Consider the following 56,636-nt stretch of genomic DNA (forward strand, 5'->3'; position numbering starts at 1 on the left):
CGGCGGCGCTGGTGGCGCTGGACCCGGGTGAGGGCACTCTGAACGAGCAGCTGGCCGCCGGGATCGCCAAGGCCGCCGAGTCCATCGACTCGGGTGCGGCCCGGGCGGCGCTGGAGCGCTGGGTGACGGTCAGCAACGCCTGACCGAACGGGAAATGCCGACCGGGGCGCAGTCCAGATCTTGGACTGCGCCTTGCGCGTCGACCCACGTATGGCAAGATGCTGGGCAGGTCATGAGTGACAGCGACTACGGCCCCGGCCCGCTGTCCGGCAACCCTCCGTCCGTGGCGGGGTGCCCCGGGTGAAGACCAGGCCGTAGGCAGCGAGGTCTGCGGCAAGCGCGGACCCCTCGACATCTGTGAATGTCACATCCCTGGGGTCCTGGTCCTCAAGGAGCCTCTTGTGAGCAAGCGAATGCGATAGGGCCCGGTCCGGCCCCTCTCCGCAACCCCCTTTTTCTTCCTCCTGCGCTGCCGCGTACCCGCCGGCGCAGTGAATTCGCCTGCCTCTTACGGGAGTTCGCCATGTCTGTCGTCACCGCTGCCGCCGACCGTTCCATTTGTTCCCCGCTGCCTGTTCTGGGCAAGGATGTAACTGTTCCGCTCGTTACCGGCGGAGAAGTCACCTATGCCGCCCTGGACTACGCGGCCAGTGCCCCGGCCCTGCAGCGGGTGTGGGACGACGTCGCCGCGTACGCCCCGTACTACGGCAGCGTCCACCGCGGCGCCGGCTACCTCTCGCAGCTCTCCACGGACCTCTTCGAGAACAGCCGCAAGGCGGTCGCGGAGTTCCTCGGCTGCCGCGCCGGGGACCAGGTGATCTTCACCCGGTCGACGACGGACTCGCTGAACCTGCTGGCCGGGGCGGTCCCCGCCGACTGTCAGGTCTTCGTGTACGAGACCGAGCACCATGCCTCGCTGCTGCCCTGGCGCGACGCCCGTGTCACCTACCTCAATGCTCCCCGCACCCCGGCCCAGGCCATCGAGACGCTGGAGCGGGCGCTCGCCGGCCGTGACCCGTACGGCCCCGCGCTGGTCTGCGTCACCGGCGCCTCGAACGTCACCGGTGAGCTGTGGCCGGTGAAGGAGCTGGCCGCCGCCGCCCACGCCCACGGCGCCCGGATCGTGCTGGACGCCGCACAGCTCGCGCCGCACCACCCGGTCGACATCGACGAGCTCGACGTCGACTGGGTCGCCTTCTCCGGACACAAGCTGTACGCGCCGTTCGGCTCCGGTGTCCTCGCGGGCCGCGCCGACTGGCTGCAGGACGCCGAGCCGTACCTGGCCGGTGGCGGCGCCTCCCGGAAGGTCGCCCGGCGCACCGACGGCGGTGTGGACGTGGAGTGGCACTCCACCGCCGCCCGGCACGAGGCCGGTTCGCCCAACGTCATCGGTGTCTACTCCATCGCCTCCGCCTGCAAGGCGCTCACCGAGGCCGGCTTCGACCGCCTCGTCGCCCGCGAGCAGCAGCTCGTCACCCGGGTCCGCGAAGGCCTTGCCGAGGTCCCTCAGGTCAAGGTGCTGTCGCTGTTCGGCGACGACGCCCCGCGGGTCGGCGTCATCTCCTTCGTGGTGGAGGGCTGGAACAGCTCGCACTTCGCGGCGGCGCTCTCCGCCGAGTACGGCATCGGGGTACGCGACGGACTGTTCTGCGCCCACCCGCTGGTGCGCACCCTGCTGGGCAGCGACCCGCAGGACCCGGGCGAGTGCGGTGCGCCGGAGGCCGAGCCGGGCGAGCGCTCGCTGAACGCGATCCGGGTCAGCTTCGGCGCCGGTACGCCGGACGAGCACATCGAGCGGTTCGTCCGCGCGGTCAAGGAGCTGGTGAGCGAGGGTGCCCAGTGGAAGTACCGCACCGAGGACGGCCGCTGCGTCCCGGACCGGGGCACGGCTCAGGTCTGACCGGCCGGGCACCGAGGCCGTAATACTTCGGCCGGGGACGGGCAGCTGCCCGTCCCCGGCCGAAGTATTACGGCGTGATGTGGCGTACCTACGCGTCGAGACCGATGGCGAAGGCGGCTTCCAGGTCGTGCTGCGAGTACGTACGGAACGCGACATGCGTGTCGGTGCCCTCGACGCCCGGGATCTTGCTGATCCGGCCGGGGATGACGTCCGCCAGATCGTCGTGCTTGGCCACCCGGACCATGGCGATCAGGTCGTACGTGCCGGTGACCGAGAAGACCTCGCTGACGCTGTCCAGCGCCGCGATGGACTCGGCGATCTCGGGAATCCGGTCCACGCTGGTTTTGATGAGCACGATCGCGGTGATCACGGCTGGCTTTCTCCCTCGGTGGCCGTGGCTGGAGTCTTCACTCTAGCCCCACGGCGGTAGCGCCCCCAGGCGTAGAGGAAGCCGGTGGCGAAGCCGACCACATGGGCGAGATAGGCCACCCCCGGTCCGCTGCCCGCACCCTGCGCCGCCATCCACTGCAGGACGAACCAGAAGATCAGCACGATCCAGGCGGGAAAGCGCAGTGGCAGGAAGAGCAGGAACGGGAAGAGGCTGGTGACCCGGGCCCGGGGGAACAGGTACAGGAACGCCCCGAGCACCGCGGAGATCGCCCCCGAGGCGCCGACGAGGGTCTGGTCGGAGCTGGCGTGCGCCGCCGCGTACGCCAGCAGGGCGAGATAGCCGCAGCCGAGATAGAAGAAGGCGAACTCGGCACGGCCCATCCGCTCCTCGGCCATCGCCCCGAAGACGTACAGGAAGAGCATGTTGCCGAGCAGATGCAGCCAGCTGCCGTGCACGAAGAGTGCGGTCAGCGGGGTGAGCAGGGCGTGTGCCGAGCCGCCCCACAGCTCGGCGGGGATCACCCCCCAGCGTTCGAAGTACCCGGCCTGTGCGGCGAGCAGGGTGTCGGCGGTGCCGTACGTGGGGTTGAACCCGGAGAGCGGGCTGATCAGGAAGATGGCACAGCACAGGCCGATGAGGGCATACGTCACCGGGGCACCGCCCGCGGTGGCGGCGCGCAGGAGCCTGCCGGTCGGTCCGCCCGTCACAGCACGCCGTTCGATCATGAACAGAGCATGACGCAAGGTAATGGAACGGGGCAGACCGCCTCGCCGTGCCGATGGGTATGCACAAGGCCGTAGGGTTACAGCAGGACATCCGCAGTTCGACGGCGCACCGCGAGATCCTGGGCAGGCAGCAGCACGACGCTCGACGAAAGAGGACGCAACGATGACGACGGTTCCCCAGCCGACCGACGGGACCCGCTGGCGCTGCACGCTCTGCGGGAATCTCACGCGCTTCGACGTGACGCGTTCGTCCAAGGTTGTCGAATACGTGCATCTCGACCTCGCAGGAGAAGCGACCGTCGAAGAGCGCGAGGTGGTCAGTGAGACCATCGAGTCGGTCCGGTGTCGTTGGTGCAACGCGGTGGACCAGATCGAACTAGTCGACAGGCCGGGTGCCGACTCCTGACGGGGCCGTGCGGACAGACATTTGGGGTGACGGATCGTGGAGCAGCCCGCAAGCGGCGCCGAACCGGCAGATGGAGCCGGCGACGCCGTCGAGGCGCTCGACCGCCCGCTGCCCGAAGGCGTACGGCGGCGGGTCGTCGCGCTGGTCTCGGACGCGTTCGGTGGCCTCACGGTCACCGAACTCCCGGCCCAGCTGAGGCAGTACGCCCGCTTCACCCCGACCCGGCGCGCCAAGTTCGCCGGGAACGCGATGGCGGCCGCCCTGGAGAGCGACACACTGTTCCGCCAGCGCATCGGAGAACGGCTCCGGGAGTCGCAGCCCGAGCTGACCGCGGCTGTGGAGGCAGGGGCGCCGCCCGCTGCCGCCGACCCCGTCGATGTGGCCGCCGCGGCCTATGTGCTGCGCCCGGTCGGCTGGGTGAAGCTGGTCGCCGCAGCCGGCGAGGAGGTCCAGCGGGCCGACGCCGAACGGGCCGACGAGGAGAGCCGGCGCGAACTGGAACGGCTGCGCGAGGAACTCGCCCAGGCCCGGACCCAGACCAAGAGCGAGACCGAACGGCTCCGCGGTGAGCTGGACGCGGCCCGCAAGGAAGCCGACGCGCTGCAGCGCAAACTGCGCTCCGCCCTGAGCGAGGTCAAGCGCGGTGAGGCAGCGGTGCGCCGGGGCAAGGCCGAGACCGAGACCGTACGGACCGAGGCGGCCGCGCGGATCTCCGCGGCCGAGAGCGAGACCCGGCGGCTGCGGGCCCGGCTCGGAGAGGCGGAGGCGTCCGTCGAGGCGAGCCGCAGGGCAGCCAGGGAGGGCCGCTCGGTCGAGGACATGCGGCTGCGGCTGCTGCTCGACACGGTGCTCGACGCGGCCCGCGGGCTGCGCCGCGAACTGGCCCTGCCGCCCTCTTCGATCCGCCCCGCGGACAGTGTCGACGCGGTCGAGCCCGGTGCGATGTCGCCCAAGGACATTGCCGCCAGGGCGCTTTCGGACACCGACCCGGCCCTGCTCGACCAACTGCTCGCACTGCCGCAGGCGCATCTGATCGTGGACGGCTACAACGTCACCAAGACCGGCTATCCGCAACTGCCGCTGGAGAAGCAGCGACTGCGGCTGCTGGGCGGTCTCGCGGTGCTCGCGGCGCAGTCCGGCGCCGAGATGACCTGCGTCTTCGACGGGGCCGAACTGGCCGCTCCGGTCCTGCTCGCACCGCCGCGCGGGGTGCGGGTGCTCTTCAGCAAGCCAGGTGTCACCGCCGACGAGCTCATCCGTCAACTGGCCCGCGCCGAACCGCCGGGCAGGCCCGTCGTCGTGGTCTCCACCGACCGCGAGGTGGCGGACGGCGTCGCGAAGGCGGGGGCCAGGCCCGTTGCGTCCGTCTTGCTCCTGAAGCGACTTTCGCGTGTTTAGTGCTAGTTGTGGTGACTTGCCGGAATTTACAGAACGGTCCGTCAAGCTGCGGCTACACGCGGTGTGATGTGAGTAAAGAAGTGACCGTTGGGGCGAGATTTTGCTTGTGAGGATTTGAACTGATCACAAGATGGTCACTAAGGTCGGGCCTCGAACCTTCGCACGGTTGATCACCCATCCGGGGTGACAGCGAAGGAACCGCCGAGTCCGTGACGTGCACGGAGCCGGGGATCCGATCCCCCACAACCCGGTAGGCGGCTCGAGGAAGAAGGAGCTCGCCTTCGTGGCGTCCCACCGTCGTCCCAAGCAGCCGAGCCGCACCCGCGTGACCGTGCTCACCGCGACCGCCGCCGCGGCCGTTGCCCTGACCTCCCAGGCCGCCCACGCCGACCCCAAGCCGACCAAGAGTGAGGTCAAGGCGAAGGTCGACAAGCTCTACCACGAGGCGGAGACGGCCACCGAGAAGTACAGCGGGGCCAAGGAGCAGCAGCAGAAGCTCGAGAAGCAGGTCGGTGCGCTGCAGGACAAGGTGGCCCGCGGCCAGGAGGAGCTCAACACGCTCCGCAGCGGCCTCGGTTCGCTCGCCGCCGCGCAGTACCGCTCCGGTGGTATCGACCCGTCCGTGCAGCTCTTCCTCGCCTCCGACCCGGACAGCTTCCTCGACGAGGCCTCGGCCCTCGACCAGTTGACGGCGAAGCAGACCGAGTCCCTGGAGAAGATCCAGGAGAAGCAGCGGGCCCTCGCGCAGCAGCGCAAGGAGGCCCAGGACAAGCTGGCCGACCTCGCGGACGTCCGCAAGACGCTGGGTGAGAACAAGAAGAAGTTCCAGGGCAAGCTCGCCGAGGCGCGGAGCCTGCTCAACACCCTGACCGCCGCCGAGCGCGAGAAGATGCGCCAGGACGACCTGCGCGCGAGCCGCGCCGCGGGCAGCCGGGTCGACCTGGGCAACGAGGTCCCCGCCTCCGCCCTCGGCGCCGCCGCTCTCCGGGCCGCCGCCACCCAGCTCAACAAGCCGTACGTCTCCGGCGGCACCGGCCCCAGCTCCTACGACTGCTCGGGCCTCACCCAGTGGGCCTATGCCCAGGCCGGCGCCGCTATCACCCGCACCACGTACACCCAGATCAACCAGGGCACCCAGATAGGCCGCAGCGCCCTCAAGCCGGGCGACCTGGTCTTCTTCAACAACACGGCGCACGTGGGCCTGTACGCGGGCAACAACACCGTCCTGCACGCCCCGAAGCCGGGCGCGGTGGTCCGCTACGAGTCGATGAACACCATCGGCAGCTTCCAGGTCGGCGTGCGCATCTGACGACGCCCGAACGGGCGAATTCCGACGCCCTGACCAACTACCCGCCCCGCCGGAGACCACAGGTCACCGGCGGGGCGGCGGCTTTCGCACCCGTCACCCGACCGCCACGGCCGTTGGGCGCTCCGTAGTCGCGCGGCTACTGTCTGCCTGCTGTGCAGCTCCCGTCCGTCGGTCCGCCCGCCCCGGGCGGCAGGGGGCTGCGCACCTCTGCGTACAGCGGAAGGGAGTGCGGCGTCCTGTGGTGTCCCATCGCCGTTCCACACAGCCCGGCGCCAACCGGAGCGTCCGGATCACAGTCCTGTCGGCGGCGACCGCTGCCGCCGCACTCGGGGCGGCCACCGCGAACGCCGAACCGCAGGACACGCCCCGGACCGCCAAGGCCGAGGTCGACCGGTTGTACGGCGAGGCCGAGCGCGCCACCGAGCAGTTCAACAAGGCCGGGGAGGACGCCGTGCGGCTGCGCGGCGAGGTGATCCGGGCCCAGGAACGGGCGGCCCGCGACCAGGAACAGATCAACCGGCTCCGCACCGCGGTCGGTTCGGCCGCCGCCGCGCAGTACCGCGCAGGCTCCATCGATCCCTCGCTCGCCCTGCTGCTCTCTTCGGACCCGGACAGCTACCTCGACCGGGCGGCCACGCTCGACCGGCTGAACGTCCGTCGGGCGAGCACTCTGCAGAAGCTCCAGCGCGCCCGGCGCGGGCTCGCACAGGCCCGGGCGGAGGCCGCCCGCTCGCTGGCCGGTCTGGAGCGCAACCGGGCCGCCGCCGTCCGCCACAAACGGACCGTCGAGCAGAAACTCGAGCGGGCCAGGCAGCTGCTGAGCTCGCTGCCGGGCGCGGACCGGGCGGCCTTCGGCCGGGCCTCGCGCACCGGCCGCGACGACGTCTTCCCGGGCATGATCGATCTGCCGCCGGGTTCGTCCCGGGCGGCGGCCGCCGTGATGGCGGCCCGGCACGCCGTCGGACGCCCGTACATCTGGGGTGCCAACGGGCCTGCGGGGTTCGACTGCTCCGGGCTGATGCAGTGGGCGTACGCCCAGGCCGGTGTCAGCCTGCCGCGCACCTCCCAGGCCCAGCGGTACGCCGGACGCATGGTGCCGCTCTCCATGGCCCGCCCGGGCGACCTGGTCGCGTACCGGGCGGACGCCAGTCACATCGGGATGTACGTCGGCAACGGCCAGGTGATCCACGCCCCGTACCCGGGCGCCCCGGTCCGCTACGACCCGGTCGGCATGATGCCCGTCTCGTCGGTCACCCGTATCTGACCCGTACCCTCGACCGGGTGGCTGATCAGGGACGTACGGCAGGCCGGGGACGTGACGGACGGTGGTGCGCGGCGGGCGCGGCACTCGCCGCTCTGCTGCTCGCATCCGCCTGCACGGCCCCCGCCGCCACCTCCCCCGACACCACGGCCCGCGACGTCCGCGCCACCCTGGACCGCCGAGCCGCCGCCGTCCTGGACCACGACCCGGACGCCTATGCGGCCACGGTCGCCCCCGGAGCCACCGGGCTGCGGACGGCCCAGCGCCGTGAACTGGCCAACCTGGCCGACGTGCCGCTGAGCTCGTGGACGTACGAAGTGACCGACGTGCACGAACACGGCGCCGCCAGGGCCACCGCCGACGTCGAACTGCGGTACCGGATCGCGGGCTACGACAGTGCCCCGGTCACCACCGACCGGGTCCTCGACCTGGAGCGGCACGGGGCGGACGGCCGCTGGTACATCGCCGCCGACCGGGCCGGGAAGGACGGCGGCCGGCAGCTCTGGCAGCAGGGCGACGTGCGGGTCGTACGCGGCACGCACAGCCTCGTCCTCGGCGTCGGCCGCACGCAGGAGGAGTTGCGCCGGATCGCGGACACCGAGGACCGCGCGGTGCCCGCCGTCTCCGCCGCCTGGCCGGAGCGCTGGGCCGCCCGCGTGGTGGTGGTCGTGCCGAAGACGGTCGACGACATGGCCGGGCTGCTCGGGGCACCGGTGGCGAACTACCGGGGCATCGCGGCCGTCACCACCGGGGAGACCGGCGGACCGGGCCGGACGCCCGCGGACCGGGTGATCGTCAATCCGCAGGCATACGCGATGCTCGGCACGTTCGGACAGCGGGTCGTGCTCACCCACGAGACCGCCCATGTCGCCACCCGCGCCCGTACCTCCGCCGCCACCCCGACCTGGCTCTCCGAGGGCTTCGCCGACTGGGCGGCCTACCGCGCCGAGGACCGGACCCCCGCACAGGCCGCGCCGGAACTGGCGGAAGCCGTCCGGAGCGGCGAGCTGCCCGTCGCACTCCCCACGGACGAGGACTTCCGCTTCGGTGGCGACTCCGGGCGCCTCGCGAGGGCGTACGAGGGCGGCTGGCTGGCCTGCGCGCTGATTGCCGACCACTGGGGCGAGAAGAAGCTGTTCGCCCTCTACCGGGCCGTCGGGGGGCACTCAGGGCGGGACGGAGCGGTGGAGCAGGCCCTGCACGAGGTGCTCGGCACGACCGAGCAGGACTTCACGGCGCGCTGGCGGGAGTATCTGCGGTCCCGTCTCGGCTGACGTCCCCGGCCGGTGCGGACCCGCGGTAGGGGACCGGCCGGACCGGCACCGGCTGCTCCGGCCTCCCCGGCTCGGTCACCGTCCGCCGCCACAGCCGCCTCGCCGCGACCAGGGTCGCCGCGACCAGCAGGCCATTGCGTACGAACATCAGCGTCACGCCCGTTGCGTCGCTGGTCACCACGTGGATGAATCCGAGCGGGAACTCCAGTTGCGTGACGCCCGTCGCGGCCAGTACCAGTCCGGCCGGCAATCCCATCCGGCCGGACCGGAAGACCAGGCAGACCGCCGCAAGACCGACCAGCCACAGCATGTACTGGGGGCTGATCACCCGGCTGGTGGTCGTGAACAACAGGACCGCCGTGAACGCCGCGTCGGCCGTGGTGCTCGCCCCGGACGTGCGGGCCCGCAGCCGCCACACCAGCAGCCAGCCGCAGGCGATCAGGCTCAGACCGAGCGCCAGCGTGCTCACCAGCGGTACGTGCGGACCGATGAACTCCAGCGATCCGTAGTTCAGCTCCACCCGGCCCTGCCAGCCGAACTGCCGCGCCACATGGAATACCAGCGCGCCCAGCGACTCGACCTCGGTGCCCCGGTCGCGCTGGAAGCCGAGAAAGGCCAGCGCGCCCGGCATCGCAGCCGCACACGCCACCAGCAGACCGGCCGCCGTCACCGCGGCGGCCGTCCACGAGCGGCGGGTGTGCTCCCCGCGCGCCGTGCCGACGAGCAGCAGCACCGGCCACACCTTCAGCAGCGCACCGAAGGCGGCCAGCGCCCCCAGCACCCGCGGATGCCGCGCCCCCGCCAGCAGCGCCGCCACCGCGACCGCCGTCACCATCACGTCGTAACGGGCGTACGCCGTCGTGCCGAGCAGCGGTACTCCCGCCACCCAGACCCAACCGCCCGCCGTCCGCCTGCCGGCCTGCCGGCCCGCGTACAGCAGCAGGCCCAGCACCAGCGCGTCGCACAGGCACACGAGGACGAAGAAGGCCGAGGTGTAGTCCAGGAACGGCAGCAGGGCCGGGGAGAGGATGGCGAGCGCCGCGACGGGCGGGTACTGCCAGGTGACGTCGGACTGCGGGTACGTACCGCTCTTCAGCACCTCGGACCAGCCGTGGTAGATCATCGAGACGTCACTCGTCACGTCCGGGCCCGGCAGCGTGATGACCTTCAGGACACAGAGCAGCAACACGGCCCTGGTGAGGGCCCACACCGCCACGGGTGCGAGAAATCTGCCGGTGCCGCCTGCTGCCGTCATGGCCGCACTCATTCCCTTCGCCGGTGGCTCGATGAGCCATGATGCACGGCGTCTCTGTGCGGGAGCCATCAGGCCCAGCGGTTCGGTACTGTCAGCGGCGATGGACAAGACCCTGATCGTGACCAATGACTTCCCGCCCCGACCCGGCGGTATCCAGGCATTTCTGCACAATATGGCACTGCGCCTGGACCCCGGACAAATTGTCGTCTACGCCTCCACCTGGAAGCGGAGCCCCGAGGGTCTCGCGGCCACCGCCGCGTTCGACGCCGAGCAGCCGTTCACCGTCGTCCGCGACCGTACGACGATGCTGCTGCCGACCCCCCGGGTGACCCGGCGCGCGGTCCAATTGCTGCGCGCGCACGACTGCACATCCGTCTGGTTCGGCGCCGCCGCCCCCCTGGGGCTGATGGCACCGGCGCTGCGGAAGGCCGGCGCCCGGCGCCTGGTCGCGACCGCCCACGGGCACGAGGCGGCCTGGGCCCAACTCCCTGCGTCCCGGCAGCTGTTGCGCCGGATCGGCGAGGGCACGGACACCATCACGTACCTCGGCGAGTACACCCGCTCCCGGATCGCGGCCGCGCTCACTCCCGAGGCCGCGAGCCGTATGGTCCGACTGCCGCCCGGCGTCGACGAGAAGATCTTCCATCCGGACTCCGGCGGTGGCCGGGTCCGGGCCCGGCTCGGGCTCACGGACCGGCCCGTCGTCGTCTGCGTGTCGCGGCTGGTGCCCCGCAAGGGGCAGGACACCCTGATCCTCGCGATGCCCGCGATCCTGGCACGCGAGCCGGACGCCGTACTGCTGATCGTCGGCGGCGGACCGTACGCCAAGGAGCTGAAGAAGCTCGCCGAGGAGACGGGCGTCAGCGACTCCGTACGGTTCACCGGACCGGTGCCGTGGGAGGAGTTGCCCGCCCACTACGGCGCGGGCGACGTCTTCGCCATGCCGTGCCGCACCCGCCGCGGCGGACTCGACGTCGAGGGCCTCGGCATCGTCTACCTGGAGGCGTCCGCGACCGGACTGCCGGTGGTGGCGGGCGACTCCGGCGGCGCCCCCGACGCCGTACTGGACGGCGAGACCGGCTGGGTGGTGCGGGGCGGCTCCGTGGAGGAGTCCGCCGACCGGATCGCCACCCTGCTCGGCGACCCGGAGCTGCGGCAGCGGATGGGGGAGCGGGGCCGGGCCTGGGTCGAGGAGAAGTGGCGCTGGGACCTGCTGGCGGAGCGGCTCAGAACACTGCTGTGAGACACAGCGATGCCCGGCGCGTCCTGCGCCGGGCATCGCACTGTTCTCAGCCGCAGTTGCCCCAGCTCATGCGACCGCCGCTGGCGTTGGCCCCGGCCTGTCCGTCCGGCCCGGTGTTGATCGAGCCCCAGTACTTCACGCACTTGCCGGCGGCGCTGCCCCGGACCGGCCCGGCGTAGCTGGTGTAGTTGCCTTGGTCGACGTACGTGTTGCCGTTCTGGATGATGAGCTGGGCGGTGGTGAAGGTGGCCGTGCCCGTGTACGAGGTCTTGACCGTCACGACACAGTTCTTGCCGTTGCCGCTGCTGTACATCAGGTAGACGGTACCGGCCACCGTGCCGCTGCTGAACTTCACGGGGGACGAGGCGACGACGGAGTAGCTGTGACCGTCGGCCCCGCAGACCGCGGTCGGACTGGCCGCGGCCGCTGCCGCATCGGCCGTGGCAGGCACCGCCACGAAGGCGGAGGCTGCCACGGCCACGACCAGACCGGCCCGCTGGAAGGCAGTACGCACAGGGGTCTCCCTAGGGAAGCGGATCAGTTCGAGTGATCCCGACCCTTGCACCGCCCCCGCATGGGGGACAAGGCCAGCTTTCGGCCAACGACCCGGTCAGCGCTGGTAGATGGACTCGACCTCGTCCGCGAAGTCCTTCGCCACCACATTTCGCTTCAGCTTCAGCGACGGCGTGATGTGGCCCGCCTCCTCGGTGAACTGCGAGGCAAGGATGCGGAATTTACGCACGGACTCCGCCTTGGACACCGCCGCGTTGCCGTCGTCCACCGCCCGCTGCACCTCGGCCAGCAGCTCCGGGTCCTCGCGCAGCGACACCGCCGTCGAGCCGGCCGGCTTGCCGTGCTCCGCGGCCCAGTGGCCGAGGAACTCCTCGTCCAGGGTGATCAGCGCACCGACGAACGGCCGCCCGTCGCCGACCACCATGCACTCGGCGACCAGCGCGTGGCTGCGGATCCGGTCCTCGATCACCGCGGGTGCGACGTTCTTGCCGCCCGCCGTGACGATGATCTCCTTCTTGCGGCCGGTGATCGCGAGATAGCCGTCCTCGTCGAGGGTGCCGATGTCGCCCGTGTGGAACCAGCCGTCGGCCAGCGCCTCGGCCGTCGCCGCCTCGTTGTTCCAGTAGCCCGCGAACAGGTGCTCGCCGTGCAGCAGCACCTCGCCGTCGTCGGCGATCCGGACGACCGATCCGGGCAGCGGCTGGCCGACCGTACCGATCTTCTGCCGGTCCCACGGGTTGAAGGCGGTGGCCGCACACGTCTCGGTGAGGCCGTAGCCCTCCAGCACCGTGAAGCCGATGCCGCGGTAGAAGTGCCCGAGCCGCTCGCCCAGCGGCGCGCCGCCGGAGATCGCGTACTCGCCGCGGCCGCCGAGTACGGCCCGCAGCTTGCTGAAGACCAGCCGGTCGAACACCTTGTGCTTGAACTTCAGGCCGATGGACGGGCCTTCGGGGGTGCCCAGCGCGCGGCTGTACGCGATCGCCGTGTTCGCGGCCTTGTCGAAGATCTTGCCCTTGCCGTCGGCCTGCGCCTTGGCACGCGCCGAGTTGTAGACCTTCTCGAAGACCCGCGGCACACCGAGGATCAGCGTCGGCCGGAACGAGGCCAGCTCATCGGTGAGGTTCTTGATGTCCGGGACGCAGCCGAGCTTGATGGGCGCCATCACCGACGCCACCTCGACCAGCCGTCCGAAGACATGGGCCGCGGGCAGGAAGAGCAGAACGGAGCACTCGCCGGTGCGGAAGAGCGGCCTGAGCCGCTCCACCACATTGCCGCACTCCGCGAAGAAGCTGCGGTGCGTGAGCACACAGCCCTTGGGACGGCCGGTGGTGCCCGAGGTGTAGACGATGGTCGCCGGGTCGTCGGCTCTGGCGCTCGCGCCGCGCAGGTCGAGGGTCTCCTCCGAGACCTGGGCGCCCGCCGCGGTCAGCTCGTCGACCGCGCCCTTGTCGATCTGCCAGACGTTGCGCAGGCCGGGCAGCCGGTCGCGCACGGAGGTGACGGACTCGGCGTGCGCGTCGCTCTCGACGAGGACCGCGACCGCGCCCGAGTCGCCGAGGATCCACTGGACCTGCTCGGCGGAACTGGTCTCGTACACCGGGACGGTGACCGCCCCGGCGCTCCAGATCGCGAAGTCGAGCAGGACCCATTCGAAACGGGTACGGGACATGAGTGCGACCCGGTCGCCGGGCTCGATGCCCGCGGCGATCAGGCCTTTGGCGGCCGCTCTGACCTCGGCCAGGAACTGGGTGGCGGTCACATCGGTCCAGACGCCTGCCACTTTGCGGCTCATCACCGCGACGTCGGGATGCTGCGCGGCATTGCGGCGGATGAGATCCGTCAGGTTGCCGTCCGAGGGGACCTCGTACAGGGCCGGAAGGCTGAACTCGCGCAAGACTGCTGCTCCTCATCGGGCTCCGGTGCCACGGCACTGTGTGACGCACCGGATGCGGTCCAAGATTGGCGGGTGCTCAGTGGGGTGAGCACGACTGGACTGCTCGGACGTTACCCATCAGTACTCGGTTCCGGATAGGGGGTTCCGGCCAGATGTTTTATGCGTCACACATATTGGTGGTCCTTGCGCGCACAGTAGTGCACCCGGGTTACGACCAGGAAGTAACCGCAGGTCCGGCGGCTCTACCCATGCTGCGCACGTCGTCCTAGGGTGATCGTCATGCGAGCCGGACCGAACAGCCGTGATGCCGCCACCGCACGCCGCACCCGCATCCATGTGGTCAGTGACGTGCATGGGAACACCGAAGCGCTGGCCCGTGCCGGGGATGGCGCGGACGCGCTCGTCTGTCTCGGCGACCTCGTGCTCTTCCTCGACTACGCCGACCACTCGCGCGGTATTTTCCCCGATCTCTTCGGTGTCGAGAACGCCGACCGGATCGTCGAACTGCGCACCGCCCGGCGCTTCGAGGAGGCTCGGGACTTCGGTCGCGGTCTCTGGGCGGGCCTGGACCGCAACGCCGCCATCGTCGGCGCGGTGCGCAAGCAGTACGCCGAGCTGTTCGATGCGTTCCCCACCCCCACGTACGCCACCTACGGCAACGTCGACATCCCCGATCTCTGGCCCGAGTACGCCCGTCCCGGCACCACCGTCCTGGACGGTGAACGCGTCGAGATCGGAGGCCGGGTCTTCGGTTTCGTCGGCGGCGGACTGCAGACCCCGATGCGCACCCCGTACGAGATCAGCGACGAGGAGTACGCCGCCAAGGTCGAGGCGATCGGCGAGGTGGACGTGCTGTGCACGCACATCCCGCCCGACGTCCCGGAACTGACGTACGACACCGTGGCGCGCCGCTTCGAGCGCGGCAGCCGGGCGCTGCTCGACGCGATCCGCCGGACCCGCCCCCGGTACGCAGTTTTCGGCCATGTCCACCAGCCGCTGGTCCGCCGGATGCGGATCGGCGCCACCGAATGCGTGAACGTCGGGCACTTCGCGTCGACCGGCCGGCCATGGGCCCTGGAGTGGTGACCAGGACCGGCGACCGGGACCGGTGGGCCGTGCCGACCGGACCCTGGGACGATGCGCCCCGCGCACGCGATAGCCTTCTGGCGGCAGGCCTCTGCCGACCGACCGGTACCCCGCACTGGAGGAGCCACAGCGATGGCTGAACACACCAGCTCGAGCATCACGATCGAGGCGGCACCGGCCGACGTCATGGGCGTGATCGCCGACTTCGACCGCTACCCGGAATGGACCGGCGAGGTCAAGGAGGCCGAAATCCTCGCCAAGGACGACAACGGCCGCGCCGAGAAGGTCCGCCTCGTCCTCGACGCCGGTGCGATCAAGGACGACCACACCCTCGCGTACACCTGGACCGGCGACCACGAGGTCAGCTGGACCCTGGTCAAGTCCCAGATGCTGCGTGCCATCGACGGCTCCTACGCACTGGCCCCGATCGGTGACGGCAGCCGCACCGAGGTCACCTACCGGCTGACCGTCGACGTCAAGATCCCGATGCTCGGCATGATCAAGCGCAAGGCCGAGAAGGTCATCATCGACCGCGCCCTGGCCGGTCTGAAGAAGCGCGTCGAGTCCGTCCCGCAGGGCTGACCCGGTGCGTACGGTCCTCGTCACCGGCCCCGGCGGCGCCGGCCGTACCACCGTCGCGGCGGCGACCGCACTGGCCGCCGCCCGCCGCGGCCACCGCACGCTGCTGCTGTCCGCCGACGCCATACCCGGCTTCCCCGACGCCACGGAACCCACCGAGGTCACCGATGGACTCCGGTTCGCCCGCGTCGACTCCGGCGAGCACTTCCGCACCGAACTCCTGGCTCTCCAGGACCAGGCGTCCCCGGTACTCGACCTGCTCGGCGGCAACCGGCTCGACGCCGAGGAGCTGACCGAACTCCCCGGCAGCGGCCAACTCGCCCTGCTGCACACCTTGCGCCGCGCCGCCGAGGGCGACTGGTCGCACGACGGCCACGAGCTTCTCGTCGTCGACCTGCCGCCGCTGCGCGAGGCCCTCGCCGTGCTCGCCCTGCCCGAGCAGCTGCGCCGCTATCTGCGCCGCCTGCTGCCCCCGGAACGCCAGGCCGCCCGCGCCCTGCGCCCGATGCTCGCCCAGCTCGCCGGCGTTCCGATGCCCGCCCAGTGGCTGTACGAGACCGCCGCCCGCCGCGACGCCGAGCTGGCCGCCGTCCAGACGCTGATCGAGGACCGGGGTACCACGGTCCGCCTCGTCGCCGAACCCGGACCCGCCGCCGAGGACGCCCTGCGCACCGCCCGCACCGGACTCGCCCTGCACGGGCTGCGCGTCGACACCCTCACCGTCAACCGGGTGCTGCCCCGTCACTCGTCCGACCCGTGGTTCGCCGCGCTCGCCGCACAGCAGGAGAAGTGCGTCGACCACTGGTACGAGGAGTGGGCGCCGGCCACCTCCTTGTGCGAGGTGGCCCACCTCGGCCGGGACCCGCAGGGGCTCGACGACCTCACCCTTCTCGGCACCGGGGCGAACCGGACCGCCACCGAGGCGGCGGGCGACGGGGGAGACGGCTTCGAGGGCGACCGTCTCGCCTTCGAACCGGCCGACCGGACCGGCGGGCGCGCCGACAACCCCTGGTGGATCGAGGGCCCGGGCGTCCCGGACGGCCCCGAGGGGGGCCTGGTCTGGTGCCTGCCGCTGCCCGGAGCCGTCAAGGAGGAACTCCAGCTGGTGCGGCGCGGCGACGAATTGCTCCTGACCGTCGGCCCGTTCCGCCGGATCGTGGAGCTGGAGTCCGCGCTGCGCCGCTGCACCGTCTCCGGCGCGGCGCTCACCGACGGTGTGCTGCGCGTCCGGTTCACCCCGGACCCGGGCCTGTGGCCGCGGACCTCCTGAACGGCGTACCACCGTTCGGGTAACGTCGGTAGTGCGTGTCCCGTATGCGCCACCGTACGTGTCCCGTACGCGTCACCGTCCGCAACCATGTCGCAGGAGTCCGCCATGAGCGAAGCCACCGATCGTCCCGTCGACGACGACGCGTGGGCGAAGGCCTGCGCCGAGGATCTCGAAGCGGAGAAGGCCCGCCGCCGCGCCCAGCACGGCCCGCCGCCCGGCTCCGCCGCCGAAGAACTGCGCAAACTGGTCGATGCCGTGGCCGACAAGGTCGCCGCCCTCCAGTCCCCGCTGTTCGGCGTGGCGGCCCAGGGCGCCGTACAGCAGGTGATCAAGCAGGCGAAGTCCGTCGTCGAGCCGGTCATCGAACGCAACCCCGATGTCTTCGACCACATCGCCGCGGCCGGCAGCGAACTCCTCGCCGCCTACCGCTCCGCCGTCGAGAGCCAGGAACGTCGCTGGACCCAGGGCGCCTCCGACTCCGGCGGCCCCTCGAAGAAGGCCGACGACCCCACCGACCCGCGCGACGGCGGCACCGGCGGGGGCGAACACATCGACCTGGACTGACCGGCACCGATAGGGCGGGGACCGGTGCTCGGGTACGGTTGCCCATAGCGGGGCTCGACCGAAACTGAGGGATTCATGGGACTCACCATCGGCGTCGATATCGGCGGCACGAAGATCGCGGCTGGAGTGGTCGACGAAGAGGGCCGGATCCTCTCGATGTTCAAGGTGCCGACCCCGCCGACGGCTGAAGGCATCGTGGACGCGATCGCGGCGGCGGTAGCCGGCGCGAGCGAGGGACACGACGTCGAAGCAGTCGGCATCGGCGCTGCCGGATACGTCGACGACAAGCGCGCCACGGTGCTGTTCGCGCCGAACATCAACTGGCGGCACGAGCCGCTCAAGGACAAGGTCGAGCAGCGCGTCGGCCTCCCGGTCGTCGTCGAGAACGACGCCAACGCAGCGGCCTGGGGCGAGTACCGCTTCGGCGCCGGCCAGGGCCACGACGACGTCATCTGCATCACGCTCGGCACCGGCCTGGGCGGCGGCATCATCATCGGCAACAAACTGCGCCGCGGACGCTTCGGCGTCGCCGCCGAATTCGGCCACATCCGGGTCGTCCCGGACGGGCTGCTCTGCGGCTGCGGCAGCCAGGGATGCTGGGAGCAGTACGCCTCCGGGCGTGCGCTCGTCCGGTACGCGAAGCAGCGCGCCAACGCCACCCCGGAGAACGCCACGATCCTGCTCAGCCTCGGCGACGGCACGGTGGACGGCATCGAGGGCAAGCACATCAGCCAGGCCGCACGCCAGGGCGACGCGGTGGCGATCGACTCGTTCCGCGAGCTGGCCCGCTGGGCCGGCGCCGGACTCGCCGACCTCGCCTCGCTCTTCGACCCGTCCGCGTTCATCGTCGGCGGAGGCGTCTCCGACGAGGGCGAGCTCGTGCTCGACCCGATCCGCAAGTCGTTCCGGCGCTGGCTGATCGGCGGCGAATGGCGCCCGCACGCCCAGGTGCTCGCGGCCCAACTGGGCGGCAAGGCCGGACTGGTGGGCGCGGCGGACCTGGCCCGGCAGGGCTGAACCACCCGGTCACGGACATCACCGGACGCCCGTCGCGCCCCCTGTGGGAGCGGCGGGCGTCCGTCGTATCGTGAGCGGTATGGTCCTGACGCCGCTGCCCGACTCCCGTACCGAGCCGGATGGTTCGGCCGTCATCAGAGTGCTCAGCTACAACATCCGGTCGATGCGGGACGACCGCGAGGCCCTGGCCCGCGTCATCCGCGCCTGCGCACCCGATCTGGTCTTCATCCAGGAAGCCCCGCGCTTCTTCCGCTGGCGCAAGCGCGCCGCCTGGCTGGCGGCCCACACCGACCTGGTGCTCCTCTCCGGCGGCGCCACCGCGGCCGGGCCCCTGCTGCTCTGTTCGCTGCGCGCCACCGTGGAACGAACGGAGGATCTGCTGCTGCCACGCACCCCTGGACTGCACCGCAGGGGGTTCGCCACGGCGGTGGTGCGGATCGCGGGCACCCGGATCGGTCTGCTGAGTTGCCATCTCAGCCTGCGGCACGACGAACGCCTGGCCCAGGCAGATCTGCTGCTCGACCGGCTGGATGCCATGCAGGTCGAGCACGCCATCGCGGCCGGCGATCTCAACGACGGCCCGGAGGGGAAGGCCTTCCGGCTGCTGGCCGGGCGGCTCCAGGACTGCCGGTCGGTCCGGCCGTGGGGCGCCGACCGGACCTTCCCGGCGCACGATCCGCGCCTGCGCATCGACGCGATCTTCGCGACCGCCGGGATCGAGGTCCTCGGCTGTGGAGTCCCGTCGGGGCTGCACGGCATCACCGAGCCGGACCTGCGGGCGGCCACGGACCATCTGCCGGTTCTGGCAGCACTCCGGGTGCCCGCCCTCGCCTCCCTCGCCGAACCGGCTTGATCCCGGGGGCGGCTGGTCGCACTGCCCCGGGAGCCGTGTCAGACGACCGCGCCGCGCCCCGGATCGTCGTCGTCCTCGTCGGTGTCCTGCATCCGCGCGACCAGGGTGACGAAGCCGCCCAGGAAGCCGCCGACGCAGAGCGTGGTCAGCCACCACGTCATGTCCCACTGCAGCAGCACCGCGATCAGCAGCAGTACCGGCCCGCCGACGACCGCGAGCCAGGCGAACTTCGCCGGGACGTCGGCCTCCGGCAGCGGCGGCGGCTCCGGCGGGACGAAATGCCCCTCGTCGTGGTTGTCCGCGTCGTCCCCGTCGGCCGGCTCCGTCACCTCGTAGTCACGCGGACCGTTGACACCGGGCGCGAAGACGACCGAGCTGCCGAGCGGCTTCTCCGGCGGCTTCGGGGGCCCCTGCTTCCCGGCACCCTTGTCGGGGTCCAGGACGTTGCGCTGATCGTCCTCCAGCTGCGCGAGGTCATCGATCGACTTGAACGGCTTGGCACCCGGCGGGTCCGGCGGCTCCTCGCCGTACCCTGCGACGATCGCTTCCCAGACGGCCGCCTCGTCGATCGGGTCGCCCTCGCCCCTGGGCCTTGCCGGGGCATCCTGCGCACCCGCGCCCCCGTCGGGCACGGCCGCTCCCTCGGTGGGGCGCGGTTCGCGCTCCTCCTCGCTGCCCGCGCGCTCCGCGTCGTGCTCAGCCACCGGATGTGCTCCCCTTCTTTCCGACGCTCGGAGCGAGGCGGCCGATGAACGAAATGCTCTCGTCGAAGATCCGCTCCGCATCGTGGTCCAACGTCGCCACGTGGTAGCTCTGTTCCAGCAGGATCTCCTCGACATCCGTGGACGACACCCGGCTGAGGATCCGCGCCGAGTCGGCCGGCGGCACCACGTGGTCCTGCGGGCTGTGCAGCAGCAGGAGCGGCTGGGTGACCTGCGGCAGATCGGTGTCGACCAGCCGGAAGAAATTCCGCAGCGAATGCGCCGCGTGCAGTGGCACCCGGTCGTAGCCGATCTCCACGGAGCCGTCCCGCGCGATGTCGTTGGCCACGCCCTTCGTCGACGGCAGCAGATGACGGACGACCGGCAGTGCGTACGCCGCCAGGCCGTGCACCTTGTTCCCGGGGTTGACCAGAACCAGGCCGCTGATCGCGTCCCCGTGCTTCGCCGCCAGCCGCAGCGCCAGCGCGCCGCCCATCGACAGCCCGAAGACGAAGACCTGACTGCACCGCTCCGACAGGGCCCGCAGCTCCCTGTCCACCTCCGCGTACCAGTCCTGCCAGCCCGTGACCTGCATGTCCTGCCAGCGCGTGCCGTGCCCGGGCAGCAGCGGCAGCGAGACCGTGAGTCCGCGCTCCGCCAGATGGTCGGCCCAGGGACGCAGCGACTGCGGTGAACCGGTGAATCCGTGGCAGAGGAGGACGCCGACCTCTCCGCCCTCGTGGCGGAACGGCTCGGCTCCAGGAAGGACCGGCACGGGGGTCTCCTGTTCGTGAGGCTCGAAGGGGAGCGAAAGGGGGGAGTGCAAGAGGATTACTTCACCGTACGCGACCGGGCTGACACCGACCAGGGTCGTCACCGGTCACAGCCGTGCTTCGGCCCCGTGCCGGGCAGGAACGGCAGCGGCACCACGGGTTAAGGTCAGTGCGACAGCACACAGGAGGCACCCGAGTTGATCTACGGCGCAATGAAGTTCTCCATCGGCGGGTCATTGAAGCTCGCCTTCAGGCCGTGGGTGGAGGGCCTGGAGAACATCCCCGCTCAGGGGCCGGCGATCCTCGCGAGCAACCATCTCTCGTTCTCCGACTCCTTCTTCCTGCCGGCCGTCCTGGACCGCAAGGTCACCTTCATCGCCAAGTCCGAGTACTTCACCGGACCCGGCGTGAAGGGCAGGCTCACAGCCGCCTTCTTCAAGGGCGTCGGCCAGGTCCCGGTGGACCGCTCCGGGGCCCGCGGTGCCGGTGAGGCGGCCATCAAGGCGGGCATAGAGGTCATCGAGAGCGGTGGACTCTTCGGTATCTACCCGGAGGGCACCCGGTCGCCCGACGGCCGGCTCTACCGCGGCAAGCCCGGCGGACTGGCCCGCGTGGCCCTCGCCACCGGAGCGCCCGTCATCCCCGTCGCGATGATCGACACGGAGAAGATCCAGCCGCCCGGTCAGCTGATGCCCAAGCTGATGCGCCCCGGTATCAGGATCGGCAAGCCGCTCGACTTCAGCCGGTACCACGGCATGGAGGGCGACCGCTTCATCCTGCGCTCGGTCACCGACGAGGTGATGTACGAGATCATGAAACTCTCCGGCCAGGAGTACGTCGACATCTACGCGACCGCGGCAAAGCGGCAGATCGCGGACGAGGCGAAGCGCAGGGCCGAGGAGGAGAAGCACGCGGGCGGAAAGCCCGGAATGCAAGGGTGACGAATCGGTCCGGTGCGTAACCGCGCCGGCGTCCGTCGGGGGGTGGGGGCATGGCCAAGCGCGAGCGGGTCGTACGCATGTCGGTCGAGCAGCCGCTGTGGCGTGCGCTGACCGCGTACCGGATTCTGACGATGCTCTATGCGAGTCTGCTCGCCGTCTTCGGCCGGGGCGAGTACGAGCGGCCTTGGGTGGCCTTCGGCTACCTGGTCGTCATGGCCGCCTGGACCCTCGCCACGCTCCCCAAGGTCGCGGGCGCGGTGAGCTGCACCAAGCGCTTTCTCGGTGCCGACCTCGCGCTTGCTCTGGTCGGTATTCTGCTGACCCCGCTCGCGGACTTCGACGCCCAGCACATGGACGGCTCGACCCTGCCGTCCATCTGGACCGCGGGTTCCGTCCTGGCGTTCGCGATCAAGGGCGGCTGGCGGTGGGCGGCCTTCGCCTCCACCTTCGTCGCCGCAGCCAACATCGTCGAGCGCGGCGAACCCAGCCGCGACACCTTCCACAACGTCCTGCTGGTCTGGGTCGCCGCCATCGCCATCGGTTACGTCGTCGAGGTGGCCAGGGCCAGTGAGCGCACCCTGGCCCGCGCCCTGGAGATCGAGGCCGCCACCCGGGAACGCGAGCGGCTGGCCCGCGGCATCCACGACAGCGTTCTCCAGGTCCTCGCGATGGTGCAGCGCCGTGGCACTGCGCTGGGCGGCGAGGCGGCCGAGCTGGGCCGGATGGCCGGGGAACAGGAGGTCGCCCTGCGCACCCTGGTCTCCAGCGGACTGGTGCCCACCACCCGGGTCTCCGAGGACGCCGCCGAGGGCGCGGTGGTCCGTACCGTCGAGGTCGACGACGAGGAGGACGGCCCGGCCGGCGGGGCCGCATGCGATCTGCGCTCCCTGCTCGCCCCGCACGCCGGCTCCCGGGTCAGCTTCGCGGAGCCCGGCGCCCCGGTACTGCTCGCTCCGGCGGCGGCGAAGGAACTCGCGGCCGCTGTCGGTGCCGCCCTGGACAATGTGCGGGTGCACGCGGGCCAGGACGCCCAGGCCTGGATCCTCGTCGAGGACTGGCCGGACGAGGTGATCGTGACGGTCCGGGACGACGGCCCGGGCATTGCGGAGGGGCGGCTGGCGCAGGCAGAGGGGGAGGGGCGGATGGGGGTCGCCCTGTCGATCCGGGGGCGGCTGCGTGACCTGGGCGGCACGGCAGAGCTGATCTCGGTGCCCGGCCAGGGCACCGAGGTCGAGTTGAAGGTCCCAAAGGTTTCGAGGACTCCGAACGATTCACGGGGGAAGGCAGGTTCCGGCCGATGAGCGCGGACAACGTGACGAAAGCGACCGGCGCGACGAGCGCGGCGGGCGGGCAGGGCGCCACGCAGCGGGGGATCAGGGTGATGGTGGTCGACGACCACCCGATGTGGCGCGACGCCGTCGCCCGCGATCTCGCCGAGTCGGGCTTCGACGTGGTGGCGACCGCCGGTGACGGCCCGCAGGCCGTACGCCGGGCGAGGGCCGTCACCCCTGACGTCCTGGTGCTCGACCTCAATCTGCCGGGGATGCCCGGCGTCCAGGTCTGCAAGGAGCTCGTCGGCTCCCATCCCGGCCTGCGGGTCCTGGTGCTCTCCGCGAGCGGCGAGCACGCCGACGTACTGGAGGCGGTGAAGTCCGGCGCCACCGGCTATCTGCTCAAGTCGGCCAGTACGCAGGAGCTGACCGAGGCCGTGCGGAGCACCGCGGTCGGCGACCCGGTCTTCACCCCGGGCCTCGCCGGACTGGTGCTCGGCGAGTACCGCAGGCTGGCCTCCGAGCCGGTGCCCGTCGCGTCCGACGAGCCGAAGGCCCCACAGCTGACCGACCGGGAGACCGAGGTGCTGCGGCTCGTCGCCAAGGGGCTCTCGTACAAGCAGATCGCCGAGCGGCTCGTCATCTCGCACCGCACCGTCCAGAACCACGTCCAGAACACCCTGGGCAAACTCCAGCTGCACAACCGGGTGGAGCTCGTGCGGTACGCGATCGAACGCGGCCTCGACGACGTCTGAGAGCAGGAACGCCGAGAGCGACTGCGCCTCGGCGACACGGGTGATCAACTCCGGTTTATTGCGCGGGAATTGACCTTCCGACCCATCCCTGAGTGACCTGGATCACCATTAGCGTGGTCGTAGCGAGCTCACTTCGGCGAAGGGATGCTTCCATGCGGGTCGGAGTACTGACCGGGGGCGGCGACTGCCCCGGGCTCAACGCGGTCATCCGCGCCATCGTCCGCAAAGGCGTGCAGGAGTACGGCTACGACTTCATCGGCTTCCGGGACGGCTGGCGCGGCCCGCTGGAGGGGGAGACCGTCCCGCTCTCCATCCCGGCGGTGCGCGGCATCCTGCCGCGCGGCGGCACCATCCTCGGTTCCTCGCGCACCAACCCCCTCAATGCGGAGCACGGGGTCCGCCGGATCAGGGACAACCTCGCCAAGTACGAGGTCGACGCGCTCGTCACCATCGGTGGCGAGGACACGCTCGGCGTGGCGGCGACCCTGTCCGACGAGTACGGCATCCCGTGCGTCGGCGTTCCCAAGACCATCGACAACGACCTTTCGGCCACCGACTACACCTTCGGTTTCGACACGGCGGTCGGCATCGCGACCGAGGCCATCGACCGTCTGCACACCACCGCCGAGTCCCATATGCGGGTCCTCGTCGTCGAGGTGATGGGCCGCCACGCGGGCTGGATCGCGCTCCACTCCGGGCTGGCAGGCGGCGCTAACGTCATTCTCATCCCCGAGCAGCGCTTCGACATCGAACAGGTCTGCGCCTGGGTGACCTCCCGCTTCCGGGCAAGCTACGCACCGATCGTCGTCGTCGCCGAGGGCGCCATGCCCGCCGAGGGGGAGCTGATCCTCAAGGACGGATCCCACGACTCCTTCGGCCATGTCCGGCTGTCCGGCGTCGGTGAATGGCTGGCCAAGGAGATCGAGCGGCGCACCGGTAAGGAGGCCAGGACCACGGTGCTCGGCCATGTCCAGCGTGGCGGCACCCCCAGCGCCTTCGACCGCTGGCTGGCCACCCGCTTCGGGCTGCACGCCATCGAAGCCGTCAGGGACGGCGACTTCGGTGTGATGGTCGCCCTGCGGGGCACGGACATCGTGCGGGTGCCGATCGCGGAGGCGACCGCCCGGCTCAAGACGGTCGACCCGGCGCTCTACACGGAGGTCGGCGTCTTCTTCGGCTGAGCACGGCGGGGGTACGGGCCGTATATTCGCGGCTATCCGGTCCGTACTCCTGCCTGTCTGGAGAAACCGTGGAAATCCTGGCATTCGGTGTGCAGTCCGACGAGAAGCCGCTGATCGAGAAGGCCTTCGCCGGACAGCACGAAGTCCGTTGCCTGGACGTCTTCCTCAACAAGGACACCGCGCCCATCGCGGCGGGCTACGAGATCATCTCCACCAGTGTCAACGCCGATCTGGGCAGCAGCGTGCTGCAGACCCTCGCCGCGGGCGGCACGCAGATGATCGCCCAGCGTTCCACCGGCTTCAACAACATCGACCTGGACGTCGCCGAACGCCTTGCGCTGCGGGTCGCCCGGGTCTCCTTCTACTCGCCGTACGCGGTCGCCGAATTCGCCTGGACGCTCGCCATGGCGGTCAACCGACGGATCATCCGAGCCGCGAGCCGCACCCGCGACTTCGACTTCCGCCTCGACGGCCTCCTCGGCCGGGACATGCACGGCCGTACGGCCGGCGTGGTCGGTACGGGCAAGATCGGCGAGGCCTTCACCCGTATCGCTCATGGCTTCGGGATGAAGCTGCTCGGCTGGGACGTGGTCGAGAACCCGGCCTGCGTCGAGCTCGGCATGACGTACGTCGAGAAGGAACAGCTCTTCGCCGAGTCCGATCTGATCAGCCTCCATGTCCCGCTGCTGCCCGCGACCCGTCGCATCATCGGCAAGGACGCCCTGTCCCTGATGAAGGACGACGCGATCCTGATCAACTCCAGTCGCGGCGGACTGATCGACAGCACCGCTCTGGTCGCCGAACTGCGGGCGGGCCGCTTCACCGGCGTCGGACTCGATGTGTACGAGGCGGAGGCCGGACTCTTCTTCCTCGACAAGTCCCTGGAGGGCATCGACGACGACACCCTGGCCCGGCTCGTCACCTTCCCGAACGTGATCGTCACCTCGCACCAGGCGTACTACACACAGGACGCCGTGGCACAGATCATCGAAGCCACCGTGCAGAACGTCGCCGACTACCTGGCCCGCCGCCGCAGCGACAACGTCCTCGTTCCCGCGCTCCGCGAGGACTGAGCCCCGGATCTCCTCCGGAGCCCCGCCCGCGTCCGGCGTCAGCTGTGCACGGGCAGCCCCGCCAGTAGCTCGGCGACGATCGACGCCCCGCGCAGCGTCAGCACCGACTCCGGGTGGAACTGCACCGATGCGAACCCGTCCCCGCGCAGCGCGTGCAGCTCTCCGGTGGCCGCGTCCCGGCTCACCTCGATGGAATGCGCAGCCAGCTCGGTGACCGTCTCGTCGTCGCAGCGAGCGGTGAAGCTGTTGTAGAAGCCGACCGTCTCCGGGCGCCCGAACAGTTCGATCCGGGTCTGCGCGCCCTGGTACGGCACGGTCTTGCGGACGATCTCCAGGCCCAGCTCCGCCGCGATCAGCTCATGGCCCAGGCAGACCCCGAGCAGCCCGTGCCGGTGGTCCCGGACCAGCTCCGCCGCGAACTCGCGCAGCAGCCGCATCTTCGGATCGCCGGTGTCCGCCGGATTCCCGGGCCCGGGGCCCAGCACGACCGGGCCCAGGTGCGCCCGGACAGCCTCGCGCAGCCCCGGCTCGTCGTAGCGCCGCACCGACACCTCCAGGCCCGAGGCGCGCAGCAGATGCGCCAGCATGGCGGTGAAGGTGTCCTCGCCGTCGATCACCAGTGCATGGCCGGACAGCTCCTGCGTACGCTCCTGCATCCGCAGCCAGAACGGTGCGAGCCCGTCCCGCCGGGCGTCCAGCGCGGCCCGCACCCGAGGATCGCCGGCCAGCCGCGGACGTGTCCTCTCGGCCCGTGGCCGCCCGGGCCGCACCCCCAGCGCGGCCAGCACCCCGGCCGCCTTCGCATGGGTCTCCGCGACCTCGCCGGCGGGATCGGAGTGGCGTACGAGCGTCGCCCCGACCGGCACCCGCAGCCGCCCGTCGGCCGCGATGTCGGCGGTACGGATGAGGATCGGCGAGTCGAGGGTCTGCGCCCCGCCCGGCTCCTGCCCCAGCAGGGCCAGCGCGCCGGCGTAGTATCCGCGCCCGCCGGGCTCGTACCGCTCGATGACCCGGCAGGCGTTCTGCACGGGCGAACCGGTGACCGTCGCCGCGAACATGGTCTCCTTCAGCACCTCCCGCACATCCAGTGAGGAGCGCCCGCGCAGCTCGTACTCGGTGTGCGCGAGATGGGCCATCTCCTTGAGACGTGGCCCGATCACCACCCCGCCCATGTCACCGACGGTGCACATCATCTTCAGTTCCTCGTCGACCACCATGGAGAGTTCCTCGGTCTCCTTGCGGTCACCGAGAAAGGCCAGCAGACTCTCGGCGGTCGGCCCCTCGGCGGGGTAGCGGTACGTCCCGCTGATCGGGTTCATCACGACCGTCCCGCCGGACATCCGCACATGCACCTCGGGACTGGCGCCGACCAGCGTCCTGTCGCCGGTGTGTACGACGAACGTCCAGTACGCGCCCCGCTCACCGGCAAGCAGCCGCCGGAAGAGTGCCAGCGCGTCGGCCCGGTCGAAGCCGGGGATCCCGCCCTGGAAGGTACGCCGGATGACGAAGTTCGCGCCCTCGCCGTGTCCGATCTCGTCCTCGATGACCCGCCGGACGATCCCGGCGTACTCCTCGTCGGGTACGTCGAAGGCCCCGCCCTCGACCCGCACGTCATGGGTGGGCAGCACGTCGAGCACGGTGGCGAGCGGCAGTTCGTACGTCTCGTCCGCGACCAGTACGGACAGCGGTGTCCCGTCGTCGCGCACGTCGAAACCGCGCTCGGCGATCTGCCGGAACGGCACCAGGGCGAGCGACGGCTGCGGACCGACGGGCAGATCGGCGAGCCGGTCCACCTCCCGCACCCGTCCGATCAGGACCTCGACGGTGTCGTGATCTCGGCCGGGGGTGCGCCTGCGCAGCAGTGCGAACGGCGGGCAGTCGTCCGTCAGGAGCCGCTGGACGACGAGCTCGGTGGGGTCGGGCATGAGGTGTTCCTTCCGGATGGAGGAACGGCTCCCGAAACGCAGAGAAGGCCGCCCCTCGGGCGGCCTTCGCGTGGTCTGTCGCGCGATGAATCAGTGGGCCGCCGGATGAGCGGTCCACCACCAGTTCTGATGCGTCTGCGCGAACATGTTCCGCACCCTACCGGACGTCCACCGGTCCAGACGGGCGTCTCATCTGTTGAGCCTACGGATGAGCGCCCCACGAGACCCCGTAATGTTGTGGATGTGACCGTGAACGCCAATACCTCCGTCGCCGGTGGCAACACCTGGCGAGACCTTCCCGCGGCGCAGCAGCCCGAGTACCCCGATGCCGAGGCTCTGCGCGATGTACTCGCGGACCTCACGTCGTATCCGCCGCTCGTCTTCGCGGGCGAGTGCGACCAGCTGCGCGCCCGCATGGGAGCCGTCGCCAAGGGCGAGGCGTTCCTGCTGCAGGGCGGCGACTGCGCCGAGGCTTTCGACGCCGTGTCCGCCGACCACATCCGGGCCAAGCTGAAGACGCTGCTCCAGATGAGCGCCGTCCTGACCTACGCGGCCTCCGTGCCCGTCGTCAAGGTGGGCCGGATCGCCGGCCAGTACTCCAAGCCGCGCTCCAAGTCGACCGAGACCCGCGACGGCGTCACCCTGCCGACCTACCGCGGCGACTCCGTCAACGGCTTCGCCTTCACCGAGGAAGCCCGGATCCCGGACCCTGAGCGACTGAAGCAGATGTACCACGCATCCGCTTCCACGCTGAACCTGGTCCGCGCCTTCACCACCGGTGGATACGCCGACCTGCGCCAGGTGCACGCCTGGAACCAGGACTTCGTGAAGTCGTCCCCGTCCGGTCAGCGCTACGAGGCGCTGGCCCGCGAGATCGACAACGCGCTGAACTTCATGAAGGCGTGCGGCACGGACCCGGCCGAGTTCAAGGCGGTCGAGTTCTACTCGTCGCACGAGGGACTGCTGCTGGACTACGAGTCGGCGCTGACCCGCACCGACTCGCGCACCGGCCGGCTGTACGACACCTCCGGCCACATGGTCTGGATCGGTGAGCGCACCCGTCAGATGGACGGCGCACACATCGAGTTCGCCTCGAAGATCCGTAACCCCATCGGCATCAAGCTCGGCCCGACGACCACCGTCGACGAGGCGCTCGGCTACGTCGAACGCCTCGACCCGGAGCGCGAGCCCGGCCGGCTGACCTTCATCGTCCGCATGGGCGCCGACAAGGTCCGCGACAAACTTCCCGCGCTGGTCGAGAAGGTCACCGCCTCCGGGGCGGTCGTCGCCTGGGTCACCGACCCGATGCACGGCAACACCTTCGAGGCGGCCTCCGGCCACAAGACCCGTCGCTTCGACGACGTCCTGGACGAGGTCAAGGGCTTCTTCGAGGTGCACAAGGGCCTCGGTACGCACCCGGGCGGCATCCACGTCGAGCTCACCGGTGACGATGTCACCGAGTGCGTCGGCGGCGGCCACGAGATCTTCGTGGACGACCTGCACCAGCGTTACGAGACGGCCTGCGACCCGCGCCTCAACCGCAGCCAGTCGCTGGACCTGGCCTTCCTGGTCGCCGAGATGTACCGGGACCAGTAGGACAGTCACCGCGGGTACCGCACGTACGACTGTGGGGCACGGATCGATGTGATCCGTGCCCCACAGTCGTACCGGGGCTTTACGGGAGTGGAGCGCCGGGTAAGGTTAGGTTAGCCTCACCGATCAGTCGGGACGGCGCCAACGATCGATCCCGTCGGGAGGTGAACCGCATGTACGTCTGCTCGTGCTTCGGCGTTACGGAGCAGCAGGTCAAGGAGCATGCGGACGCCGGGGCGTGCACCCCCCGCCAGATAGCCTCCGCCTGCAAGGCGGGCACGGACTGCGGCGGCTGTGTCCGCAGGATCCAGGCGATGCTGGGCCGCGGCGCGTGCGGTCGTCGCGAGCTGCTCGAGCAGAAGCTGACGCCCGGTGTCGAGTCCGGTGCGGCCTCCGACGCCGACCCGGGCAGGGCGCCGGGTATCGCCCCCGGCGGGGCTCCGGGCATCGCCCCCGGCAGAGTCCCGGGCATCCGGCTCCCCGACGCGGCCTGAACTCAGGACTCGGGAGGCTCGGGACCTCAGCTGTCCGGCTGCTCGATCTGCTGCGCGATGTAGTGCGGCTCGCCGAGCTTCTCGATCAGCTCCAGCTGGGTGTCGAGGTAGTCGATGTGGTGCTCCTCGTCCTCGAGGATCGACTCAAAGATATTCGCGGACGTGATGTCGCCCTTGCCGCGCATCAACTCGACACCGCGCTTGAGCCGGTCGATCGCCTCCACCTCGATCTGGCGGTCGGCCTGGAACATCTCCGTGACGGTCTGGCCGACCCGCACATGGAAGAGTCGCTGGTAGTTGGGTAGTCCGTCGAGAAGGAGAATGCGGTCCGTCAGCTTCTCGGCGTGGTTCATCTCGTCGAACGACTCGGAGCGCGTGTACTTCGCCAGCTTCGTCCAGCCGAAGTTCTCCTGCATCTTTGCATGCAGGAAGTACTGGTTGATGGCAGTCAATTCGGCGGTCAGCTGTTCGTTCAGGAACTCGAGGACCTCGGGGTCGCCCTGCATCGCAGAGGCTCCTTCCAACCGTGAACCGGGCAAGTTGGCCGCATCCTCGCACCGCACCCATCGGTCGTCCAGTAAGTACACGCTTAGTAGGGGTTGCCCTGAATCGCCTCTGCCCTGGTCATGACCACCCCTGCCTGTCTGTCACCATGGAGTCATGGGTCAGCCGGAAAGCCGGGAATACCGCGAATCAGAGCAGTCCGAGCTTCCGCCGGGACAGCGACTGCAGCGCGGCTGGCCGGTTACCCACTACGGGCCCGTTCCCAAGTTCAAGCCCGACCGCTGGGAGTTCCGGGTCTTCGGAGCCACGGCGGACGGCGAGAAGCGCTGCTGGAACCATGAGGAGTTCTCGGCCCTGCCGTTCTCCTCGGTCATCGCCGATCTGCACTGCGTCACCAAATTCAGCATGCTCGGTGCCGAATGGGGCGGGGTTCTCGCCCGTACGATCCTCGAACTGGCGCCGCCCTCGCCCCAGGTCACCCATGTGATGGTCTGGGCCGAGTACGGATTCAGCTCGAACCTGCGGCTCACGGACTTCGCCGCGGACCGAGCACTTTTCGCCACTCACCAGGGCGGTGAACTGCTCACCGCCGAGCACGGCTTCCCGCTGCGTCTCGTCGTACCGCATCTGTACGCCTGGAAGGGGCCCAAGTGGGTCCGGGGCATCGAGTACATGACCGCCGATCGCCGGGGCTTCTGGGAGGAGCGCGGCTATCACAACATCGGCGACCCGTGGAAGGAACAGCGCTACTCCTACCAGGAGGAGCCCGGGGACGGCCCCGAGCTCTGACCCGTCGGGCCCGGTCGCTGCGGGTCCGCCCTCAGTGGTGGTACGGGTGCACCACCGCGTGCCCCCTGCCGCGGCCGATCATCCACTTGTTGACCGGTGTGGTGACGACGAAGGCGGCGGTCAGCGACAGCGCGAGGGCTCCCCAGAACAGCGCGTCGGCGAGCTGCGCGTCCATGGCGCCCGGCCACAGCGCGATCACACCGTTGTCGATCAGCTCCATCACCGCGATGGAGAGGGTGTCGGCGGCGAGGGCGACCCGGAACGCCGTACGGAAGTCGACGCCGGCCTTGAGGATGGAGCGCAGCGTCAGCGTGTAGCCGAATGCGAAGGCCAGGATGATCGCGAGGGTCATCGTCTCCGCGTTGCCCCAGCCGAAGGCCGTACCGATCACCATGCCGAGGATCTCGCCGACGGCGCATCCGGTGAGGCAGTGCAGCGTGGCGCGGGCCGCCATGGGCCAGCCGGCCTTGCCGGGAGCGAGCGCCGAGTGGCCGGCGTGAGCTGAACGGTCTGCGTGGTCTGTGTGCCGGCTGTCGTGGCCATGGTGCTCGTGCTCATGCCGGCCCTGCTGCTCGTGCTGTCCGTCGCGCGTGTCGTGCTGCATGGCGATCCCCCAATGCCGGTAGCGGTTCCCTTCCACCGCAGGAACCGTATACCCCCTGGGGGTATTCCTCATGCTTTCGCGAATTCAGCCCCGGTCGCGCAGCTCCTTGAGTCGCGCCACATCCGCCGCGTGGCCTTCCTTGCCGCCCGGCGTCTCGATGACCAGCGGCACCCCGGCCGTCGCCGGGTGCGAGAACAGCTCCTGGAACGGCTCCTCGCCGATGTGCCCGGCGCCGATGTTCTCGTGCCGGTCCTTCTGGGCCCCCACCACGTCTTTGGAGTCATTGGCGTGGATCAGTTTCAGCCGGCCCTCACCGACCGTCTCCACCAGCAGATCCAGGGTCTGCTTCATGCCCGCCGGGCCCGCCAGGTCGTGGCCTGCCGCGTAGATGTGGCAGGTGTCGAGGCAGATACCGAGCTTGGGGTGGGCGTCCAGCGCCTCGAAGTACGGGCCGAAGTCCCAGGTCCGTGAGCAGAGCGAGAACCCCTGTCCGGCGGTCGACTCCAGCAGCAGAAACGGGTCGTCGTCGTGGGTCAGCTCGTCGAGGAGCGGCCGCATGTGCGTCCGCACCTGGGCCAGGGCCTCCGCGCGCGGCCTGCCGCCGGTCGCGGAGCCCGTGTGCACCACGACGCCCAGGGCGCCGATCTCGCGGGCCCGGCGCAGGGAGTGGCGCAGCGACTCCACTGACCTCTCGACAGTGGCCTCGGTGTGCGAGCCGAAGTTGATCAGATACGGGGCGTGGACGTACGCCGGTATCGACTCGGCGGTGCACTCGGCGCGGAACTGTTCGTCCTGCGCCGGGTTCCCGGCCGGTGTCGCCCAGCCGCGCGGATTGGCGACGAAGACCTGGACGGCCTCCGCCCCCATCTCGCGGGCGTAGGGCAGGCCGACCTTGGCGAGGCCGCCGGCCACCGGGACATGGCCGCCGACTGGGTTGCGCATACGGATCTAGAGTCCCTTGGTCTTGATGGTGATGGTGCTGCCCTCGGGGGCCCGGTCGCCGCCGTCGACGGACTGGCTCGCGATCGTGTCGCTGAAGGAGAGGAACGGGCGGTCGACCTCGACCTCGAAGCCCGCGGCCTTCAGCAGGCGTGTGGCCTCGTCGACGTCCTTGCCGGTGACATCCGGGACATCGATCATCCGCGGGCCCTTGGAGACGGTGAGCGTGATGGTGTCGCCCGCGGCTGCCTGGGTGCCCCCGCCCGGTGACTGACGCGCGATGTCGCCCGCGGCCTCGGGCGAATTGACCCGGCCCGGCAGCACCTCGGTCTTCAGGCCTTCCTCGTCCAGCGCGTCGGTGGCCTCCTGGACCGACAGCCCGGTCAGGTCGGGGACATCGACCGGGCTGCCCTTGCTGACGACCAGGGCGACCGCGGAGTCGGGGTGGCGCTCCGCGCCCGCTCCGGGATCCGTACGGATCACCTCGCCCTGCCCGATGTCCTCGCTGAACTCCTTGGTGACCATGCCGGGCACCAGGCCCACCTTCTTCAGTGCGCGCCTGGCCTCGGCGAGCCCGGTGCCCCGGACGTCGGGGACCTTCACGATTTCGGGGCCGCGCGAGACGACGATCTTCACCGAGCCGTTGCCCCGGATCCGGGCGCCCGACTTCGGGTCGCTGCTGATGACTTTGCCGCGGTCGATGTCGTCGCTGTAGGCCCGGTCGACGCCCTTCAGCTCGAGGCCGGAGTCCGAGAGCCGCTCGCGGGCGGCCTTCTCGGTCTGGCCGAGCAGCGAGGGGACCCGGGTGAACTGTCCCGAGTTGATGTACCAGACACCGGCGCCGACCCCCAGCACCAGCAGCACGGCGACGATCGCAGTGAGCATCCCGCGCCGCGGACCATCGCGTCGCGGCCCGCTCCTCGCCGGCTCGGGCGGCAGGGGAGGGGGCATCTCCAGCCGGCTGGTGTGATGGGCGGTGCCCTGGTCGACCGGGAGCACCCGGCGGATCACGCTCGTCCGGTCCTCGGCGTCGTCGTGTGCCTCGGCGAGGGCCTGCGGCGGTACGGCGTCCAGCTGGCCGTCGGTGAGCGTGGCCCGCGCGGTACGGGACTCGGCGAGCAGGGCCACGGCGTCGAACGGACGGGCCTCCGGGTTCCGGGCGGTGGCGCTCGCGACCAGTTCGTCCAGCTCGGTCGCGAGCCCCGGCACGACGGCCGACGGCGCCGGCACGTCCTCGTTGAGGTGCTGGTAGATGACCTGGGCGGGGGTGTCGCCGGTGTGCGGCTTGGCGCCCGTCAGCATCTCGTACAGCACGACGCCGCAGGCGTACACATCGGTGCGGGTGTCCGCCGTGCCGTGCTCGATCTGCTCGGGGGCGAGATAGGAGACGGTGCCGAGGACCGTTCCGGTGGTGTTGGTGTCGGAACCCACGGCCCGTACGAGACCGAAGTCCGCGACCTTCACCCGGCCGTCGTCCCCTATGAGGACGTTCTCCGGCTTCATGTCGCGGTGCACGAAGCCTGCCCGGTGTGCGGCGCCGAGCGCCGCGAGGACCGGCTCCAGGATGTCCAGCGCGGCTCTCGGCTGCAGGGCGCCGCGCTCACGCAGGACGTCGCGCAGCGTGCAGCCCGCCACGTACTCCATCGCCAGGTAGACGTACGCCCCCTGGGCGCCCTGGTCGAAGACAGCGACCACATTGGGGTGCGCGAGCCGGGCCACGGACTTGGCCTCGCGGATGAAACGCTCGACGAACGAGGCGTCGGTCGCGAGGGCCGGGTGCATCACCTTGAGGGCGAGCACCCGGTCGAGCCTGGTGTCCATGGCCCGGTAGACCGTGGCCATCCCGCCCACGGCGATGCGGGCATCGACGCGGTAGCGGCCGTCGAGCAGCTGCCCGACGATGGGGTCTCCCTGGCCGAACGCCGGGGAAGGGTCCTGGAGGGTCGTATCCACACGAGCGAGTCTACGAGCCGCCGAGGACAGGGCTGACGGGCCGGGCGATCCCGGGGCCGTACTGCAGCCGAGCCGTGACAGGGACATGCGCGTCACACGCCTGCGGCGCTGTGCGGCCCGCGTGCGTACGGGTGCTCAGAACGCGGGCCGCTCCGGGTCCAGCGCAGCCCGCCCCTCCATCGGTGACGACGCCTCGGCGAAGTGGCGCCTAGGGATCCGGCCCGCGCGGTACGCCAGCCGTCCGCCGTCCACCGCGTGCCGCATCGCTGCCGCCATCAGCTCGGGTTCCTGCGCCCGGGTCACCGCCGACGCCAGCATCACTGCCGCGCATCCCAGCTCCATCGCGAGCGCCGCGTCCGACGCGGTCCCGGCGCCGGCGTCGAGAATCACCGGTACCCGGGCGTGCTCGACGATCAGCTGGAAGTTGTGCGGGTTGCGGATGCCGAGACCGGAGCCGATCGGGGAGCCGAGCGGCATGATCGCCGCACATCCCACGTCCTCCAGCTTCCGAGCCAGCACCGGGTCGTCATTCGTGTACGGGAGGACGGTGAAACCGTCGTCCACCAGCGTCTCCGCGGCGTCCAGCAGCTCGATCGGATCGGGCAGCAGGGTCCGCTCGTCGGCCACCACCTCCAGCTTGATCCAGTCGGTGCCCAGCGCCTCGCGGGCCAGCCGCGCGGTCAGCACGGCCTCGCCCGCGGTGAAGCAGCCCGCCGTGTTCGGCAGGACGCGGATCGAGAGCCGTTCCAGCACGGAGAGCACCGAACCCTGCACGGTCGGATCGAGGCGGCGCATCGCGACGGTGGTCAGCTCGGTGCCGGACGCGGTCAGCGAGCGTTCCAGCACGTCGAGGCTGGGCGCCCCGCCCGTCCCCATGATCAGCCGGGAGCCGAACGTGGTGCCGCCCAGGGTGAAGAGATCGTCGGACAAGGTCAGCCTCCCTGGACCGCGGTGAGAACTTCGATCCGGTCGCCGTCGGCGAGCGCCGCGGTGGACCACCGGCTGCGCGGGACGACGGTCTCGTTGACAGCGGCCGCGACGCCGGAGGTCGCCGCGGTCAGGGTGACGACGAGAGCTTCCAGGGTGGTGCCGGCGGCGATCGAGCGGGGATCACCGTTCACGGACACGGAGAGCGCGACGGAGTCGGTCATGCGGGCTGCTCCTGACGTGCGGAGGTGGTGGCGGGAGGCACGGCGGGCGGCGGTACGGCGGCGGGCGCGAACCGCCCGGGGGTGAACGGGCGGGCCACGGCGGGCAGCTCGCCGGTGGTCAACAGCTCGGCCATGGCGTCACCGGTGACGGGGGTGAGCAGCACCCCGTTGCGGTGGTGGCCGGTGGCGAGATGCAGGCCGGGCAGGGCGGTGGGGCCGAGCAGCGGGGCATTGTCGGGGGAGGCCGGGCGCAGGCCGGCCCGGGTCTCGGTGAGCGGCAGTTCGGTGATGCCGGGCACCAGCTCGTGGGCGTCGCGGAGCAGCTCGTACACCCCGCCCGCCGTGACCGTGGTGTCCCAGCCCATCTCCTCGCTGGTGGCGCCGACGACCAGCTCGCCGTTCTCGCGCGGGACGAGATAGACATGGCTGCCGCGGACCACGGCCCGTACGGTCCGGGTGAGGAACGGCGAGTACGCGGCGGGCACGGTCAGCCGCAGCACCTGTCCCTTCACCGGCCGGACGGGCGGCACGACCTCGGCCGGCAGACCCGCGAGCCGCCCGCTGAGGCTGCCTGCGGCGAGCACGATCTGGTCGGCGGCGAGCTCCGTGCCGGCTGCCAGCAGGGCTCCGGTGGCCCGGTCCCGTACCACCACCAGGCGTTCCGCCCGGTCGCGGTGGAAGACCACCCCGGCCCGCTCGCAGGCCGCCAGCAGGGCGGCGGCCAGCCGGCGGGGGTCGACCTGGTGGTCGCCGTCGACCCGCAGACCGCCGCGCACACCCGGCGCCAGCATCGGTTCCAGGCGGCGGCACTCGCGGCCGGTGAGCCACTCCGACTGCAGCCCCGAACGCTGCTGGAGCGCGTGCAGTTCCCGTAGATGGGCGCGGTCGTCGGAGTCCAGGGCGACCGCGAGGGTGCCGCAGGCCCGGAAGCCGATGTCCTGGCCGCTCGCCGCCTCCAACTCGGCCGCGAAGGCCGGGTACCGCGCGGCGGAGGCGACATTGAGACCGAGCAGCATCTGCTCGCCGTAATGGAGTTCGGTGACGGCGGCGAGCATTCCGGCCGCGACCCGGGCGGCACCGCCGCCCGGGTCGGGGTCGACGACCGCGGTGCGCAGGCCGCGCTGCGCCGCCCGCCAGGCGGTCACCAGGCCGATGATTCCGCCCCCGATGACGAGGACGTCGGATCCGGGTGCGTCGGATCCGACCGCTGATGTGCTCCCGGAGGGTCGCATGGGCGTCCAGCCCCTCCCTTCGCCGGCATGACCCGGATCAGGTTCGTACGGTCGGAGGCCGCCCAGCCTCCCTCTCAGCCCGGTGCGTCCGGGCTCCCGCGAGTGTCTTACGTTGGCCACCCTAAACCCCGTCACCCGGCCCCAGTAAGGGAGCAGCCACCGTGGCCCGTTCACTCGACGGACTCGTCCTCTCGCCGGTCGCCGACCAGGCGCCGGGTCAGGTCGGCACCCGGACCCGCTTCACGTACCACGAGGAGAAGGGTGCGATCTGGGCCGACTACGCGGGCGGGGAAGTGCTCCGGGGCCATCTCGTCGGTACCCGCACCGGCGATCGAGTCGACTTCCGCTACGTCCAGTTGAAGCAGGACGGGACGACCTCCTCCGGACACTGCGTCTCCACCGTCGTCGGCCTCGCGGACGGCCGGGTGCGGCTGGAGGAGTGCTGGGAATGGGAGTCGCAGGAGGGCAGCGGGACGAGCGTGGTCGAGGAACTCACGAACTGATGATTCGTCAGATGCTTAAGGTGGACAGGTGAGCGAGCAGCAGACAGAGCAGCCGGACCGGCGGACAGAGCGCCGCGTCGTCATCGTCGGTGCGGGCATGGCCGGCGTGCAGACCGCGGTGGCCCTGCGGGAACAGGGCTTCACCGGCCCGGTCGCCCTGATCGGTGCCGAACCCCACCAGCCGTACGACCGGCCCCCGCTGTCCAAGGCGGTGCTGCTCGGCACGGCAGAAGGCTCCGCCTTCGACATCGACTTCGAAGAGCTGGACATCGAGCTGCAACTGGGCCGTGACGTGACCGGCCTACGGGCCGACGCGCACGAACTGGACACCCTGGCGGGCCCCGTCCCGTACGACGTCCTGGTCATCGCCTCCGGCGCCGAACCGGTGGTGCTGCCCGGCTCCGAGGGGGTGCCCGGCGTGCATCTGCTGCGCACCCTCGACGACGCCGCACGGCTGCGGCCGGTCCTCGACCAGCAGCACACCGTCGTGGTCGTCGGGGCGGGCTGGATCGGCGCCGAATTCGCCACCGCAGCCCGCGCCGCGGGCTGCGAGGTCACCGTCGTCGAGGCCGCCGACCTGCCGCTCGCGGGCGTCCTGCCCGCCGAGGTCGCCGCCCCGATGGCCCGCTGGTACGCGCAGAGCGGCGCCGAACTCCTCACCGGCGCCCCGGTGGCACGGATCGAGCCCGGCAGCGTGGTCCTCGCGGACGGCCGCACGGTTGCCGCCGGAGCGGTGGTCGTCGGGATCGGCGCCCGGCCTGCCACCGGCTGGCTGGCCGGCTCCGGCATCGCCCTCGGTCCGGACGGATCGGTGACCACCGACGCCGCGCTGCGCACCTCGCTGCCCGATGTGTACGCGGTCGGGGACTGCGCGTCCTTCCCCTCCGCGCGGTACGGCACACGGCTCCTCGTCCATCACTGGGACAACGCCGTCCAAGGGCCGCGGACCGCCGCCGCCAACATCATCGGTGCCGGTGCGGACGGGGCGTCGTCGCTCCTGGCATACGACCCCGTGCCGTACTTCTGGTCCGAGCAGTTCGACCGGTTCGTGCAGTACGCGGGCCATCACGGGGGCGCGGACACGCTGCTCTGGCGCGGCGACCCGGCCGATCCCACCTGGTCCGTGTGCTGGCTGCGGGACGGCGCACTGGTCGCCGTCCTGGCCGTCGGCAGGCCGCGCGATCTGGCCCAGGGACGCAAACTCATCGAGGCTGGGGCACGGCTGGATCCGGCGCGGGCGGCCGACCCCGCCGTACCGCTGAAGTCGGCCAGGGCCGATGCCCCGTAGCGGCACGCCCGGAGGGGTTCCGGAGCCCTTGCGGGCACTGGGCCGACCCCCTTCCGGTCGGGTCCGGGTACCGACTGTCGGTCCGGGATGGCACGCTTGTCTCCGTGACCGAGATTGACGCAAAGATTGATGCTCTCGTCCCCGCCTGGCTCCACCTTCCCGACATCGCCGAAATGCTCGATGTCGAGGTGACGCGCGTGCGGCAGCTGGTCAAGGAGGGCCAGCTCATCGCCGTACGACGTGGTGAGAACCGGACGCTCCAGGTACCTGCTGCCTTCATCGACGGCAACAAGGTGGTCAAGGGCCTCTCCGGCACCCTGACGCTCCTGAGGGACGACGGCTACACCGACGAAGAGATGCTGGAGTGGCTCTTCACTCCCGACCCGACCCTGCCGGGTACCCCGGCGCAGGCGCTGAGCGAGAATCGCGGCACGGAGGTGAAGCGCCGCGCCCAGGCGCTCGCCGTCTGACCGGGACAACCGCGCGCGGGTACGGGCCGGACCGTTCCGAACGGCCCGGCCCGTACCCTCGCATCACGCCGCACCGCTGTACCGGCCCGACCGTGTCGTACCGCTGAATTCCGTACAGCTGTATCAAGGGGGAACCTCGTCATGCCCACGCCTCGCGAGCTGCTGTCCGACGCCCGGCTCTATCTGTGCACGGATGCCCGCAGGCGCCAGGGCGACCTGCCCGCCTTCCTCGACGCCGTGCTCTCCTCCGGGGTGGACATCGTCCAGCTGCGCGACAAGGGCATGGAGGCGGCCGAGGAGCTCGAACACCTGGCGGTCCTCGCCGACGCCTGCCGGCGCCACGGCAAACTCCTCGCCGTGAACGACCGGGCCGACGTCGCCCACGCCATCGGGTCCGAGGTGCTCCACCTCGGCCAGGGAGACCTGCCGGTCCCCGCCGCCCGCGCCATCATCGGCGAGGGCGTGGTGATCGGCCGCTCCACGCACGCGGAGCCCGAGGTCGACGCCGCTGTCGCCGAGCCCGGCGTGGACTACTTCTGCACCGGACCCTGCTGGCCCACCCCGACCAAGCCCGGTCGGCACGCCCCCGGCCTCGACCTCGTGCGGTACGCCGCCTCGCTCGCCCAGCCGCGCCCCTGGTTCGCCATCGGCGGGATCGACGCGGGCAACCTCGACGAGGTGCTGGACGCGGGAGCGCGCAGGGTCGTCGTCGTACGGGCGATCACCGAGGCCGACGACCCGGCGGCGGCCACCGCGGAGCTGGCGAAGCGGATCAGGGCGCGCGCCGACGGCTGACAGGCGCGTCACGGAAGTCACAGATCATCCGGAGAACGCCGGAGGACTGTCCGAAGGGTGGACAAACCATCAGTCAATTCGGGCAATTGCCGCTGGTCCGGTTGGGGGACCGTCGCGCCCTGGTTAACCTGCAGTATGGCCCTTGGCACTCCCTCTACCAGGACGGATCACGCACGCACCGTGCGTGAGCTGCTGGCGACCGGCAAGACTTCGTATTCGTTCGAGTTCTGGGCGCCCAAGACCGAGAAGGGCGAGCGCAATCTCTGGAATGCGCTGCGCCGGGTCGAGGCGGTGGGCCCGAGCTTCGTCTCCGTGACGTACGGGGCCGGTGGTTCCACCCGGTCCGGGACGGTCAGGGCCACCCAGCAGATCGCTGCCGATTCCACGCTCACTCCGGTCGCGCACCTCACGGCCGTCAACCACTCCGTCGCCGAACTGCGCAACATGGTCGGGCAGTACGCCGACGCCGGGATCCGGAACATCCTCGCCGTGCGCGGCGACCCGCCGGGCGACCCGATGGGCGAGTGGGTCGAGCACCCGGAGGGCGTGCGGTACGCGGCCGACCTCGTCCGGCTCATCAAGGAATCCGGCGATTTCTGCGTCGGGGTCGCGGCATTTCCCGAGATGCATCCGCGCTCGACCGACTGGGACACCGACATCCGGCATTTCGTGGACAAGTGCCGCGCGGGTGCCGACTATGCGATCACACAGATGTTCTTCGATCCGGACGACTATCTGCGTATGCGTGACCGTGTGGTCGCTGCGGGTTGCGACACGCCCGTCATCCCCGAGGTCATGCCGCTCACCAGCGTCAAGCAGTTGGAGCGGTTTCCGCAGCTCAGCAACGCGACGTTGCCCTCGTCCCTGAAAGACCGCATCCTCGCCGTCAAGGACGACGCAGCCGCTGTACGCTCCATTGGCATCGAGTTCGCGACGGAGTTCTGCGCGAGGCTGCGCTCCGAGGGTGTGCCCGGGCTGCACTTCATTACGCTCAACAACTCGACGGCAACGCTCGAAATCTACGAGAATCTCGGACTGCACAAGCAGTCGTGACCGGCCGTACCCGCCATGATCCCGGGCGGCGGCGGTAGAAATGGGGGCGGGCATGGGCTGGACGGTCCTCTACATCGCGTTCGGCATCGTGGCGCTGTGGCTGCTCGGCGAGGTGCTCCTGCAGTACAAGGCGAGGCTGCGCTGGCGCCTGCTCGCCTTCACCGGCTTCGCCGGTGTGGTCGTCGGCGTGCTGATGCCGTCCGTGCCCGTCATCGCCGTCGGCGCGATCGCGTTCGCCATCGGCCAGACGTACGTCACGCTCTCCTTCCGGCGCGGCTTCTCGACCGGCTGGGCCATAGGAGGCAGCCCGGGCGAGAGCCGTCGCCGTCGGAGCAGCGGTGACCGGGACACCCGCCGGGAGCCCACGCTCGAGGTGTCGGACCTGGAAGTGGAGTACGACCGGGCGGGCGAGGACGAGGCGGAGAACGCCGCACCCGCACCCGCGGCCGCCGTCTACGAGCCGGAGCCGCTGCCGGACGACACCGGGCAGTACGGCATCTACACCGATCCCGTCCCGCAGCACGAGTCCCAGCAGGCTCAGGGGCAGCCCCAGTACGGCGCTTACGACCCGTACGCCGACTACTCCACGTACAGCGGCGTGCCCGGCCAGGAGAGCTACGGCGGGCAGGGCGTGTACGCCGACCAGAACGCGTACGCCGGCCAGGACAGTTACGCCGGGCAGGAGACCTACGCGGGACAGGACGGCTACGCCGGGCAGTACGACTACGGCACGGGCCAGCAGCAGTACGCCGCGTACTCCGACCCGTACATCGGCACCACCGGCGGCCCCTCGCAGTACGGCGGGCACGACGCCTACGCAAGCTACGACAGCTACGGCAACCAGCAGCAGTACCCGGCGGACCCCTACGCCCAGCAGTACACCTCCGAGACCCCACCGGGCGGCGTCTGGGTGCCGCAGCAGCGCGAGGGCGAGCAGTACCCGCCGGAGCAGCAGCCCGCACAGCCCGCCCCGTACCCGAACGCCTACGACAGCGGCTACAACGAACAGCAGTACCGCTACTGACGGACGCCCGGGACCCGGTCCTGCCCTCTCATGCCCTCGATGTCATGGGAGAGACCGAGGGCGAGGCGGCACCCGACGCGCCCGGCCCCCGGACCCGCACTCATGCCTTCTCGATGCCGGCCGCTCACTGGGAGCCGCGGAAGCCGTCCCCCTCCACGATGAGCCCGGCGACGAGCGTCCCGGACATCCCGGCGTGCGCGAGCCCGCCGCCCGGGTGGGACCAGCCGCCCGCGAGGTAGAGACCCGGCAGCCGCGTGCGGTTCCCCGGATGCAGATACGCGCCCCCGGCCCCGGCCAGCGCCGGTGCGGGCACCGAGCCGCCCTCGGCGCCGGTGTCGGCCGCCGTCCGGGCGGGCGTCCGCACTTCGGCGTGGAGCAGCCGCTCGCGTATACCGGGGACGGCAGCGCCGGCCGCCTCGATCAAGGTGTCCGCATACCGCTCGCACAGCGCCGCGTCCGTCCAGTCCACCGCGCCGTGCGGGGCGACCGTCGCCGTCACTGTCACGGCCTCGTGCGCGTCGTCGGGGCGGGTCGACGGATCGTCCGGGCGGATCACCGTCACCGTGGGACGCTCGGCGAGCCGGCCACCGAACACCGCCTCTCGTTCCGCCGCGCCGTCCGCGCCGTGCACCACCGTCCGGTGCACCGTCCCCGCGGGCCGGGCGCCACTCAGCGACAGCAGGACCTGGAACCGGCCCGGCACCGTCGCCCGGTCCGCCGGCCGCGGCTGAGCCGTCACATCGCCGTCCCGCCACAGCTCCTGACCCGGCACAAGCCCCGGGCGCGGCCAGGCCCCGAGCACCACGTGATCGGCCTCGGTGACCGTCCCCGTCGCCAGCTCGACCCCCGCCGCCCGGCCGTCCTTCTCCACCACCCGGGCCACTTCGGCGCCGAACACGAACTCCACCTTCCGCGCCAGGCACCGCTCGTACACCGCCTGCGCCAGCGCCCGGATCCCGCCGGCCACGTACCAGCTGCCGAACGTCTCCTCCATGTACGGGAGCAGGGCCGCGCTCGCCGGCGCACGCAGTGGATCGAGGCCGTACGACAGCGCGTATCCGTCGAGCAGCGCGGTCAGCCGGGGGTCCGTCAGCTCCCAGGCACCGACCTCCGCCAGCGTGCCCGCCTGCCGGGCGGCCCGCAGTATCCGGCGCTGCCGGAGCGCCGGATACGGATCACGGCCCAGCACCTGCCAGTCGGCGCGCAACGGCTCCTCCAGCAACGGCCGCCGGGACCTGTCCCAGGCATCCCGGGCCCGGTCGAGGAACTCGCCCCAGCTGCGGCCCGCACCGGCCCCCAGCGCGCCGTCCAGGGCGGCGACCACCCCGGCGCGCGAGGCGTTCGGCAGCGAGACCGCCGTGCCGTCGGCGAAGAGATGGCGGCTCGCCGGATCGACCTGCGTCATCGTGACGCACCGCTCCAGCGGCTCCTTGCCGGTCTTGACGAACAGATCGCGGTAGACGGCGGGCAGATGCAGCAGCGAGGGACCCGTGTCGAACGCGAAGCCGTCCCGGGCATACCGGCCGACCGAGCCGCCGTACGTCCCGGACCGCTCGTACACCGTCACCCGGTGTCCTGCCACAGCCAGCCGGGCGGCCGCCGCCATTGCGCCCATCCCGGCGCCGATCACCGCAATACGTGCCATGTCAGTGACCTTAACGGCCACCGCTGACAAGTCAGCCGGGAGGCCAGTGCGAACCCGTCCCGGCCATGCGTTTCTCCTCGCGCCGCTGGGCCCTGCGGCGCAGGAACCGGCGGATCCGGGAGGCCAGGAAGGCCAGTATCACGATGCCGAGCACCAGCAGCGTCGCGGCGATGATGGCGGCCGCCAGCGGATGGAATATCGCGAACGTGATGATTCCGGCGACGCCCAGGTCCTCGGCGGTGCTCACCGCGATATTGCTGAACGGCTCGGGCGAGGTGTTCACCGCCATCCTGGTGCCCGCCTTCACCAGATGGCTCATCAGCGCGGTGGAACCGCCGACGGCCCCGGCGGCGAGCTCCGGCAGCGAACCGCTCTGACCGGCCAGCAGCGCCGCCACGACGGCCCCGGCGATCGGCCTGATGACGGTGTGCACCGAGTCCCAGAGCGAGTCCACGTACGGGATCTTGTCCGCCACCGCCTCGCACAGGAACAGCACACCGGCCACCACGAGCACATCGGTGCGCTGCAGCGAGGCGGGCACCTCGTCGCTGATGCCGGTCGCGCCGAAGACGCCGAGCAACAGGACCACCGCGTAGGCGTTGATCCCGCTCGCCCAGCCACTTGTGAACACCAGGGGGAGTACGGACACGGACGCGATCGTAACCAGGTGGTGCGGCACTGCGGGTGGAGTCGGGTGCGCAGCTCTGAGTATCCGTACCTAGTGAACGAGATGAGTAGGTACGCGGATGGGCTGCCACCTGCCCGGACGGAAGAGTGGAGACCACGGAAGGGGCGCAGCGCCGGTACCGCCGACACGGGGTGGCGGAACAGGCACGGCACTCCTTCCGGAACGGGGGTGCACCACGGAGGGCCCGGGGACCACGGGGGAACACGGGGGTCACGGGGGAAGGCCCTCCGGCAGCACGGGAAGCGCCGGTCGGACGAGGCTCGGGGGGATCGAGCCTCGTGGGACCGGCGTTTCTGTTGTGTGCGCACGCTCTCGGGAGGAGCGCGTGTCAGCGTCCGCTGACCCGGCCGTGCAGCAGCAGGGACAGCGCCGAGTGCACGTCGTCGATGGACCGCTCGGGCTGGAACGCCTGCCAGTCCAGCGCAGCCACCAGCACCATGCCGACCAGTGCGGCCGCCGTCAGCGGGATGTCGATCTCCTGGCTGAGCTCGCCGTTCCCGACGCCCTCCCGGAGCACGTCCTCGACCACGGCGACGGCCTCCTGACGTACCACCAGGAGGGTCGCCTGCCAGGCACGGTTGGTGCGCCACAGCTCGGCGACGTACAGCTGGGTGAAGGCCGGGTAGCGGTCGATGAAGACCAGGCCGGCCCTGATCATTGCGTCCAGGGCCTCGACCCGGGTGCCGCCGCGCTCCTCGGTCTGCTCGGCCGCTGACCGCAGTGACGCGGTCAGCAGTCCGACGCCGTGCCGCAGCAGTTCCTCGAAGAGCTCGGTCTTGCTCTTGAAGTTGTAGTAGACCGTGCCCTTGGCGACCCCGGCGCGCTCGGCGATCTCGTCGACCGTGGTCGCCGAGAAACCCTTCTCCGCGATGAGCGTGACGGCCGCCTCGTAGAGCTTCTGCCGGGTGGCCTGGCGACGCGTGGTGCTACTGCTTTCCATGCGGTCGATTCTCACAGGTCCCGGCGCGCTCACAGGCTCAGCTCCGGATGCAGCCGGTCCAGCGTCCACACCTGCTTGCGGCGCGCGGCGACCGCGGTCAGGGCCAGCGCCCCCGCCGTGAACGCCAGGAGCACCGCACAGCCCTGCCAGACCGGACCGAGTCCGCCGCCAGTGATCAGCCGGCGCAGCCCCTCGACGATGTAGCTCATCGGCAGATACGGGTGGATCGCACCGAAGAAGCCGGGGCTGGTCTGGACGGGATACGTACCTCCGGCCGAGGTCAGCTGGAGCATCAGCACGGCAAGTACGAGGATCCGCCCCGCCGCGCCGAACCGTGCGTTCAGCCACTGCACGATCGCGCCGAAGCAGCAGGTCACAAGGGCTAGGAAGCCGATCGTTCCGGCGGCGTGGGCCATCTGCAGTCCCAGCCCCCAGTGCAGCACGGACATCAGGGCGGCGACCTGCAGCAGACCGATCGCGGCCACCGGCAGCCAGCCCGCGAGGGCGATCCGCCAGGTGGAAGCCCCGGCGGCGAGCGCCCGCCGGTTCAGCGGCTGGATCAGCATGTACGCCACCATCGCGCCCACCCAGAGGGAGAGCGGGATGAAGTACGGGGCGAACCCGGTGCCGTAGTTGGGGGCCTTGTGCAGCGACTGGGAGGCGAGCTTCACCGGGTCGGCCATCACATCGGTGCGCCGGTCGCGGTCCTGCTTGTCGTAGTCGGGGATCTTGCCGACCCCGTCGTTCAGCCCTTGGGCGAGCGAGGCCGAACCGTCGCCGAGCCGGATCAGTCCGCCGTCCAGGCTGGTCGCGCCCTTCTTGAGCTCGCCGACGCCGGTGTTCAGGTCGACGGATCCGGTCCTCGCGGTGGCCAGGCCGGTGTGCAGTTCGTCCGCTCCCTTGGCGACCTTGTGGGCACCGGTGTTGAGCGCGTTGACCTTCGCGACGGCGGACTTCAGGTCCTCGTCCAGGTGCGGGGAGCGTTCGGCGAGGGCGTCGGCCTGCTTCTGCAGGGTCATCAGCTGTCCGCGCAGCTTCTTCAGATCCCCGTTCTGGTCCTTGACCAGTACGTTCACATCGTCGGCGACCTTCGCGACATCGGCCGCGGCGGTCGTGGCCCGCTTCAGCGGGGGGCAGACGGTGGGGTCGGGGAGCAGCTGCTCCGTGCAGCGGGTGCGGTAGACGTCGGCCAGATCGTCGGAGGCTTCGTGGGCGGCGGTCGCGGCGGTCGGCGCCGCCTTCACCAGCAGGTCGAGGTTGTCCCGTACGGCCTGCGAGGAGTCGGCGACCAGCCGGGCGGTGTCGCCGATCGTCCTGCCGTTGTCCTTCAGGAACGGGCGGATGTCGGCAGCCACCCCGTTGACCTTGTCGGCGAGCAGCTGGGTGCCGTCGGCGACCTGCCGGGACCCGGTTTCGAGGTCACCGGCGCCCTTGTTCAGCTTGGCGATTCCGGTCTCCAGCCGGCCGCTGCCGGACTTGGCGTCCTTGAGCCCGTCCGCGAGATCCTTCGAGCCCTTCTTCGCCTTGCCGATGCCGCCCTTGAGGTCGTCGGCGCCCTGGGCGGCCTTCGCCGTCGCGTCGTGGAGGTCGGAGAAGGAGATGAAGATCCGGTCGAGGAAGCCGCGCGAGGCATTGACCGAGGCGGCGGTGCGGACCTCGGAGAACACCGTCCGGGAGATCTGCCCGACGATGTAGTTGTTGGCGTCGTTCGTCCGCACCTGGAGCGCACCGGTATCGGGGGAGTCACCGGAACTGGACGCGATCCGCTTGCTGAAGTCCGCCGGCATGGTCAGCGAGAGGTAGTACGTACCCTCCTCGACGCCCCGGTCGGCCTGGGCGGAGCTGACCTCGTGCCACTCGAAGATCTTGGAGTCGAGCAGCTCGCCGGTGATCTCGTCCCCGGCCTCGATGCGCTTTCCGGCGGCGGTGGCGCCCTTGTCGTTGTTGACCAGGGCGACAGGGATCTTGTCGAGGCGGCTGTACGGGTCCCAGAAGGACCACAGGTACAGGGCGCCGTAGAGCAGGGGCAGGAGCAGGAGCGCGACGAGTGCGGCGCGGGGCAGCCTGCCCCTGCCGAAACGCTTCAGCTCAAGCGCGGCCAGTTTCGGCGAACGCATCGGCCGTCCCCTCATCAGTGGTCTTCTCGGCGGTGGTCTTCTCGGTCGTCGCCTCGGACGCCTCTGCGGGCGCGGAGGCGTCCGAGGCGTCTGCCGCTGTGATGTCTGTGTCTGCGGTGCCCGTGGTGGCCGTGCGGACGGTGATGGCGCCGACGGGCGCCTGGCTGCAGACGGCGAGCACGGTCGTTCCGCTGTCGGCGACGGAACGCAGCAGCTCCCAGGCCTCGGCGCGCTCGGCATCGGAGAGCTTGAGATCGGTGTCGTCCACGGCGAGCAGCCGCGGCCGGCCGATCAGCGCGAGGGCGACGGACAGCCGCAACGCCTCCAGCCGCTCCAGATCGCGTACCGAAGTCCGCTCGGCCTTGGGCAGGTTTGCCGGGTCGAGCCCGGCGGCGTCCAGTGCCGTGTCGATCCGGTTGCGGGCTGCGGCGGTGCGCTCGGCGCGGGGGCGCAGCAGGGCGCGCAGCGAACCGTCGTAGCGGCGCTGCAGCAGGGCGCGCTCGCGCAGGTGCTCGGCGACCGTGAAGGCCGGGTCGAGTTCGCTGACCCCGGGCACCGGGCCGAGCGCGCTGATCCCGCGTACCGCGGCCATCTGGCGCGGCAGGCGCAGACCGCCCACCTCGGCACGGCCCTCGGAGGGGCGCATCCGGCCCGTCAGAGCGAGCAGCAGGCAGGTGCGGCCGGAGCCGGACGGGCCCTCGATCGCGATCAGGGCGCCGGGTGGGGCGTCGAGCCGTACGCCCCGGAAGGCCCAGCCGCGCGGTCCCTTGAGCCCGAAGTCCTCGGCGGTGACAGCTGCCCCGTGCGGGCTGTCCACAGACCCTCCCCATTTGAACTGACTGGTCAGTACAAAAAGATAGCTCGAACTCGCGCACGAGGCAAAAGGCCAGGTCAGGGGTTTATTGAGGTCGATTGTCAGTGGTGGGCCCCACGATGGATACATACGGCCACGGAGCCGTCACACGACGACAGGAGGTTCGTCATGGCCAACTCGTCCGCAGCTGCCGCCTCTCGGCGCCGCGCAGGCGGCCCTGCCCCCTCACCGACCGGCCCCGCCCCGTCATCGAGCGGACCGGCGAACGACGTCCACCCGGTGCTGCGCCGCACCACCGCGCCGCCCGCCGCTCTCGATCTGCTGGCCCAGGCCCGCGACGGCCTCGAAGAGGCCGCCGTGCTCGCCGTGCCGAACGAGCGCTATGCCACCGCCCATCTCGCCGCGCTGCGCACCGCCGCCGCCGTGCTCGCCGCCCGCGGCCGACCAGAGACGACCAGGCGACGCAGGGAGAGGATCCGTAGCGCTTGGGAAGTCCTCCCGGAGATCGCCCCGGAGCTCACCGAATGGAGCGCCCTGTTCGCTTCGGGGGCCCGCCGCAGGGCCCGGGCCGAAGCGGGCATACCGGGGGCGGCCAGCAGCCGCGACGCCGACGATCTGCTGCGCGACGCGGCCATGTTCCTGCGCCTGGTGGAGCGGCTCCTGGTGCTCCAGCCGACGCTCCCTCAGGCCCGGCAGGAGCGGTCCGACGCGGGATGACGGCTGCGGTGGCCCGAGGCAATAGGGTGGACAGCACCTGTATCACCTGCACCGTTCACGCTCCGCCGTCAGCGGCGGCACCGTGCCGAGGAGTCAACTGCCGTGTCGGATCAGCTGCGCCCCCGCGCCTCCCTCCGTACCGCCGTGGTCTGGGAGGTCCTGAAGGATGCTCTCGACCGTCAGGTCAAGGCGACCGGCAGGGACGCCCTGGACGTCCTGGACACCGGCGGCGGCACCGGAAACTTCGCGGTGCCGGTCGCCCTCCTCGGCCACCGGGTCACCGTCGTCGACCCCAGCCCCAACGCGCTCTTCGCACTGGAGCGCCGCGCTGCCGAGGCCGGGGTCGCCGACCGCGTCCGAGGCGTCCAGGGCGACATCCTCGGCCTGTTCGAGGTGGTCGAGCGCGGCGGTTACGACGCGGTGCTGTGCCACGGCGTCCTGGAGTACGTCGACGACCCCGCCGAGGGCGTACGCAACGCCGTCGACGCGCTCCGCCCGTCCGGTGAGCTCAGCCTGCTCGCCGCCGGACTCGGGGGCGCCGTCCTCGCCCGGGCGCTCGCGGGTCACTTCACCGAGGCCCGGCAGGCGCTCAGCGACCCGGCGGGCCGCTGGGGCGCAGGCGACCCGGTGCCCCGGCGGTACACCGCGGAGCAGCTCACCGAGCTGGTCTCCGCAGCCGACGTCGAGGTCGGCGCGGTCCACGGCGTACGGGTCTTCGCCGACCTCGTACCGGGTGTTCTGGTGGACACCGAGCCCGGCGCGATGGAGGCACTGCTGAAGCTGGAGACCGCGGTTGCGGAACTCCCGGCGTTCCGCTCGGTCGCGACCCAGCTGCACGTTCTGGGCACGAAGCGCGCCTGAGCCGCGGCCGGGGCCCGGCCGCCGGCAGTGCGCGGCGGGGCCGAAGTGCGGCGGCAGCGCGGCTGATCAGCGACGCAGCTGCAGATGGAGTACGCCACAGGCCCCCCGATCGGGGCGTAGTCACCGTATGATCGGGGGACACCATCCGGCATGACGGATCGGATGTTGGGGAATCTACGCCTCAGCAGCTGAGCCGTTGTGGCGGCCCGGACTGGCTGATTGGCGAACAGGGCGGGTTTCACGGGGGCGAATCCCTGCCTATCCTGGAAGGGCCGCATACCGGCCGCCCCCCGCGGCCGACGACGAGGAGGACTCCGTGCCGCTCTCGGAGCACGAGCAGCGAATGCTCGAGCAGATGGAGCGAGCGCTGTACGCCGAAGATCCCAAGTTCGCGACAGCGCTCGAGGGAAGCGGGCTGCGTACGTACACCCGGCGACGGGTCTACCAGGCGGTCGCAGGCTTCCTGGTGGGTATCGCGCTCCTCATGGCCGGAATGGTCGCCCAGCAGATCTGGATCAGCGTGGTGGGATTCCTCGTCATGCTGGGCTGCGCGGTCCTTGCGGTCACCGGTTGGCGCAAGGCTCCCAAGCCCGGCGAGCAGCAGGCGTCCGGGGGCAAGGGCGAGCGCCGACACCCCAGGCAACGCCGAACCGTGATGAACCGGATCGAGCAGCGGTGGCAGCGCCGCCGTGACGAGCAGGGTCAGTAAGCGCTTCTGAACGTGTGCTGGTGAGGGGCGGCCGCATCATCGCGGCCGCCCCTCACCCATGTCTGCACACCGCGGCCTGCGCGCCCTCAGGCGCACCGTCCTTCGATTTCTCCTGTGGTCCCGAGGGCAGGCGAAGGCCCTCCCGCCGGGCAGCGGCCCATGCCGCTCACGGGGTTTGCTCCAACCCCTGGGCGAGCCGAAATCGTGCCCGTCCGTCCGGCGACGAGGGGGAGCGCGGCCCGGTGACCGCGCCCCCTGCTCAGCCTCGCTGGCGGGACGGCCACCGCGGCAACCCGCGCCACCGCGCCACCCACCGGCCGATGAGTGCGGACCAGCTTTCGGACGCCGCCCATATCACCCGAACGGCCGAACGTGGTGCCACCACCGCGCGGATCCGGGCGAAGCGGTCGGCGGAGGCACGCACCCCGTCCCGCACCGTTGCCACGTCCTCGGCGAGCCCGGTGGCCGCCCGGGGCTGCGGGGCGTAGAGCACCTGCTCCACAGCCCCTGCCACCCGGTGCACGGCCGCGGCCTCGTCGGGGTCCAGCCGCCCCAGCCGTACCACCCGCGCTGCCGCCTTGCGCGGGGTCAGCGAGTCGTCGGGGCCGATGCCGTGGTCCCACGCCGTGTCAGTGATCTCCCGCCAGGCCGCCAGCGTTCTGGCCGTCGCATCCGCCGGCGTACGCCCCGTGGACGAGTTCAGCCTGCGTGTACGCACCCGAACCCGCCAGAACAACGGCAGCAGCAGCAGCGCGAGCACCAACAGGGCCGCCAGAACCACCAGGACGATGCTGCCCACCGGTGTCCCCGGATCCTTCGGAGCCGCGGCGCCCGGCGCCGCCGACGAGCCGCACTCGCCCTGTCGGCGAAGCTGTGGCGGGCAGCTGTCCGACGCGGACGGCGCGGCCGACGGAGCGGCCGAGGCACTCGCCTGCGGACGGCTCGGGTTGGCCGAGCCGTCCGAGGGGGCGTCCGGCAGGGTGTACTCGGGCGCGCTGCCCCGCGTCGGGGTCGGCTCGAAGCGGGTCCATCCGATGCCCTCGAAGTACAGCTCCGGCCAGGCGTGCGCATCGCGCAGCCCCACCGACATCGAACCGTCCGACTGCCCGGTGCCGGGTGTGAAACCCACCGCGACCCGGGCCGGAATTCCCAGCGTCCGCGCCATCGCGGCCATCGTGAACGAGAAGTGGACGCAGAAGCCCCGCTTGTCCTTCAGGAACCGGCCGATTGCGGCCGAGCCGGTGCCGGAGGTCACCGAGGTGTCGTAACTGAAGCGGCCGTCGAGGGCGAAGAAATTCTGCAGCTTCACCGCTCGCTCATAGTTGGTGGTGGCACCCTTCGTCACCCGGTTCGCAGTTTCCTTGACGACCTTCGGCAGCGAGCCGGGTACCTGGGTGTACTCCCGCCGCATCGCGGCCGACGCCGGGCCCGCCGCGGCGAGCTGATCCGCGGTCGGCTGCACCACCAGGCTGGAGACCTCGTACTGCGCCCCGCGGGTCGTCTGGCCGCGGTCTCCGACGAGGGTGCGTCCCGCGGACTCGTACCGCCAGTGCCCGCCGATCTTGACCTCGGTCGCGGGGTAGGGGAGCGGCAGGTAGGTCTGCTGGTACGAACGGGACGCGGAGATGTTCGACCTGATCTCCGTGACGGCGACGTCCGCGGCCAGGCCGTCCGGGTTGGGGAGCCGCTTCGGCACGTCCTTCAGGCTGCGCCGCGAGGGCCGCCACTCGCTCCCGGTGAACTGGTCCAGGGCCAGGATTCGCAGGTAGAAGTCCTGTGGGCTGCCGGAATTGGTGCGGTACGACATCACCTGCCGGTTCTCCGGCTGGTTCAGATCGTTCTGCAACGAGACCAGCGGGTTCACCGCTGAGATCGTGCCGCCGCCTCCGCCCTTGCCGGACCCGCTCCCCGAACCGGCCAGCCAACCGCCGTTGAGTGCGGACGTCGGTACGACCAGGGCCATACCCAGCGCCAGCGCGCCGATCCGCCGCCCGGTGCGGACCGGTGCGAGCGGCCGGCCGCCCGACATCTCGAGACCGGCCGCCAGACCGTTCGGTGACCGGCTCGTGCCGCCGAAGACCCGCCCCCACTGGGAGATCCGGTCCCGGCCCTCGGCCAGCAGCAGGATCAGATAGCCGGAGGCCGCCAGCAGGAACCACAGCCGGCCCGCACCACCGGACAGTCCCGCGGCGACCGAGTAGAGGGCGAGGAGCGGCAGGCCGGCCGGAGCCGCGCTGCGGAACGTCACCGCGAGAGTGTCCACGGCAAGACCGATCAGCAGCACACCGCCGACCAGCATCAGCCGGATGCCTTCCGTCGCGGGCGCCGGGATGGCATACCTTCCGACATCGTCCGCACCCGCGGTGAGCAGGTCGGCGAGCCGCTGGACGGCCTCGGGACCGGGCAGGAAACCGACCAGGGCCTGCCCCCGGGCGAACACCACGGTCAGCATCACCAGAGTGACCAGGAACTGCACCGTGACGATCAGCAGCCGCGGCAACGGCACCCGGCGGGCCAGTGCGCCCACCCCGCTCTGGATCGCCAGCAGGAACGCGGCCTGCACGATCCAGGCGGCCGGGTCGACCAAGGGCAGCATCGAACCCGCTGCCAACAGCGTCGCCGCAAAGGCGCACAGCGCCAGCCGACCACGACCGCTCATGCCCGTCCCCTCATGACCATCCCCCGGTGAAACCTGTCGTACCGCCCGTGGCGCCGCCCGACAGGGCGGACTGCGTCACGGTGCTCTGCTGCCCCGCCAGCTGCCACAGCTCGGCGAGATCGGCCCCGGGCTGCACCAGGACCGCTGTCCAGCCCGATTCGCGCAGCAGCCGCAGCCGCTCCTCCGCCCCCGCGAGTGCGGCGCCGTGCGACTCTCCCTGCACCCAGGCGTCGCTGTCCAGCACGAACGCGACGGCGCCGCCGCTGCGCTGCCGCATCCGGGCCGCCACCGCCGCCTGCTCCTCGTCCAGATCGCCGAAGAAGGCGACCAGCAGCCCTTGGTTGCCGCCGCGCAGTACGTCGTACGCGCGCGAAAGGCCGCCCCCGTCGGAGTGGTCGACGACCGCGAGCGTGTCCATCATCAGTCCCGCCGAGTCGGCGGACTCATGGGTCGAGCCGGCGAATCCGCCCTCGCCCTCACCCGGCACCGAACTGCCGTCGTCGGTCAGCAGCCGGACCGCGAAGCCCCGCTCCAGCATGTGCAACAGCGCGGATGCGGCCCCCGACACCGACCATTCGAAGGCCGAGTCGGGCCCGGTCCCCTGGTAGGCGATCCGCCGGGTGTCCAGCAGCACCGTGCATCTGGCCCGCTGGGGCTGCTCCTCGCGGCGCACCATCAGCTCGCCGTAGCGCGCGGTGGAGCGCCAGTGGACCCGGCGCAGATCGTCGCCGTGCCGGTAGCCGCGCGGAATCAGGTCGTCCTCGCCGGCCAGTGCCAGCGCGCGCTGCCGCCCCTCGCCGTACCCGGAGGCCTCGCCCGCCAGCCGGACCGGCGGCAGCGGCTCGGTGCGCGGGATGACGACCAGGGTGTCGTACGCGCTGAACGACCGGGTCAGCTCGCACATCCCGAACGGATCGCTCAGCTGCAGCTGCAGCGGTCCGAGCGGATACCGCCCGCGCAGATCCGACCGCACCCGGTACGACACCTCGCGTCGGCCGCCCGCTTCCACCCGGTCCAGGACGAACCGGGGCCGCGGCCCGAGCACATAGGGCACCCGGTCCTGCAGCATGAGCAGCCCGGTGGGCAGCCGCGACACGTTCTCCATCCGCAGATGCACCCGCGCCTCGGTGCCCGCGGGCACCCGGGACGGGGAGAGCCGCCGGGTGCCCGCGACCCGGTAGCGGGTACGGAACAGCACCGCCACGCAGACCAGAGGGAGCGCGGCGAGCAGCAGCCCGACCCGCAGCAGGTCGCCCTGGCCCAGCACATACGCGCAGACCGCAGCCGCGATCCCGGCCGCGAGGAAGGACCGCCCGCGTGTGGTGAGCCCGCCCAGCGCGGCGCGCAGACCGCCCTTGTCGTCGCCGTCGTTCATCGCGGCCGGCCCCTCTGCTGCCATCACACCCGCCGCATGCCGGGCGGCTGCTGCCGGCCGTACGTCACGGGGCCCGGCTGGTGCTGCGGCGGCGCCGGGACGGTCGCACCGCCACCCGCGGTCGGCACCGGCGTCTGCTGCAGGATCTCCAGCACGACCTGCTCCGCGGTACGACGGTTCAGCTGGGCCTGGGCGGTGGGCAGCAGCCGGTGCGCGAGCACCGCGACCGCCAGCGCCTGCACATCGTCGGGCAGGCAGTAGTCCCGCCCGCTCAGCGCCGCCGAGGCCTTTGCCGCGCGGAGCAAATGCAGCGTGGCGCGCGGCGAGGCACCGAGCCTGAGATCCGGGTGGATCCGGGTGGCCCCGACCAGCTCCACCGCGTACCGCCGTACGGATTCGGCCACGTGGACCGTCCGGACCGCCTCGATCAGCTTCACGATGTCGTGGGCGTGTGCCACCGGCTGCAGGTCGTCGAGCGGCGAGACGCCGCCGTGCACGTCGAGCATCTGCAGCTCGGCCTCCGCGCTGGGATAGCCGATCGACACCCGGGCCATGAACCGGTCGCGCTGGGCCTCGGGCAGCGGATACGTGCCCTCCATCTCCACCGGGTTCTGGGTGGCCACCACCATGAACGGGTCCGGCAGTTCGTAACTGTGCCCGTCGATGGTGACCTGGCGCTCCTCCATCGACTCCAGCAGCGCGGACTGGGTCTTGGGCGAGGCGCGGTTGATCTCGTCGCCGATCACGATCTGGGCGAAGATCGCGCCCGGTTTGAATTCGAAGTCGCGCCGCTGCTGGTCGAAGATGGACACACCGGTGATGTCGGAAGGCAGCAGGTCCGGTGTGAACTGGATGCGCCGCACGGAGCAGTCGATCGACCGCGCGAGCGCCTTGGCCAGCATGGTCTTGCCCACCCCGGGGACATCCTCGATGAGGAGATGCCCCTCTGCGAGCAGCACGGTCAGCGAAAGCCGAACGACCTCAGGCTTGCCCTCGATCACAGCCTCCACCGACCTGCGCACCCGCTCCGCTGTGGTCGTCAGATCTGTGAGGCTCGCTCGATCGTCATAGGTCGTCACCCGGCCCTCCTCGGCCCTGCCCCACGCTCTCAAGGAGCAGGGGATACCCCATTCACGGGCCGATGCGCTGGTAGTTGGCCCGGCCACCCCGAAAAACGGACCCCCGCCGGAACGGTCCGGTGGGATGTCACACCCGCATTCTTGTTGCCGTTACCGCTTCGTGTCACTCGCCTGTGGATAAGTGGGTGCGAAATGTCTGGGTCGTGGGCATTTTAGGTGCCCGGAAAAATCCGCGAGCGTCAGATGACGGGGTGGATCTCGCGCAGCAAGCCGCTGGTCACGTCGAAGACGAAGCCGCGGACGTCATCGGTGTGCAGAAGGAACGGCGAGGTGCGGACGCGCTGCATCGACTGCCGTACGTCCTGATCCGCGTCCTTGTACGCCTCCACCGCCCAGACCGGCCGCTGGCCGACCTCCGCCTCCAGCTCCTGGCGGAACTCCTCGGTGATCGACTCGAGGCCGCAGTTGGTGTGGTGGATGAGTATGACGCTGCGGGTGCCGAGCGCCCGCTGGCTGATGGTCAGGGAGCGGATCACGTCGTCGGTGACCACGCCGCCCGCGTTGCGGATGGTGTGGCAGTCGCCGAGCGCCAGGCCGAGCGCGTCGTGGAGGTCGAGCCGGGCGTCCATGCAGGCGACCACGGCGACCTGCAGCACCGGCCGCGCGTCCATACCGGGATCGTCGAACTCGGCCGCGTAACGGGTGTTCGCCTCGACCAGGTGGTCGATGACCGTACCGTCGGTGGCCTGGCCGGCAGCGGGTGCGGGGTGCTCGGCAGGGGACTGCGCGGAAGTCGACATGGATATGACGTTAGCTGCCACCGTTCGCCTTGGCGTGCCGTGAGAAGGGACAAAGAACGTCAACGAGGCTTGTTGTGAGGTAACCCACAAGCATTAGGCCAGGTCACTCGACCGAGTGAACAGAGGGCGAGGCGACGCGCTGCCGGGCTCATTGATCGGGAATCGATCGAATGGCAGGGTGGACTAAGGTGACGGGAAGTTACCGACACCTTGCACATTCCGAAGATTTCCCCTGTGTGCGCGGCGTACGTACGGCCCGGCCCTCTCCCGCTCGCCGGTCGG

The 56,636-nt window shown here is 70.9% G+C and carries 56 protein-coding genes and 2 riboswitches (1 of these 58 only partly in view); of the genes, 31 read left to right on the forward strand and 25 right to left on the reverse strand.

The features are described 5' to 3' along the window. Positions 1-143: the end of an anthranilate phosphoribosyltransferase gene (gene trpD / locus OHB49_RS30395; protein ID WP_313936917.1), read on the forward strand. Its footprint begins 922 nt before the window's first position; only the last 143 of its 1,065 coding nucleotides appear in the window; the start codon falls outside the window, past its left edge; its stop codon occupies positions 141-143. A gap of 85 nt (positions 144-228) precedes the next feature. After that, positions 229-346: riboswitch (SAM riboswitch) on the forward strand. Positions 347-523: 177 nt separating this feature from the next. Further along, a complete protein-coding gene (locus OHB49_RS30400) occupies positions 524-1,900 on the forward strand; it encodes an aminotransferase class V-fold PLP-dependent enzyme (protein WP_329164133.1) in 1,377 nt (458 codons plus the stop codon). Between the two features lie 88 nt (positions 1,901-1,988). Here the strand turns inward: OHB49_RS30400 and OHB49_RS30405 are convergent, their stop codons facing one another. Beyond that, positions 1,989-2,270, reverse strand: a complete 282-nt coding sequence (locus OHB49_RS30405; RefSeq protein WP_005318592.1) for an Lrp/AsnC family transcriptional regulator — start codon at positions 2,268-2,270, stop codon at positions 1,989-1,991. Next, positions 2,267-3,016 (reverse strand): rhomboid family intramembrane serine protease, encoded by a 750-nt coding sequence (locus OHB49_RS30410; protein ID WP_329164134.1) that lies wholly within the window; start codon positions 3,014-3,016, stop codon positions 2,267-2,269. The genes OHB49_RS30405 and OHB49_RS30410 overlap by 4 nt, the downstream gene beginning before the upstream one ends. Positions 3,017-3,179: 163 nt before the next feature. Here OHB49_RS30410 and OHB49_RS30415 point away from each other — a divergent pair, with 163 nt between their 5' ends. The 5 genes from OHB49_RS30415 (at position 3,180) to OHB49_RS30435 (ending at position 8,664) form a co-directional block, all read left to right on the forward strand. Further along, positions 3,180-3,422 carry a hypothetical protein gene (locus OHB49_RS30415; protein WP_030933560.1) on the forward strand — a complete coding sequence of 81 codons (243 nt, stop codon included), beginning with the start codon at positions 3,180-3,182 and terminating at the stop codon, positions 3,420-3,422. A gap of 36 nt (positions 3,423-3,458) precedes the next feature. Then, positions 3,459-4,820, forward strand: a complete 1,362-nt coding sequence (locus tag OHB49_RS30420) for an NYN domain-containing protein (RefSeq protein WP_329164135.1) — start codon at positions 3,459-3,461, stop codon at positions 4,818-4,820. A gap of 283 nt (positions 4,821-5,103) precedes the next feature. Beyond that, positions 5,104-6,129 carry a C40 family peptidase gene (locus OHB49_RS30425; RefSeq protein ID WP_030973003.1) on the forward strand — a complete coding sequence of 342 codons (1,026 nt, stop codon included), beginning with the start codon at positions 5,104-5,106 and terminating at the stop codon, positions 6,127-6,129. Positions 6,130-6,367: 238 nt separating this feature from the next. Further along, a complete protein-coding gene (locus tag OHB49_RS30430; RefSeq protein ID WP_329164136.1) occupies positions 6,368-7,393 on the forward strand; it encodes a C40 family peptidase in 1,026 nt (341 codons plus the stop codon). 17 nt (positions 7,394-7,410) lie between these two features. Next, positions 7,411-8,664 (forward strand): hypothetical protein, encoded by a 1,254-nt coding sequence (locus OHB49_RS30435; protein WP_329164137.1) that lies wholly within the window; start codon positions 7,411-7,413, stop codon positions 8,662-8,664. Here OHB49_RS30435 and OHB49_RS30440 read toward each other — a convergent pair. After that, positions 8,621-9,919, reverse strand: coding sequence for a glycosyltransferase family 87 protein (locus tag OHB49_RS30440; RefSeq protein WP_329164138.1), 1,299 nt, complete (start codon positions 9,917-9,919; stop codon positions 8,621-8,623). The two genes, OHB49_RS30435 and OHB49_RS30440, sit on opposite strands and share 44 nt — an antisense overlap. A gap of 100 nt (positions 9,920-10,019) precedes the next feature. Between OHB49_RS30440 and OHB49_RS30445 the strand changes: the two genes are divergently transcribed. Next, positions 10,020-11,162 (forward strand): glycosyltransferase family 4 protein, encoded by a 1,143-nt coding sequence (locus OHB49_RS30445; RefSeq protein ID WP_329164139.1) that lies wholly within the window; start codon positions 10,020-10,022, stop codon positions 11,160-11,162. A gap of 46 nt (positions 11,163-11,208) precedes the next feature. On the opposite strand, the gene OHB49_RS30450 is transcribed toward OHB49_RS30445, so the two are convergent. Both OHB49_RS30450 and OHB49_RS30455 read right to left on the reverse strand, forming a co-directional pair. Further along, complete coding sequence (locus OHB49_RS30450; RefSeq protein ID WP_313936908.1) at positions 11,209-11,676, reverse strand: spore-associated protein; 468 nt, start codon at positions 11,674-11,676, stop codon at positions 11,209-11,211. 96 nt (positions 11,677-11,772) lie between these two features. Continuing rightward, positions 11,773-13,569 (reverse strand): AMP-dependent synthetase/ligase, encoded by a 1,797-nt coding sequence (locus OHB49_RS30455; RefSeq protein WP_329164140.1) that lies wholly within the window; start codon positions 13,567-13,569, stop codon positions 11,773-11,775. Between the two features lie 279 nt (positions 13,570-13,848). Here OHB49_RS30455 and OHB49_RS30460 point away from each other — a divergent pair, with 279 nt between their 5' ends. From OHB49_RS30460 to OHB49_RS30485, 6 genes are all read left to right on the forward strand, one after another. Then, a complete protein-coding gene (locus OHB49_RS30460; RefSeq protein ID WP_313936906.1) occupies positions 13,849-14,655 on the forward strand; it encodes a metallophosphoesterase family protein in 807 nt (268 codons plus the stop codon). A gap of 132 nt (positions 14,656-14,787) precedes the next feature. After that, entirely contained in the window at positions 14,788-15,237 is a 450-nt protein-coding gene (locus OHB49_RS30465; RefSeq protein WP_030972988.1) for an SRPBCC family protein, read from the forward strand. Between the two features lie 4 nt (positions 15,238-15,241). Then, positions 15,242-16,504, forward strand: coding sequence for an ArsA family ATPase (locus OHB49_RS30470; RefSeq protein WP_329164141.1), 1,263 nt, complete (start codon positions 15,242-15,244; stop codon positions 16,502-16,504). Between the two features lie 105 nt (positions 16,505-16,609). Continuing rightward, positions 16,610-17,068 (forward strand): DUF5304 domain-containing protein, encoded by a 459-nt coding sequence (locus OHB49_RS30475; RefSeq protein WP_329164142.1) that lies wholly within the window; start codon positions 16,610-16,612, stop codon positions 17,066-17,068. Between the two features lie 75 nt (positions 17,069-17,143). Beyond that, entirely contained in the window at positions 17,144-18,085 is a 942-nt protein-coding gene (locus tag OHB49_RS30480) for an ROK family glucokinase (protein WP_329164143.1), read from the forward strand. Positions 18,086-18,164: 79 nt separating this feature from the next. Further along, the gene (locus tag OHB49_RS30485) at positions 18,165-18,938 is read left to right on the forward strand and encodes an endonuclease/exonuclease/phosphatase family protein (protein ID WP_329164144.1); all 774 of its coding nucleotides are present in this window, start codon (positions 18,165-18,167) and stop codon (positions 18,936-18,938) included. A gap of 38 nt (positions 18,939-18,976) precedes the next feature. On the opposite strand, the gene OHB49_RS30490 is transcribed toward OHB49_RS30485, so the two are convergent. Together OHB49_RS30490 and OHB49_RS30495 are read right to left on the reverse strand one after the other, a co-directional pair. Then, positions 18,977-19,642 carry a hypothetical protein gene (locus OHB49_RS30490; RefSeq protein WP_030972977.1) on the reverse strand — a complete coding sequence of 222 codons (666 nt, stop codon included), beginning with the start codon at positions 19,640-19,642 and terminating at the stop codon, positions 18,977-18,979. Then, entirely contained in the window at positions 19,635-20,414 is a 780-nt protein-coding gene (locus tag OHB49_RS30495) for an alpha/beta hydrolase (protein ID WP_313936900.1), read from the reverse strand. The genes OHB49_RS30490 and OHB49_RS30495 overlap by 8 nt, the downstream gene beginning before the upstream one ends. A gap of 210 nt (positions 20,415-20,624) precedes the next feature. Between OHB49_RS30495 and OHB49_RS30500 the strand changes: the two genes are divergently transcribed. The 5 genes from OHB49_RS30500 (at position 20,625) to OHB49_RS30520 (ending at position 25,633) form a co-directional block, all read left to right on the forward strand. Further along, on the forward strand, positions 20,625-21,353 hold the full coding sequence (locus OHB49_RS30500) for a lysophospholipid acyltransferase family protein (RefSeq protein ID WP_052189664.1): 729 nt from the start codon (positions 20,625-20,627) through the stop codon (positions 21,351-21,353). A 50-nt stretch (positions 21,354-21,403) separates the two neighbouring features. Next, positions 21,404-22,654 (forward strand): MacS family sensor histidine kinase, encoded by a 1,251-nt coding sequence (gene macS / locus OHB49_RS30505; protein WP_329164145.1) that lies wholly within the window; start codon positions 21,404-21,406, stop codon positions 22,652-22,654. An 80-nt stretch (positions 22,655-22,734) separates the two neighbouring features. Beyond that, positions 22,735-23,379: a response regulator transcription factor gene (locus tag OHB49_RS30510; RefSeq protein WP_329166675.1), complete on the forward strand. Its 645-nt coding sequence runs from the start codon at positions 22,735-22,737 to the stop codon at positions 23,377-23,379. Between the two features lie 152 nt (positions 23,380-23,531). Continuing rightward, positions 23,532-24,560 (forward strand): 6-phosphofructokinase, encoded by a 1,029-nt coding sequence (locus OHB49_RS30515; protein ID WP_329164146.1) that lies wholly within the window; start codon positions 23,532-23,534, stop codon positions 24,558-24,560. A 68-nt stretch (positions 24,561-24,628) separates the two neighbouring features. Continuing rightward, a complete protein-coding gene (locus OHB49_RS30520) occupies positions 24,629-25,633 on the forward strand; it encodes a 2-hydroxyacid dehydrogenase (RefSeq protein WP_329164147.1) in 1,005 nt (334 codons plus the stop codon). A 38-nt stretch (positions 25,634-25,671) separates the two neighbouring features. On the opposite strand, the gene OHB49_RS30525 is transcribed toward OHB49_RS30520, so the two are convergent. Next, positions 25,672-27,558 (reverse strand): anthranilate synthase family protein, encoded by a 1,887-nt coding sequence (locus OHB49_RS30525; RefSeq protein WP_329164148.1) that lies wholly within the window; start codon positions 27,556-27,558, stop codon positions 25,672-25,674. 90 nt (positions 27,559-27,648) lie between these two features. Beyond that, positions 27,649-27,705 carry a trp operon leader peptide gene (locus OHB49_RS45895; protein ID WP_107063558.1) on the reverse strand — a complete coding sequence of 19 codons (57 nt, stop codon included), beginning with the start codon at positions 27,703-27,705 and terminating at the stop codon, positions 27,649-27,651. A 102-nt stretch (positions 27,706-27,807) separates the two neighbouring features. On the opposite strand from OHB49_RS45895, the gene OHB49_RS30530 reads away from it, so the two are divergent. Together OHB49_RS30530 and OHB49_RS30535 are read left to right on the forward strand one after the other, a co-directional pair. Next, positions 27,808-29,154 (forward strand): class II 3-deoxy-7-phosphoheptulonate synthase, encoded by a 1,347-nt coding sequence (locus OHB49_RS30530; RefSeq protein WP_030919235.1) that lies wholly within the window; start codon positions 27,808-27,810, stop codon positions 29,152-29,154. Between the two features lie 170 nt (positions 29,155-29,324). Then, on the forward strand, positions 29,325-29,645 hold the full coding sequence (locus tag OHB49_RS30535) for a (2Fe-2S)-binding protein (RefSeq protein ID WP_329164149.1): 321 nt from the start codon (positions 29,325-29,327) through the stop codon (positions 29,643-29,645). Between the two features lie 26 nt (positions 29,646-29,671). Here OHB49_RS30535 and bfr read toward each other — a convergent pair whose 3' ends face one another. Beyond that, complete coding sequence (gene bfr, locus OHB49_RS30540; RefSeq protein ID WP_030972952.1) at positions 29,672-30,151, reverse strand: bacterioferritin; 480 nt, start codon at positions 30,149-30,151, stop codon at positions 29,672-29,674. A 154-nt stretch (positions 30,152-30,305) separates the two neighbouring features. Between bfr and OHB49_RS30545 the strand changes: the two genes are divergently transcribed. After that, positions 30,306-30,938: a sulfite oxidase-like oxidoreductase gene (locus OHB49_RS30545; RefSeq protein ID WP_329164150.1), complete on the forward strand. Its 633-nt coding sequence runs from the start codon at positions 30,306-30,308 to the stop codon at positions 30,936-30,938. A gap of 31 nt (positions 30,939-30,969) precedes the next feature. On the opposite strand, the gene OHB49_RS30550 is transcribed toward OHB49_RS30545, so the two are convergent. The 6 genes from OHB49_RS30550 to thiO all read right to left on the reverse strand — a co-directional run bounded on the left by OHB49_RS30550 (position 30,970) and on the right by thiO (position 36,817). Next, positions 30,970-31,542, reverse strand: a complete 573-nt coding sequence (locus OHB49_RS30550; RefSeq protein ID WP_443079679.1) for a DUF4396 domain-containing protein — start codon at positions 31,540-31,542, stop codon at positions 30,970-30,972. Positions 31,543-31,626: 84 nt separating this feature from the next. After that, a complete protein-coding gene (locus OHB49_RS30555) occupies positions 31,627-32,484 on the reverse strand; it encodes a deoxyribonuclease IV (protein WP_030972947.1) in 858 nt (285 codons plus the stop codon). A gap of 6 nt (positions 32,485-32,490) precedes the next feature. Beyond that, positions 32,491-34,434, reverse strand: coding sequence for a Stk1 family PASTA domain-containing Ser/Thr kinase (pknB, locus tag OHB49_RS30560; protein WP_030972945.1), 1,944 nt, complete (start codon positions 34,432-34,434; stop codon positions 32,491-32,493). A 135-nt stretch (positions 34,435-34,569) separates the two neighbouring features. Continuing rightward, a complete protein-coding gene (locus tag OHB49_RS30565; RefSeq protein WP_329164152.1) occupies positions 34,570-35,364 on the reverse strand; it encodes a thiazole synthase in 795 nt (264 codons plus the stop codon). 2 nt (positions 35,365-35,366) lie between these two features. Next, the gene (gene thiS, locus OHB49_RS30570) at positions 35,367-35,585 is read right to left on the reverse strand and encodes a sulfur carrier protein ThiS (RefSeq protein ID WP_030972942.1); all 219 of its coding nucleotides are present in this window, start codon (positions 35,583-35,585) and stop codon (positions 35,367-35,369) included. Continuing rightward, complete coding sequence (gene thiO, locus OHB49_RS30575; RefSeq protein ID WP_329164153.1) at positions 35,582-36,817, reverse strand: glycine oxidase ThiO; 1,236 nt, start codon at positions 36,815-36,817, stop codon at positions 35,582-35,584. The genes thiS and thiO overlap by 4 nt, the downstream gene beginning before the upstream one ends. Further along, positions 36,815-36,927, reverse strand: a riboswitch (TPP riboswitch). It overlaps the preceding gene by 3 nt. Positions 36,928-36,978: 51 nt before the next feature. Here thiO and OHB49_RS30580 point away from each other — a divergent pair. The 6 genes from OHB49_RS30580 (at position 36,979) to OHB49_RS30605 (ending at position 41,950) form a co-directional block, all read left to right on the forward strand. Then, positions 36,979-37,320: a hypothetical protein gene (locus OHB49_RS30580; protein ID WP_329164154.1), complete on the forward strand. Its 342-nt coding sequence runs from the start codon at positions 36,979-36,981 to the stop codon at positions 37,318-37,320. Positions 37,321-37,348: 28 nt separating this feature from the next. After that, a complete protein-coding gene (locus OHB49_RS30585) occupies positions 37,349-38,608 on the forward strand; it encodes an NAD(P)/FAD-dependent oxidoreductase (RefSeq protein WP_329164155.1) in 1,260 nt (419 codons plus the stop codon). Between the two features lie 104 nt (positions 38,609-38,712). Continuing rightward, positions 38,713-39,078 (forward strand): Rv2175c family DNA-binding protein, encoded by a 366-nt coding sequence (locus OHB49_RS30590; RefSeq protein WP_030919271.1) that lies wholly within the window; start codon positions 38,713-38,715, stop codon positions 39,076-39,078. 141 nt (positions 39,079-39,219) lie between these two features. Then, on the forward strand, positions 39,220-39,873 hold the full coding sequence (thiE, locus tag OHB49_RS30595) for a thiamine phosphate synthase (protein ID WP_329164157.1): 654 nt from the start codon (positions 39,220-39,222) through the stop codon (positions 39,871-39,873). 135 nt (positions 39,874-40,008) lie between these two features. Further along, positions 40,009-40,926 (forward strand): methylenetetrahydrofolate reductase [NAD(P)H], encoded by a 918-nt coding sequence (gene metF, locus OHB49_RS30600; RefSeq protein WP_329166676.1) that lies wholly within the window; start codon positions 40,009-40,011, stop codon positions 40,924-40,926. Positions 40,927-40,978: 52 nt separating this feature from the next. Further along, positions 40,979-41,950 (forward strand): hypothetical protein, encoded by a 972-nt coding sequence (locus tag OHB49_RS30605; protein ID WP_030972930.1) that lies wholly within the window; start codon positions 40,979-40,981, stop codon positions 41,948-41,950. A gap of 124 nt (positions 41,951-42,074) precedes the next feature. Here the strand turns inward: OHB49_RS30605 and OHB49_RS30610 are convergent, their stop codons facing one another. From OHB49_RS30610 to OHB49_RS30630, 5 genes are all read right to left on the reverse strand, one after another. Continuing rightward, positions 42,075-43,595 (reverse strand): phytoene desaturase family protein, encoded by a 1,521-nt coding sequence (locus OHB49_RS30610; RefSeq protein ID WP_329164158.1) that lies wholly within the window; start codon positions 43,593-43,595, stop codon positions 42,075-42,077. Between the two features lie 31 nt (positions 43,596-43,626). After that, positions 43,627-44,244, reverse strand: a complete 618-nt coding sequence (locus tag OHB49_RS30615; RefSeq protein WP_329164159.1) for a DUF4126 domain-containing protein — start codon at positions 44,242-44,244, stop codon at positions 43,627-43,629. Between the two features lie 367 nt (positions 44,245-44,611). Further along, complete coding sequence (locus OHB49_RS30620) at positions 44,612-45,223, reverse strand: TetR/AcrR family transcriptional regulator (RefSeq protein ID WP_030972924.1); 612 nt, start codon at positions 45,221-45,223, stop codon at positions 44,612-44,614. A 29-nt stretch (positions 45,224-45,252) separates the two neighbouring features. Next, positions 45,253-47,340, reverse strand: a complete 2,088-nt coding sequence (locus tag OHB49_RS30625) for a YhgE/Pip domain-containing protein (RefSeq protein WP_329164161.1) — start codon at positions 47,338-47,340, stop codon at positions 45,253-45,255. Further along, positions 47,312-48,157: an ATP-binding cassette domain-containing protein gene (locus OHB49_RS30630; RefSeq protein WP_329164163.1), complete on the reverse strand. Its 846-nt coding sequence runs from the start codon at positions 48,155-48,157 to the stop codon at positions 47,312-47,314. Before OHB49_RS30630 ends, OHB49_RS30625 begins: the two co-directional genes overlap by 29 nt. A 165-nt stretch (positions 48,158-48,322) precedes the next feature. On the opposite strand from OHB49_RS30630, the gene OHB49_RS30635 reads away from it, so the two are divergent. From OHB49_RS30635 to OHB49_RS30645, 3 genes are all read left to right on the forward strand, one after another. Next, complete coding sequence (locus tag OHB49_RS30635; protein WP_030972919.1) at positions 48,323-48,871, forward strand: SAV_6107 family HEPN domain-containing protein; 549 nt, start codon at positions 48,323-48,325, stop codon at positions 48,869-48,871. 102 nt (positions 48,872-48,973) lie between these two features. After that, on the forward strand, positions 48,974-49,732 hold the full coding sequence (locus OHB49_RS30640; RefSeq protein ID WP_030972918.1) for a methyltransferase: 759 nt from the start codon (positions 48,974-48,976) through the stop codon (positions 49,730-49,732). A 316-nt stretch (positions 49,733-50,048) separates the two neighbouring features. Next, positions 50,049-50,441, forward strand: a complete 393-nt coding sequence (locus tag OHB49_RS30645) for a DUF3040 domain-containing protein (protein ID WP_030972917.1) — start codon at positions 50,049-50,051, stop codon at positions 50,439-50,441. 259 nt (positions 50,442-50,700) lie between these two features. Here the strand turns inward: OHB49_RS30645 and OHB49_RS30650 are convergent, their stop codons facing one another. The 4 genes from OHB49_RS30650 to OHB49_RS30665 all read right to left on the reverse strand — a co-directional run bounded on the left by OHB49_RS30650 (position 50,701) and on the right by OHB49_RS30665 (position 56,354). Further along, positions 50,701-53,100 carry a transglutaminase TgpA family protein gene (locus OHB49_RS30650; RefSeq protein ID WP_329164164.1) on the reverse strand — a complete coding sequence of 800 codons (2,400 nt, stop codon included), beginning with the start codon at positions 53,098-53,100 and terminating at the stop codon, positions 50,701-50,703. 10 nt (positions 53,101-53,110) lie between these two features. Next, complete coding sequence (locus OHB49_RS30655) at positions 53,111-54,499, reverse strand: DUF58 domain-containing protein (protein WP_030972915.1); 1,389 nt, start codon at positions 54,497-54,499, stop codon at positions 53,111-53,113. Beyond that, positions 54,499-55,554, reverse strand: coding sequence for an AAA family ATPase (locus OHB49_RS30660; protein ID WP_030972914.1), 1,056 nt, complete (start codon positions 55,552-55,554; stop codon positions 54,499-54,501). The genes OHB49_RS30655 and OHB49_RS30660 overlap by 1 nt, the downstream gene beginning before the upstream one ends. A 239-nt stretch (positions 55,555-55,793) precedes the next feature. Beyond that, positions 55,794-56,354 (reverse strand): beta-class carbonic anhydrase, encoded by a 561-nt coding sequence (locus OHB49_RS30665; protein WP_030972913.1) that lies wholly within the window; start codon positions 56,352-56,354, stop codon positions 55,794-55,796. Between the last annotated feature and the right edge of the window lie 282 nt (positions 56,355-56,636).

The sequence above is a fragment of the Streptomyces sp. NBC_01717 genome, from assembly GCF_036248255.1.
Classification (GTDB): domain Bacteria; phylum Actinomycetota; class Actinomycetes; order Streptomycetales; family Streptomycetaceae; genus Streptomyces.

Coding starts and splice junctions, on each gene's coding strand:
- OHB49_RS30400 (WP_329164133.1), top strand. CDS start 524: ATGTCTGTCGTCACCGCTGCCGCCGACCGTTCCATTTGTTCCCCGCTG.
- OHB49_RS30410 (WP_329164134.1), bottom strand. CDS start 3,016: ATGATCGAACGGCGTGCTGTGACGGGCGGACCGACCGGCAGGCTCCTG.
- OHB49_RS30415 (WP_030933560.1), top strand. CDS start 3,180: ATGACGACGGTTCCCCAGCCGACCGACGGGACCCGCTGGCGCTGCACG.
- OHB49_RS30440 (WP_329164138.1), bottom strand. CDS start 9,919: ATGACGGCAGCAGGCGGCACCGGCAGATTTCTCGCACCCGTGGCGGTG.
- OHB49_RS30445 (WP_329164139.1), top strand. CDS start 10,020: ATGGACAAGACCCTGATCGTGACCAATGACTTCCCGCCCCGACCCGGC.
- OHB49_RS30460 (WP_313936906.1), top strand. CDS start 13,849: ATGCGAGCCGGACCGAACAGCCGTGATGCCGCCACCGCACGCCGCACC.
- OHB49_RS30465 (WP_030972988.1), top strand. CDS start 14,788: ATGGCTGAACACACCAGCTCGAGCATCACGATCGAGGCGGCACCGGCC.
- OHB49_RS30475 (WP_329164142.1), top strand. CDS start 16,610: ATGAGCGAAGCCACCGATCGTCCCGTCGACGACGACGCGTGGGCGAAG.
- OHB49_RS30480 (WP_329164143.1), top strand. CDS start 17,144: ATGGGACTCACCATCGGCGTCGATATCGGCGGCACGAAGATCGCGGCT.
- OHB49_RS30485 (WP_329164144.1), top strand. CDS start 18,165: ATGGTCCTGACGCCGCTGCCCGACTCCCGTACCGAGCCGGATGGTTCG.
- OHB49_RS30500 (WP_052189664.1), top strand. CDS start 20,625: ATGAAGTTCTCCATCGGCGGGTCATTGAAGCTCGCCTTCAGGCCGTGG.
- macS (WP_329164145.1), top strand. CDS start 21,404: ATGGCCAAGCGCGAGCGGGTCGTACGCATGTCGGTCGAGCAGCCGCTG.
- OHB49_RS30510 (WP_329166675.1), top strand. CDS start 22,735: ATGGTGGTCGACGACCACCCGATGTGGCGCGACGCCGTCGCCCGCGAT.
- OHB49_RS30515 (WP_329164146.1), top strand. CDS start 23,532: ATGCGGGTCGGAGTACTGACCGGGGGCGGCGACTGCCCCGGGCTCAAC.
- OHB49_RS30525 (WP_329164148.1), bottom strand. CDS start 27,558: ATGCCCGACCCCACCGAGCTCGTCGTCCAGCGGCTCCTGACGGACGAC.
- OHB49_RS30535 (WP_329164149.1), top strand. CDS start 29,325: ATGTACGTCTGCTCGTGCTTCGGCGTTACGGAGCAGCAGGTCAAGGAG.
- bfr (WP_030972952.1), bottom strand. CDS start 30,151: ATGCAGGGCGACCCCGAGGTCCTCGAGTTCCTGAACGAACAGCTGACC.
- OHB49_RS30545 (WP_329164150.1), top strand. CDS start 30,306: ATGGGTCAGCCGGAAAGCCGGGAATACCGCGAATCAGAGCAGTCCGAG.
- OHB49_RS30550 (WP_443079679.1), bottom strand. CDS start 31,542: ATGCAGCACGACACGCGCGACGGACAGCACGAGCAGCAGGGCCGGCAT.
- OHB49_RS30555 (WP_030972947.1), bottom strand. CDS start 32,484: ATGCGCAACCCAGTCGGCGGCCATGTCCCGGTGGCCGGCGGCCTCGCC.
- thiS (WP_030972942.1), bottom strand. CDS start 35,585: ATGACCGACTCCGTCGCGCTCTCCGTGTCCGTGAACGGTGATCCCCGC.
- thiO (WP_329164153.1), bottom strand. CDS start 36,817: ATGCGACCCTCCGGGAGCACATCAGCGGTCGGATCCGACGCACCCGGA.
- thiE (WP_329164157.1), top strand. CDS start 39,220: ATGCCCACGCCTCGCGAGCTGCTGTCCGACGCCCGGCTCTATCTGTGC.
- metF (WP_329166676.1), top strand. CDS start 40,009: ATGGCCCTTGGCACTCCCTCTACCAGGACGGATCACGCACGCACCGTG.
- OHB49_RS30605 (WP_030972930.1), top strand. CDS start 40,979: ATGGGCTGGACGGTCCTCTACATCGCGTTCGGCATCGTGGCGCTGTGG.
- OHB49_RS30610 (WP_329164158.1), bottom strand. CDS start 43,595: ATGGCACGTATTGCGGTGATCGGCGCCGGGATGGGCGCAATGGCGGCG.
- OHB49_RS30620 (WP_030972924.1), bottom strand. CDS start 45,223: ATGGAAAGCAGTAGCACCACGCGTCGCCAGGCCACCCGGCAGAAGCTC.
- OHB49_RS30625 (WP_329164161.1), bottom strand. CDS start 47,340: ATGCGTTCGCCGAAACTGGCCGCGCTTGAGCTGAAGCGTTTCGGCAGG.
- OHB49_RS30635 (WP_030972919.1), top strand. CDS start 48,323: ATGGCCAACTCGTCCGCAGCTGCCGCCTCTCGGCGCCGCGCAGGCGGC.
- OHB49_RS30650 (WP_329164164.1), bottom strand. CDS start 53,100: ATGAGCGGTCGTGGTCGGCTGGCGCTGTGCGCCTTTGCGGCGACGCTG.
- OHB49_RS30655 (WP_030972915.1), bottom strand. CDS start 54,499: ATGGCAGCAGAGGGGCCGGCCGCGATGAACGACGGCGACGACAAGGGC.
- OHB49_RS30665 (WP_030972913.1), bottom strand. CDS start 56,354: ATGTCGACTTCCGCGCAGTCCCCTGCCGAGCACCCCGCACCCGCTGCC.